This window comes from Bdellovibrio sp. CKG001 (genome assembly GCF_055397465.1).
In genome coordinates this window covers 3,606,682-3,664,352 of record NZ_AP029173.1, presented here as the reverse complement: position 1 = coordinate 3,664,352, position 57,671 = coordinate 3,606,682, and the positions used below count along the sequence as shown (strand labels likewise).

The 57,671-nt window shown below is 49.2% G+C and carries 53 protein-coding genes (2 of these 53 only partly in view); 30 read left to right on the top strand and 23 right to left on the bottom strand.

From position 1 onward, the window contains the following. Window positions 1-555, top strand: partial view of a tRNA uridine-5-carboxymethylaminomethyl(34) synthesis enzyme MnmG gene (gene mnmG, locus ACZ50P_RS17285; protein ID WP_464132600.1) — the 3' end only. It extends 1,374 nt beyond the left edge of the window; the window shows 555 of its 1,929 coding nt (coding positions 1,375-1,929); the start codon falls outside the window, past its left edge; the stop codon is at window positions 553-555. Continuing rightward, the gene (gene rsmG, locus ACZ50P_RS17280; RefSeq protein WP_464132598.1) at window positions 506-1,171 is read left to right on the top strand and encodes a 16S rRNA (guanine(527)-N(7))-methyltransferase RsmG; all 666 of its coding nucleotides are present in this window, start codon (window positions 506-508) and stop codon (window positions 1,169-1,171) included. The genes mnmG and rsmG overlap by 50 nt, the downstream gene beginning before the upstream one ends. Window positions 1,172-1,191: 20 nt before the next feature. Here rsmG and ACZ50P_RS17275 read toward each other — a convergent pair whose 3' ends face one another. Next, on the bottom strand, window positions 1,192-1,683 hold the full coding sequence (locus tag ACZ50P_RS17275) for a hypothetical protein (protein WP_464132595.1): 492 nt from the start codon (window positions 1,681-1,683) through the stop codon (window positions 1,192-1,194). A 127-nt stretch (window positions 1,684-1,810) separates the two neighbouring features. On the opposite strand from ACZ50P_RS17275, the gene ACZ50P_RS17270 reads away from it, so the two are divergent. The 10 genes from ACZ50P_RS17270 (at window position 1,811) to atpC (ending at window position 9,937) form a co-directional block, all read left to right on the top strand. Beyond that, a complete protein-coding gene (locus ACZ50P_RS17270) occupies window positions 1,811-2,623 on the top strand; it encodes a ParA family protein (protein ID WP_464119133.1) in 813 nt (270 codons plus the stop codon). 14 nt (window positions 2,624-2,637) lie between these two features. Continuing rightward, complete coding sequence (locus tag ACZ50P_RS17265; protein ID WP_464132593.1) at window positions 2,638-3,654, top strand: ParB/RepB/Spo0J family partition protein; 1,017 nt, start codon at window positions 2,638-2,640, stop codon at window positions 3,652-3,654. Beyond that, entirely contained in the window at window positions 3,645-4,010 is a 366-nt protein-coding gene (locus ACZ50P_RS17260) for a bactofilin family protein (RefSeq protein ID WP_262555149.1), read from the top strand. Before ACZ50P_RS17265 ends, ACZ50P_RS17260 begins: the two co-directional genes overlap by 10 nt. A 95-nt stretch (window positions 4,011-4,105) precedes the next feature. After that, entirely contained in the window at window positions 4,106-4,540 is a 435-nt protein-coding gene (locus ACZ50P_RS17255; protein ID WP_464132591.1) for an ATP synthase F0 subunit B, read from the top strand. A gap of 12 nt (window positions 4,541-4,552) precedes the next feature. Next, the gene (locus tag ACZ50P_RS17250; protein ID WP_464119127.1) at window positions 4,553-5,101 is read left to right on the top strand and encodes a F0F1 ATP synthase subunit B family protein; all 549 of its coding nucleotides are present in this window, start codon (window positions 4,553-4,555) and stop codon (window positions 5,099-5,101) included. Window positions 5,102-5,105: 4 nt separating this feature from the next. Beyond that, a complete protein-coding gene (gene atpH, locus ACZ50P_RS17245; RefSeq protein ID WP_464119126.1) occupies window positions 5,106-5,654 on the top strand; it encodes an ATP synthase F1 subunit delta in 549 nt (182 codons plus the stop codon). A gap of 2 nt (window positions 5,655-5,656) precedes the next feature. After that, window positions 5,657-7,180, top strand: coding sequence for a F0F1 ATP synthase subunit alpha (atpA, locus tag ACZ50P_RS17240; RefSeq protein WP_464119124.1), 1,524 nt, complete (start codon window positions 5,657-5,659; stop codon window positions 7,178-7,180). Window positions 7,181-7,192: 12 nt separating this feature from the next. Further along, entirely contained in the window at window positions 7,193-8,077 is an 885-nt protein-coding gene (atpG, locus tag ACZ50P_RS17235; RefSeq protein ID WP_464119123.1) for an ATP synthase F1 subunit gamma, read from the top strand. Between the two features lie 11 nt (window positions 8,078-8,088). Beyond that, window positions 8,089-9,495 carry a F0F1 ATP synthase subunit beta gene (gene atpD / locus ACZ50P_RS17230; RefSeq protein WP_464132589.1) on the top strand — a complete coding sequence of 469 codons (1,407 nt, stop codon included), beginning with the start codon at window positions 8,089-8,091 and terminating at the stop codon, window positions 9,493-9,495. A 25-nt stretch (window positions 9,496-9,520) separates the two neighbouring features. Next, window positions 9,521-9,937: an ATP synthase F1 subunit epsilon gene (atpC, locus tag ACZ50P_RS17225; RefSeq protein ID WP_464132587.1), complete on the top strand. Its 417-nt coding sequence runs from the start codon at window positions 9,521-9,523 to the stop codon at window positions 9,935-9,937. A 71-nt stretch (window positions 9,938-10,008) separates the two neighbouring features. Here the strand turns inward: atpC and ACZ50P_RS17220 are convergent, their stop codons facing one another. Next, on the bottom strand, window positions 10,009-11,544 hold the full coding sequence (locus tag ACZ50P_RS17220) for a glycoside hydrolase family 3 protein (protein WP_464132585.1): 1,536 nt from the start codon (window positions 11,542-11,544) through the stop codon (window positions 10,009-10,011). 180 nt (window positions 11,545-11,724) lie between these two features. Here ACZ50P_RS17220 and ACZ50P_RS17215 point away from each other — a divergent pair, with 180 nt between their 5' ends. Continuing rightward, the gene (locus ACZ50P_RS17215; protein WP_464132584.1) at window positions 11,725-12,663 is read left to right on the top strand and encodes a hypothetical protein; all 939 of its coding nucleotides are present in this window, start codon (window positions 11,725-11,727) and stop codon (window positions 12,661-12,663) included. Between the two features lies 1 nt (window position 12,664). Here the strand turns inward: ACZ50P_RS17215 and mfd are convergent, their stop codons facing one another. Continuing rightward, window positions 12,665-16,189, bottom strand: coding sequence for a transcription-repair coupling factor (gene mfd, locus ACZ50P_RS17210; protein WP_464132583.1), 3,525 nt, complete (start codon window positions 16,187-16,189; stop codon window positions 12,665-12,667). A gap of 120 nt (window positions 16,190-16,309) precedes the next feature. Between mfd and ACZ50P_RS17205 the strand changes: the two genes are divergently transcribed. The 10 genes from ACZ50P_RS17205 (at window position 16,310) to ACZ50P_RS17160 (ending at window position 27,472) form a co-directional block, all read left to right on the top strand. Next, complete coding sequence (locus tag ACZ50P_RS17205; protein WP_262555174.1) at window positions 16,310-16,681, top strand: NADH-quinone oxidoreductase subunit A; 372 nt, start codon at window positions 16,310-16,312, stop codon at window positions 16,679-16,681. A 3-nt stretch (window positions 16,682-16,684) separates the two neighbouring features. Beyond that, window positions 16,685-17,842, top strand: coding sequence for a complex I subunit 1/NuoH family protein (locus tag ACZ50P_RS17200; protein WP_464119113.1), 1,158 nt, complete (start codon window positions 16,685-16,687; stop codon window positions 17,840-17,842). 9 nt (window positions 17,843-17,851) lie between these two features. Continuing rightward, window positions 17,852-18,388: an NADH-quinone oxidoreductase subunit J gene (locus ACZ50P_RS17195; RefSeq protein WP_464119112.1), complete on the top strand. Its 537-nt coding sequence runs from the start codon at window positions 17,852-17,854 to the stop codon at window positions 18,386-18,388. Continuing rightward, on the top strand, window positions 18,378-18,701 hold the full coding sequence (nuoK, locus tag ACZ50P_RS17190; RefSeq protein WP_464119110.1) for an NADH-quinone oxidoreductase subunit NuoK: 324 nt from the start codon (window positions 18,378-18,380) through the stop codon (window positions 18,699-18,701). The genes ACZ50P_RS17195 and nuoK overlap by 11 nt, the downstream gene beginning before the upstream one ends. Before the next feature lie 28 nt (window positions 18,702-18,729). Next, window positions 18,730-20,643 (top strand): NADH-quinone oxidoreductase subunit L, encoded by a 1,914-nt coding sequence (gene nuoL / locus ACZ50P_RS17185; protein WP_464135233.1) that lies wholly within the window; start codon window positions 18,730-18,732, stop codon window positions 20,641-20,643. A gap of 3 nt (window positions 20,644-20,646) precedes the next feature. Next, entirely contained in the window at window positions 20,647-22,200 is a 1,554-nt protein-coding gene (locus ACZ50P_RS17180) for a complex I subunit 4 family protein (RefSeq protein WP_464132581.1), read from the top strand. Then, window positions 22,200-23,660, top strand: a complete 1,461-nt coding sequence (locus ACZ50P_RS17175; protein WP_464132580.1) for an NADH-quinone oxidoreductase subunit N — start codon at window positions 22,200-22,202, stop codon at window positions 23,658-23,660. The genes ACZ50P_RS17180 and ACZ50P_RS17175 overlap by 1 nt, the downstream gene beginning before the upstream one ends. Before the next feature lie 77 nt (window positions 23,661-23,737). Further along, complete coding sequence (locus ACZ50P_RS17170) at window positions 23,738-24,652, top strand: AAA family ATPase (protein WP_464132578.1); 915 nt, start codon at window positions 23,738-23,740, stop codon at window positions 24,650-24,652. Window positions 24,653-24,674: 22 nt separating this feature from the next. Next, on the top strand, window positions 24,675-25,532 hold the full coding sequence (locus ACZ50P_RS17165; RefSeq protein WP_464132576.1) for a DUF58 domain-containing protein: 858 nt from the start codon (window positions 24,675-24,677) through the stop codon (window positions 25,530-25,532). Next, the gene (locus ACZ50P_RS17160; protein ID WP_464132574.1) at window positions 25,529-27,472 is read left to right on the top strand and encodes a transglutaminase TgpA family protein; all 1,944 of its coding nucleotides are present in this window, start codon (window positions 25,529-25,531) and stop codon (window positions 27,470-27,472) included. Before ACZ50P_RS17165 ends, ACZ50P_RS17160 begins: the two co-directional genes overlap by 4 nt. Here ACZ50P_RS17160 and ACZ50P_RS17155 read toward each other — a convergent pair whose 3' ends face one another. Then, a complete protein-coding gene (locus ACZ50P_RS17155; RefSeq protein ID WP_464119099.1) occupies window positions 27,473-28,675 on the bottom strand; it encodes a patatin-like phospholipase family protein in 1,203 nt (400 codons plus the stop codon). It abuts the gene before it with no gap. 291 nt (window positions 28,676-28,966) lie between these two features. Here ACZ50P_RS17155 and ACZ50P_RS17150 point away from each other — a divergent pair, with 291 nt between their 5' ends. Next, entirely contained in the window at window positions 28,967-29,452 is a 486-nt protein-coding gene (locus tag ACZ50P_RS17150) for a hypothetical protein (protein ID WP_464119098.1), read from the top strand. Between the two features lie 42 nt (window positions 29,453-29,494). Here ACZ50P_RS17150 and ACZ50P_RS17145 read toward each other — a convergent pair whose 3' ends face one another. From ACZ50P_RS17145 to hemW, 10 genes are all read right to left on the bottom strand, one after another. Beyond that, entirely contained in the window at window positions 29,495-30,577 is a 1,083-nt protein-coding gene (locus ACZ50P_RS17145; protein WP_464132573.1) for a PulJ/GspJ family protein, read from the bottom strand. After that, window positions 30,574-31,074, bottom strand: a complete 501-nt coding sequence (locus ACZ50P_RS17140; RefSeq protein WP_464132571.1) for a type II secretion system protein — start codon at window positions 31,072-31,074, stop codon at window positions 30,574-30,576. Before ACZ50P_RS17140 ends, ACZ50P_RS17145 begins: the two co-directional genes overlap by 4 nt. Then, window positions 31,075-33,615 carry a hypothetical protein gene (locus ACZ50P_RS17135; RefSeq protein WP_464132570.1) on the bottom strand — a complete coding sequence of 847 codons (2,541 nt, stop codon included), beginning with the start codon at window positions 33,613-33,615 and terminating at the stop codon, window positions 31,075-31,077. 171 nt (window positions 33,616-33,786) lie between these two features. Continuing rightward, window positions 33,787-36,198, bottom strand: a complete 2,412-nt coding sequence (gene lon / locus ACZ50P_RS17130) for an endopeptidase La (protein ID WP_464132569.1) — start codon at window positions 36,196-36,198, stop codon at window positions 33,787-33,789. 153 nt (window positions 36,199-36,351) lie between these two features. Then, window positions 36,352-36,723, bottom strand: coding sequence for a TraR/DksA family transcriptional regulator (locus ACZ50P_RS17125; RefSeq protein WP_464132567.1), 372 nt, complete (start codon window positions 36,721-36,723; stop codon window positions 36,352-36,354). A gap of 92 nt (window positions 36,724-36,815) precedes the next feature. Further along, complete coding sequence (locus ACZ50P_RS17120) at window positions 36,816-37,187, bottom strand: TraR/DksA family transcriptional regulator (protein WP_464119061.1); 372 nt, start codon at window positions 37,185-37,187, stop codon at window positions 36,816-36,818. A gap of 108 nt (window positions 37,188-37,295) precedes the next feature. Further along, window positions 37,296-38,963, bottom strand: coding sequence for an ABC transporter substrate-binding protein (locus ACZ50P_RS17115; protein WP_464132566.1), 1,668 nt, complete (start codon window positions 38,961-38,963; stop codon window positions 37,296-37,298). Next, complete coding sequence (locus ACZ50P_RS17110; RefSeq protein WP_464119059.1) at window positions 38,960-39,946, bottom strand: DnaJ C-terminal domain-containing protein; 987 nt, start codon at window positions 39,944-39,946, stop codon at window positions 38,960-38,962. The genes ACZ50P_RS17115 and ACZ50P_RS17110 overlap by 4 nt, the downstream gene beginning before the upstream one ends. Before the next feature lie 11 nt (window positions 39,947-39,957). Continuing rightward, window positions 39,958-40,476 (bottom strand): nucleotide exchange factor GrpE, encoded by a 519-nt coding sequence (gene grpE, locus ACZ50P_RS17105; RefSeq protein WP_464132564.1) that lies wholly within the window; start codon window positions 40,474-40,476, stop codon window positions 39,958-39,960. A 76-nt stretch (window positions 40,477-40,552) separates the two neighbouring features. Then, window positions 40,553-41,734 (bottom strand): radical SAM family heme chaperone HemW, encoded by a 1,182-nt coding sequence (hemW, locus tag ACZ50P_RS17100; RefSeq protein WP_464132562.1) that lies wholly within the window; start codon window positions 41,732-41,734, stop codon window positions 40,553-40,555. 16 nt (window positions 41,735-41,750) lie between these two features. On the opposite strand from hemW, the gene ACZ50P_RS17095 reads away from it, so the two are divergent. Next, window positions 41,751-44,360 (top strand): M16 family metallopeptidase, encoded by a 2,610-nt coding sequence (locus tag ACZ50P_RS17095; protein WP_464132560.1) that lies wholly within the window; start codon window positions 41,751-41,753, stop codon window positions 44,358-44,360. A 3-nt stretch (window positions 44,361-44,363) separates the two neighbouring features. Here the strand turns inward: ACZ50P_RS17095 and ACZ50P_RS17090 are convergent, their stop codons facing one another. Beyond that, window positions 44,364-45,422 carry a hypothetical protein gene (locus tag ACZ50P_RS17090; protein WP_464132559.1) on the bottom strand — a complete coding sequence of 353 codons (1,059 nt, stop codon included), beginning with the start codon at window positions 45,420-45,422 and terminating at the stop codon, window positions 44,364-44,366. 141 nt (window positions 45,423-45,563) lie between these two features. Between ACZ50P_RS17090 and ACZ50P_RS17085 the strand changes: the two genes are divergently transcribed. From ACZ50P_RS17085 to tatC, 3 genes are read left to right on the top strand one after another with little or no spacing between them, the layout of a single operon-like run. Next, the gene (locus tag ACZ50P_RS17085) at window positions 45,564-46,202 is read left to right on the top strand and encodes a hypothetical protein (RefSeq protein WP_464132557.1); all 639 of its coding nucleotides are present in this window, start codon (window positions 45,564-45,566) and stop codon (window positions 46,200-46,202) included. A 33-nt stretch (window positions 46,203-46,235) separates the two neighbouring features. Next, on the top strand, window positions 46,236-46,556 hold the full coding sequence (locus ACZ50P_RS17080; RefSeq protein ID WP_464132555.1) for a Sec-independent protein translocase subunit TatA/TatB: 321 nt from the start codon (window positions 46,236-46,238) through the stop codon (window positions 46,554-46,556). Further along, window positions 46,553-47,314 (top strand): twin-arginine translocase subunit TatC, encoded by a 762-nt coding sequence (gene tatC / locus ACZ50P_RS17075; RefSeq protein WP_464132553.1) that lies wholly within the window; start codon window positions 46,553-46,555, stop codon window positions 47,312-47,314. The genes ACZ50P_RS17080 and tatC overlap by 4 nt, the downstream gene beginning before the upstream one ends. A gap of 61 nt (window positions 47,315-47,375) precedes the next feature. Here tatC and ACZ50P_RS17070 read toward each other — a convergent pair whose 3' ends face one another. The 7 genes from ACZ50P_RS17070 to deoC all read right to left on the bottom strand — a co-directional run bounded on the left by ACZ50P_RS17070 (window position 47,376) and on the right by deoC (window position 55,324). Next, window positions 47,376-47,903, bottom strand: coding sequence for an acyl-CoA carboxylase biotin carboxyl carrier protein subunit (locus ACZ50P_RS17070; protein ID WP_464132552.1), 528 nt, complete (start codon window positions 47,901-47,903; stop codon window positions 47,376-47,378). Window positions 47,904-47,905: 2 nt separating this feature from the next. Continuing rightward, window positions 47,906-49,402 carry an acetyl-CoA carboxylase biotin carboxylase subunit gene (gene accC, locus ACZ50P_RS17065; protein ID WP_464135231.1) on the bottom strand — a complete coding sequence of 499 codons (1,497 nt, stop codon included), beginning with the start codon at window positions 49,400-49,402 and terminating at the stop codon, window positions 47,906-47,908. Window positions 49,403-49,416: 14 nt separating this feature from the next. Continuing rightward, on the bottom strand, window positions 49,417-50,985 hold the full coding sequence (locus ACZ50P_RS17060; protein ID WP_464132550.1) for an acyl-CoA carboxylase subunit beta: 1,569 nt from the start codon (window positions 50,983-50,985) through the stop codon (window positions 49,417-49,419). A gap of 138 nt (window positions 50,986-51,123) precedes the next feature. Continuing rightward, window positions 51,124-52,353, bottom strand: coding sequence for a S8 family peptidase (locus tag ACZ50P_RS17055; RefSeq protein ID WP_464119046.1), 1,230 nt, complete (start codon window positions 52,351-52,353; stop codon window positions 51,124-51,126). A gap of 144 nt (window positions 52,354-52,497) precedes the next feature. Beyond that, window positions 52,498-53,313, bottom strand: a complete 816-nt coding sequence (locus ACZ50P_RS17050; protein WP_464132549.1) for a purine-nucleoside phosphorylase — start codon at window positions 53,311-53,313, stop codon at window positions 52,498-52,500. A 29-nt stretch (window positions 53,314-53,342) separates the two neighbouring features. Continuing rightward, entirely contained in the window at window positions 53,343-54,662 is a 1,320-nt protein-coding gene (locus ACZ50P_RS17045; RefSeq protein WP_464132547.1) for a thymidine phosphorylase, read from the bottom strand. Further along, on the bottom strand, window positions 54,662-55,324 hold the full coding sequence (gene deoC, locus ACZ50P_RS17040; protein ID WP_464132546.1) for a deoxyribose-phosphate aldolase: 663 nt from the start codon (window positions 55,322-55,324) through the stop codon (window positions 54,662-54,664). The genes ACZ50P_RS17045 and deoC overlap by 1 nt, the downstream gene beginning before the upstream one ends. A 59-nt stretch (window positions 55,325-55,383) precedes the next feature. Between deoC and ACZ50P_RS17035 the strand changes: the two genes are divergently transcribed. Further along, on the top strand, window positions 55,384-55,758 hold the full coding sequence (locus tag ACZ50P_RS17035) for a hypothetical protein (RefSeq protein ID WP_464132545.1): 375 nt from the start codon (window positions 55,384-55,386) through the stop codon (window positions 55,756-55,758). A gap of 6 nt (window positions 55,759-55,764) precedes the next feature. On the opposite strand, the gene ACZ50P_RS17030 is transcribed toward ACZ50P_RS17035, so the two are convergent. After that, window positions 55,765-56,865 (bottom strand): type IV pilus twitching motility protein PilT, encoded by a 1,101-nt coding sequence (locus ACZ50P_RS17030; RefSeq protein WP_464132543.1) that lies wholly within the window; start codon window positions 56,863-56,865, stop codon window positions 55,765-55,767. A gap of 136 nt (window positions 56,866-57,001) precedes the next feature. Between ACZ50P_RS17030 and ACZ50P_RS17025 the strand changes: the two genes are divergently transcribed. Further along, a protein-coding gene (locus ACZ50P_RS17025; protein ID WP_464119039.1) for an Rne/Rng family ribonuclease crosses the window boundary here: on the top strand, window positions 57,002-57,671 show its start. The gene runs 848 nt beyond the window's last position; 670 of the gene's 1,518 nt are visible here — the first part of the coding sequence; the start codon lies at window positions 57,002-57,004; its stop codon lies off the right edge, out of view.

Genomic DNA, 57,671 nt, shown 5'->3' with positions numbered 1-57,671 from the left:
GCGGAGTCTTACGAGCTTTTGAGCAAGTTGCGAGAACGCCGTCAGATTTTGCATGATCGACTTCGCAATACGGTTGTTTATCCGACCAAAGATGTGCAGCAGATTCTTGCGACCATACCGACTCCAGCTATGACAAAGTCTCTGACTTTCGAGGAGTTGCTGCGACGCCCTGAGCTTACCAGTTCACATCTGGAACTGCTGAATTTTGAGCTGGATCCGGATCCAAATGTGGTTGAACCGGTCGAGATTGAAGTGAAGTACTCGGGTTATGTAAAGAGACAGATGGACCTGATCGTTCAGTCCAAAAGAATGGAAGAAATGGTTCTTCCAGACGGTCTTTCTTACAGTGAGATTCGTGGTCTTTCTAATGAAGAGAAAGATAAGCTGCAACGCGTTAAGCCACGGACCTTAGGTCAAGCTCAAAGGATAAGTGGTGTTAATCCTTCGGCCATTCAGGCTATAATGATTCATCTTAAAGGTCATAAGAAGATCAAGGAGATGGATCTTGAAGGACAACAAGGAACAGGAAGCGCCGATAATACACTGGCGCATTGATGAGTGGTTTCCCGATTTAAGTCCAGATTTAAGAACTAGACTAAAGACGTATCATGAAGAGCTGATTAAGTTCAATCGAACGGTGAATCTGATTTCACCCAAGACGCTCTTCGTGGCCGATGCGCTTCACTTTGCGGACGCCATTCTAGCCTCTCAAGTAATTTATAAGGCTAACCCTAAGATCGATAAGATTTTTGATTTGGGAAGCGGTAATGGCTTTCCGGGGTTGGTTTTTGCCCTTTTGTATCCGCAGGTCCAGGTCGTTTTGATTGAGTCGGATATTAAAAAGGTTGAGTTCTTAAAACACATGGCTGCCATGCTGAAAGCGTCTAATTGTACGGTCGAACACAGAACAGTGGAATCGATGCCGGATAACTCTATGCAGTTCGTGATGGCTCGTGGTTTTAACTCTATTTCAAAGGCCATCATGCTTGTGCGCAAAAGCGTCCCAAAGGGTGGTGCTTTTTATCATCTTAAGAGCGAAGAGTGGGGGATTGAGGTGGGAGAAATCCCGACTCAGCTTTGCTCTATTTGGTCGCCTTCGCTAGTGGGGGAATATAAGCTTCCGGTGGGGGCTGTGAAGTTTTCCGTGGTAAAAACGGAGAAAATCGCCTGAATGTTCCACGTGGAACATGTCTAATGACCCCCGGCCGCTGGTTCGGGGGTTTTTTCTTGCCCTAAACCGGCTTCTTTCATTCTTTCTTTTGCATCCCAGGTTCTTTTTGCGTTTCTAAGGCGTTTTTCCGTCTGATAGGAGTCCCACTCCTGGGGATCAGGCCATGGATCACCTTTTTTAAATGCCTTGGAATAAGATTTCTTAGCCTCGCGCTTGCGGGCATCGACTTTTAACTCAAGATACTGTTTTTCCTGCTCCAGCCGGACAATTCTTTCTTTCGACTCGCGCACACGCTTTTGAGCGTACTTTATTTGACCTGTTTGAGGGACCACGTCAGACAATTCCTTTTCGAACCCTTCTAAGTTCTTCTTTTCTGCTTCCAGAAGCTGACTTGTTTCTGCAGCGTTAGCTTGAAGATCATTGAAGATCGGATCCTTCAACTCGGGGTTGGGATCGGGTTTGTTGCAGGCAACGAGGCTTAAACTAAGGATGATCAGACAAATTATTCGCATAAAAACACGTGTTCCACGTGGAACATCGGAAAAAACGCATAAAAACATAAGGTGTGGCGCGAAAAACTGGTCTTTATTCTTGAATGTTCACGCGATTCGAGCGACTTTTTCTACTCAAGGAGGAAAAATGGCAAAAACAATCTGTATAGCGAATCAAAAGGGTGGTGTTGGTAAGACAACGACGTCTGTAAACCTCTCCTCTGCCTTGGCTTCTCTTGGTAAAAGAGTTCTTTTGATCGACATGGATCCACAAGGTAACGCCTCCAGCGGTTTGGGTATCAAAAGATACGAAAGCCAGGATGCGAATAGCTACCATGTGCTTATCGGTGAAAAAACTCTTTCAGAGGCTACTCAAAAAACTTCCAATCCAAATTTGCAAGTATCCACGGCTAATCCTGATCTGGTGGGCGCGGAAATTGAATTGGTTGATATGCCGCAGCGTGAATACCGTCTAAAACAGGCGATTGCCACTGTGGCTGATCAATATGACTTCGTGATCATCGATTGCCCACCATCTTTGGGGCTTTTGACTTTGAACTCCCTGAATGCGGCGGACAGTTTCTTGGTGCCTCTGCAGTGTGAGTACTATGCGCTTGAAGGGCTTAGTCAGCTTTTGAATACTGCAGGACTAATCAAAAAGAATTTGAATCCTCAATTGCATATCGAAGGCATCGTTCTGACGATGTTTGATATTCGAAATAATCTAAGTCACCAAGTTGTGACCGAGATTAAAAACCACTTTGGCGAGAAAGTATTCAACGCCATCATTCCAAGAAATGTACGCCTATCCGAGGCACCAAGCCATGGTCAGTCCATCTTCGAATACGACAGCAAATCCATTGGCGCAACTAGATACCTAGAGCTTGCCCGCGAAGTGATCGCCCGTTCCGAGGTGAAAACGACGTCCGAGGCGGCTCCACACGCAGAACAGATGGCATAAGAGGGGAATTATAAATGTCTGATATTGCTGTTGAATCCTCAAACAATAAGAAAAAGGGACTGGGCCGAGGCCTAGGTTCCTTGTTGGGTGGCCCAGCTCCGGCGGCCGAAGCTCCAGTGGCGAAGGCCCCAGCTGCACCTATTAATAATGTGAACTCCACGCCAGCTCCTGCACCAGCAGCTGCGCCTCAGGTAGTAGCAACACCCGTTGCCCCTCCCGTAGATCCTGAGAGCAAAATCTGGAAGGTTGCTATCGACAAACTTTCGCCAGGCCAATATCAGCCGCGTAAGCAGTTTGATAAAGAACCCCTGCAAGAGCTGGCTCAATCTATTAAAGAAAACGGTATTCTTCAGCCAATCGTGGCGCGCAGAACCGCTTCCGGAAAATTGGAAATTGTCGCAGGGGAGCGTCGTTGGAGAGCATCCCAACTGGCGGGCTTGCATGAAGTTCCAGTTATCCTGAAGAATTACGATGACAAACAAGCGCTGGAACTGGCGATTGTTGAGAATATTCAACGTGAAGATCTGAATCCAATTGAGGAAGCAGAAGGTTACTCCCGTCTGATTTCTGAATTTAAGTTGTCGCAACAGCAAGTGGCTGAAAAAGTAGGCCGTGACCGTGCGACGGTTGCCAATGCGGTTCGTCTTCTTTCCTTGCCAGAGCCGGTGAAAGAAATGATCTCCGGAAACGAACTTTCCGTCGGCCACGCCAAAGTTCTTCTTTCTTTACAAGATCCAAAGAAGCAGATCGAATTTGCGAAGAAAGTGCTGAACGAAAAAATCGCGGTTCGTAAGCTTGAAAAAATGGTGCAGGCGGTCGTAAAGGGCCAAGAGGAAGTTGAAGAGGCGCCAACTTTTGATTCTAATGTAACCCAGCGTTTGATTTCTGGTTTGAGCGATGAGCTTCAGAAAATGCTGGGAACAAAAGTGAACATTGATTATGCCAATTCAAAAGGTAAAATCAGCATTCATTTCTATTCCGATGACGAACTAACCAACTTGGTAGATAGGCTTAAAGAAGGATGGCAGTAGGACTTTCCCCCGCACTTCAAGAAGATCTTCTTTCTGGTCATGTGACAGCGATCCTTGACCAGGGGACCCATTTCGAAGGAAAGCTCAGCTTCGAGGGGACTGTTCAGATCGGCGGAGACTTTAAGGGGGAAATCTTTACTAAGGACACCATCGTGATCAATGAGGGGGCCTCTGTGACCGCCCAAATTGAGGCCGACACCATCGTTATTTCCGGCCGGGTAGAGGGAAATCTCTTTGCCCGCCGCAGGGTTATCATGCACCCTCCCGCTATATTCAAAGGCACCGTAACATCTCCAAGTCTACGCATTGATGAAGGGGTTGTTTTTGAAGGGGCTTCATACATGCCTAAGTCTTAGGCAGTCCAACATTATCAGTTAGAAATACGCCTTGACCTGTTCTGTCCCCCAATGCTAATCCCGAAGGTCAAAAAATCAGTAGGGATTTCAACCAAATGGACATTTTTGGACAACTAGGTATCAATACCACGGCAGTCATTCAGTTTGTGCTCTTTGCAATCGCCTTGATCTTCTTGAGCAAGGTTGTATTCGCTCCTTATGCTCATGCATTGGAGGAAAGAGAAAGAAGAACCAAAGGCGGGGAAGACCTTGCCCTTGAGTACCAAAACAAATCCATCGAATTGCAGACAGAATACGAAACAAAAGTGCGTGATCTGAATGCTCAGATGAAATCCATCATCGATGCTGCGAAAACTCAGGCAACAAAAGACTATGAGTCTTTGGTTGCCAAGGCGCGCACAGAGTCTGAAGCTCTTGTTCAGAACAATAGAACAAAAATCACCACAGCGGTTTCATCTGCGGCAGCGGATTTGAAATCTCAAACAAATGCTGTGGCAATGGCAATCACTAGCAAGCTTCTTGGTAAATAAGAGAGACACACTATGAAATTGATCTTGAATCTTATGGTATTGTTGGCTCCTGCGGCTGTATTGGCAGCGGGTGGACATGGTGGTGAGGGTATTCCTAAGGCAGTCATGTACCAGGCGATCAACGTTGTGATCCTTGTTGCAGGTCTTATTTACTTCACAAAAGATGGTATTGTTTCTTTCTTCGCAGGCAGAAAAACAGCTTATCTTGAGGCTGCTCAGAAATCTGCTTTTGCGCGTGAGCAAGCTGAAAAAGAATTCGTGGATATCAAATCCAAATTGGCAAATTTAGATCAGACTCGTGAAGAGAACCTGCGCAAAGCACAGACTCATGCAGAAGAGCTGAAGAAGCAAATTTTGGACGAGGCTGCTGATGTATCCAAGCGCATTCAAAACGATGCGGAACTGACTGTGAAGTTGGAAGTTCAGCGTGCGCAGAAGGAACTTCGTTCTCAGCTATTGAAAGATTCTGTCGAGGCGGCTCGCATCGTTTTGACGAAGGATCTTGGGTCAGCAGATCAACAAAAATTGCAAAAAGATTTCATCAACAACGTTGGAGTGTAAGCCGATGAGAGTCAGCGAGATTTCCAAAAGATACGCGAAAGCCCTTTTGGCTGTAGCAAAACAAAAAGGCATCCACTCCCAGGTATTTGGTGAACTGCAAACACTGGTACAGTCTTTTGCGGCCGATGCATCTGTAAAAAATTATTTCGAAAATCCTATGGTCAGCTCTGATCAAAAGGTTGCCGCAGTAAAAGCGGCTTTGTCAGGCAAAGGTGTGTCTGAAGAAGTCGTAAATACACTGGTTCTTTTGGCAGAAAAAAACCGCATGGACATCCTTGGTCAAATGGCGATCGCCTTCCGCGATCTTCTGGATATTGAAGAAGGTGTGACCCGCGGTGTGGTTCGCTCTGCTCAGCCTTTGACCGCTGATGCGCAAAAAGAGATCGAACAGAAAATTAACAAAGTTTTGAATAAGAAAATCGTTCTGACGTACGAACAGGATTCCAAACTGCTTGGGGGCGTTGTTGCCTCTGTAGGCGGCTGGACTTTCGATGACAGCATCGACACACATCTTAAAAAATTGAATGAAGAATTAAACAGGAGAGCCAACTAAAAATGGAAACACAAATCCGTGCCGACGAAATCAGTCGCGTTCTCAAAGAGCAAATCAATCAATACAACAAAAAGATTGAAGTAAGTGAAACAGGTAGCGTTCTTTCCGTAGGGGACGGGGTTGCTCGTATCTATGGTCTTGAAAATGTAATGACTGGTGAACTTATCGAGTTCCCAGGTGAAGTTTTCGGGATGGCTTTGAACCTTGAAGAAGGTCACGTTGGTGCCGTTCTTTTCGGTGAAGACCGTCTTATCAAAGAAGGCGACGTTGTTAAGAGAACTAAGAAAATCGTTTCCGTTCCAGTTGGTGAAGCGCTTCTCGGCCGTGTTGTTGACGGTTTGGGTAACGCCATCGACGGCCGTGGTCCTATCAACACTCCTCACAGCCGCATCGTTGAAACAAAAGCTCCTGGTATCGTTTACCGTCACCCGGTTGAAGAGCCTCTTCAAACAGGTATCAAGGCGATCGACGCCCTTGTACCAATTGGACGTGGTCAGCGTGAGTTGATCATCGGTGACCGTCAAACTGGTAAAACAACTATCGCAGTTGACACTATCATCAACCAAAAAGGTCTTGGTGTTCAGTGCTTCTACGTAGCTATCGGTCAAAAGCAGTCCACAGTTGCCTTGGTTGTTGAAAAACTTCGTGCAGCGGGCGCTCTTGAGTACACTACTATCATCGCGGCCAACGCGTCTGACCCAGCTCCGCTTCAATACTTGGCGGCTTACACTGGTACAGCTATGGCGGAATACTTCCGTGATACTGGCAGACACGCTTTGATCGTTTACGATGACTTGACGAAACAAGCACAAGCTTATCGTCAATTGTCCCTGCTTCTTCGTCGTCCTCCAGGCCGTGAAGCTTACCCAGGCGACGTATTCTATCTTCACAGCCGTTTGCTAGAGCGTGCATCCAAATTGTCTGCTGATAAAGGTGGCGGTTCTTTGACTGCTTTGCCAATTATCGAGACTCAAGCGGGTGACATCTCTGCTTACATCCCGACAAACGTTATCTCCATCACTGATGGACAGATCTTCCTTGAATCCGACTTGTTCTATAAAGGTATCCGTCCAGCGATCTCTGTAGGTAAATCCGTATCCCGCGTGGGCGGTGCCGCACAGATCAAGGCGATGAAACAGGTTGCCGGTTCCATGAAACTTGAGCTTGCTCAGTTCCGTGCGATGGAAGCTTTCGCAGCGTTCGCCTCTGACCTGGATAAAGCGACTCAGCAACAGTTGGCTCGTGGTCGTCGTTTGGTCGAAGTTTTGAAGCAGCCTCAGTATCAACCGGTGAAGGTTGAAGAGCAGATCGTTATGATCTTCGCAGCTTCCAATGCCTTCGTTGATAGCTACCCAGAAACTGATGTTAAGAGATACGAAGCTGAGATGATCGAGTTCTTGAAAAACAAGCATGGCGACATCTTGAAAACTATCTCTGAGAAGAAAGCTATCGGCGACGACACTAAAAAAGCGTTGTTGGCGGCTCTTGAAGAGTTCAAAGCGATCTTCCAACCTTCTAACAAGTAATTTGGTGCTTAAATGGCAAGCTTGAAGGATATCCGGGCTCGAATTGAGTCCACTAAAAACACCCAGCAGATCACGAAAGCGATGAAGCTCGTGTCTGCTGCGAAGTTGAGAAAGGCGCAGAATAACATCGTTAATATGCGTCCTTATGCTCTGACTTTGCGTAAGGTGATTGCGGATATCGCTGTGACAAACAAAGTGTCGCATCCGTTGATGGAGAAGAAAGAACAAGTAAAGAATGTTTTGCTTGTTGTTATCAGCTCTGATCGCGGCCTGTGCGGCGCTTTCAACAGCAATATCAACAAATTCACTGAGAACTACTACAAAGAGAACAAGGATAAGGTCGAGAAGATCGACTTCCTGTTCATTGGCCGTCGCGCTCATGACTACTTCGTAAGAAGAGACATCAAGCCTGTTGATTACATCACCAAGCTTGATAAGGACATCTCCTATGAGCTGGCTTCCAAGGTTTCAAATCGTATTTTGAACGACTACCTTGAAGGTAATTACGACGAAGTTCGTATCGTTCACAACGAATTCAAATCTGCGATTTCCCAGGTTGTTGTCTGTGAAACAATCCTGCCGATCGATATCGGCATGACGACTTTCAACACGCAGCCAGAGAAAGCGAATGATTTTGCTGTGGATATGATTTTCGAACCGGCTCCAGAGAAGATCATCAAAGAGCTTCTTGAAAAGCACTTCGAACTTCAGGTTTACAGATGTATGTCCGAGTCCGTAGCGGGTGAACATGGTGCTCGTATGAGCGCGATGGAGAACGCGACGAACAACGCGAAAGAGATGATCAACAAACTCACTCTGACGTACAACAAATTGAGACAAGAAAAAATTACTACAGAATTGACTGAAATCGTATCGGGCGCAGAAGCGCTTAAATAGGGAGCTGAATAATGGCATTCGGTAAAGTAAAACAGGTGATGGGTCCCGTAGTGGACGTGGAATTTGAAGGCGGCGAACTTCCTGCCATCAACTCCGCTCTTCGTGTAACTAATAAATTTATCTCTGACGCTGAGTTCAACCTTGTTCTAGAAGTTGCCCAGCACTTGGGTGACGGTGTTGTAAGAACAATCGCGATGGACCAAACTGAAGGTTTGGTTCGTGGTGAAAAAGTAAAGGCTTTGGGCACTCAGATCACAGCTCCAGTGGGCCGTGAATCTTTGGGTCGTATCATCAACGTGGTTGGTGAGCCTATCGACGAACAAGGTCCAGTAAACGCAAAAGAACACTGGGGTATCCACAGAAATGCTCCTAAGTTTGAAGACCAAGCGACTGCAGCTGCGATGTTGATGACTGGTATCAAGGTCGTTGACTTGCTGGCTCCATACGCAAAGGGTGGTAAGATCGGTTTGTTCGGTGGTGCGGGCGTTGGTAAAACGGTTCTGATCCAGGAGCTTATCCGTAACATCGCGACTGAGCACGGTGGTTTCTCCGTATTTGCCGGCGTGGGTGAGCGTACTCGTGAAGGAAATGACTTGTGGCAAGAGATGAAGCAGTCTGGCGTTTTGGCTAAGACTTCTTTGGTGTTCGGTCAGATGAATGAACCTCCTGGAGCACGTGCGCGTGTTGCTTTGACTGGTTTGACAGTTGCGGAATACTTCCGTGACGTTGAAAACCAAGACGTTCTTTTCTTCGTGGATAACATCTTCCGCTTCACTCAGGCGGGTGCTGAAGTTTCCGCGTTGTTGGGTCGTATCCCTTCTGCCGTTGGTTACCAACCAACTTTGGCGACTGAGATGGGTGCTCTTCAAGAGCGTATTACTTCCACTAAAAAAGGTTCCATCACTTCCGTTCAAGCGGTTTACGTACCAGCGGATGACTACACGGATCCAGCTCCAGCAACCACGTTCACTCACTTGGATGCTACGACAAACTTGGATCGTGATATCGCGGCTATGGCGATCTTCCCTGCGGTTCACCCATTGACGTCCACTTCACGTCTTTTGGATCCAACTGTTATCGGTGAAGAACACTACAAGTGCGCTCGTGACGTTCAGGCGTTGTTGCAGCGTTACCGTGAACTTCAAGACATCATCGCCATCTTGGGTATGGACGAGTTGTCTGAAGCGGATAAACTGGTTGTTTCCCGCTCTCGTAAGATCCAGCGTTTCTTGTCTCAGCCGTTCTTCGTTGCTGAGCAGTTCACTGGCTTGCAAGGTAAATACGTTGATATCAAAGACACTGTTAAGGGCTTCCGTGAAATCCTTGATGGTAAACATGATGCTCTTCCAGAGCAGGCGTTCTACCTTGTTGGTACTATTGAAGACGCTATCGAGAAAGCTAAGAAGCTGCAGGCCTAGTGCCTGCCCTTCCTAAGGGGTGAATATGAAACTAACAATCGTGACTCCGGAAAAGCGCATCCTTGTTGGCCAAGAGGTTGACGAGGTGACTGTTCCAGCATTCAAGGGGGAACTAAACATTCTTCCTGGTCACGCTCCTTTGATCACGACTCTGGAAACAGGCGTGATGAAATGGAAACTCAAAGGAAAAGAAAAGCAGGACATGGCTGTTATCAGCTGGGGTTACTGCCAGGTTTCTCCTGAGGGCGTGAATATTCTTGCGAACATTGCTGATCTTCCAGAAGAGATCGATCTTCAGGCAACGAAAGAGTTCCTGGCTCTATCCGAGAAGAAGATCATGAACGAATTGATCACAGACGAAGACTGGGCAGAGTTCCAGCGCGACTGGGCTCATGCCAGAGCAAAAATCGAAGCGGCAGAACAACTGCCAGCCAAGAAGTAAGAATCAAAAACGGAGGCCCAAAGCCTCCGTTTCTTTTTTAGGTGTAGCCACCATTTCTATACAGAAGAAAACTAATCGTTCAGGGCAAAGGTGCCCTGAGAACTTTGCAGGATCTCCTCGCGATACTTGGCGATCTTCCTTCCTGCGTCCTTGTGATTAAAATAAAGCTGAATGACCTGGCGATATCCACGACTGCGCGGGAACAGGCGGGGGGCTCCCAGATTCACGATAATCAGTTTGCTCTTGTGCTCAGGACTCAGACCACGAATCTGGCGGGCGGTGCGGGGACCGGTCACACCAACAAACAAAGCCGTGCAGCGATGCTTCTTCATCCATGAAGCGATATCGCCAGATCCGGTTCGACTCTGCAAGTGCACAGAGGGCATCTTCGTTCCTTCGGTGAACGTGTTTAAGAAGTCCTTGGAAGGTGAAGCCGCACAGACCTTTTCAGTGCTGGCGGGTTTCCGCGGGGCTTTTATCTGGGGAAGGTTGCGCGGAATCAGGCTGGTTTTTAGATTCTGAGAAAGAACCTCGTCCTCAAGGCTGGCATAATCACGCGATGTCAGGCTGTTGCCACTTAAAAGAGAAGGCACCTTTGGGTCCTTGCGATAGACGTTGGCAAAGGCCTTTACACGAAGAATCCGTCGCAGTTTGTTGTCCACGTCCTGGGCGGAAAGATCACCGTCTTGCAGGGCTTTGAGGACGTAATCAAATGCCTTTCCTTGATCGGCAAAAGACCATGTCAGCATCACAATGTCAGAGCCTGACTTTAATGCTTTCAACGCCGCGGCCTCGGGGCGCAGAACCTGCTTTGATCCCTGCATCTGCAAGTCATCGGTCATGACAAGACCCATAAACTTTAAATCATGGCGCAGAAGATCTGAAGCAATCCTGCTGGAAAAGCTGGCGGGTTCGCGGCTGGAATCCAACTCCGGATAAATCAGATGTGACATCATCACGGCGATGTTCTGTCCAAGTTTGCTGTACCCGATAAATGGAACCAGATCGCGCTTTCTGAAAGTTTCCAATGGCGTCTTGTTTTCAACGACAGTCACGTGAGGATCCTGATTCAGACTGCCGGTGCCGGGGAAGTGTTTTGCCGTGGGAATCACGCGCGCCTTCAGAAGACCCTTGGAGTAGGCAACGCCAATATCTCGAACCATCTCAGGGTCGGAGCCAAATGAGCGCACACCAATGAAGCTGGTCGAATAGGGATCTACTACGTCCAGAACCGGGGCTAGATTCATGTTAAAGCCCACTTCACGCAGGAACAAACCGGTCTGATGCCCCATTTCCTCTGCCAGCAAAGGTGATTGCGTCTGTCCAAGTGCGAGCGCGTTCGGAGGTGCAGGAGTGATGGGAAGTCGGGAGACAGCACCACCTTCCTGGTCGATGGCGATAAACGGAGGCAATTGGGAATATCTGTAGCTGGCCTTGTACAGACTTAAATTCAACTCACGGATCTGTGAGGCCGAAGTGATATTGCGTTTAAACAGTAAGAAGGAGCCGGGCTTGTATTTTCCGATAAACGCTTCAAGCTCGGGTGTGATTTCGGTGTAGGGAAAGCCCACGATAAAAAGCTGCCCCACTTTTTCTTCGGGGGTCATCTGGGCTATTTTCTTATCGATAATTTTTGCGATCCGATCTGGACCAGCTAGCACAAGGTGGGGAAAAACAAGAATCAGCAGACTAATGCTCAAATTCCTAAAGATTTCCCTGATATACTTGCTCATATATTCAGACTATCACTGTGCCTGAACGAAGGTAGGCAAGATTTGAGAGACAGCATGAAATTGCACCAAAGTCTTAAATCAAAGGTATGTATTCTGCTAACAGTCTTTGTTGGCTTTTCGGCCATGGCTCAGGATCTTGAGGAAGAATTCCAGGCCGTGGAATCTCAAGATGTTATTGGCGAAGAAGCGCCCGTCGCGGACGATGCGCTGGATTTCGCTGCGGAAGAAGCAGCGGCGGTTGAAAGTGAAGAAGCCACTGTCGAAGCTGATCCCGTTGAAGAGGAAGCTCCGGCTGTCGTCGAGGCTCCTCAAGAAGAAACCATCCCTGTCGAGAATATGGTCGAGGTGCCGCCTCAGGATCTTCCGTTGGTGGAGTTGCAAATTCGACAGGACAACCTGGCGCCTTACAAAGAGCGTCGGGAAACTCATGGGGTCTATTTTGGCATGGACTATGAGGCTATTAACTTTAAAAATTTGATCTCGACCCTGGATGGCATGTCTTACAAGGATGTCTTCGGTGAGGACACAGTCAATTTGGTTCAAGCCGGAGTCGACTATAAATTCAATTTCGCTTTGGGCTCTCTGTCTGCTGGTATTTTCTATGGGATGGGCCGGGTTGATGCGGAAAACTCCCGCAGTCTTGAGATCAGTAAATACGGGGCGGCCTTCCGATTCACAGCAGACATGATTATGAATGAGCCCTATGTGGTACCCTACGTCGGGGTCAATGTCTGGCAGATGGGGATATCCGAAAAAAGTGCGACAGATTCTTTCTCTGCGACAACTCAGCTGGGCTACAACTATTCGCTGGGGCTGTTGATCCAGCTTGATTGGATTGATTACGAGACGGCGAAAGAGACGACCTTTAACTGGGGCTTGGAGAATACCTTCCTGGATGTGTACGCCACACAGTATGCGAAAACAGAAGCGCCGGATGATCCCAATACTGAAACGGACTTAACTTATGGCGCGGGTCTGCGCTTTGAGTTCTGAATCAAATTAAGCGCAAGAGCGCATCGAGCTCATCATGAACAGCAGACCACGTGATCGTGGAAAGCTTGATGTTCAGGCGGTTGTCCGGAGTCAGTGAATACTTTTTGCTTTCTCGCACGGCCAGCTGAATGACCTTCTCCGGACTGAGTTTTGTTTTCTCAGTAAAGATCAAGGACACGGATTTTAAGCCGGCGCTAATGTCACGAACACCCAGCTCTTTACACTGACGACGAATCAGCATCAGACCCATCAAGTTCACAGTTTGATCAGGAATCGGTCCAAACTGATCGCGCAATTCTTCTTCAATACGATCCAGATCTTCGTTGGAAGAAATATCCGCCAAAGCCTTATAGTACCCCAGACGAATACGAATGTCCTTGATGTAAGAATCCGGAATCAGTGCTGGAATCTTCAGGTTGATCTCTGGATCCAGATCCATGTCCTCAACGGTTTCGCCTTTGGCTTCCGCCAGGGCCTCGTTCAAAAGATCCATGTAAAGTTCATAACCCACAGAGTTGACGTGGCCGGATTGTTCTTCGCCCAGAATGTTTCCAGAACCACGCAGTTCCAAATCGTATTGTGCGATCTTGATACCGCTTCCCAGGGCGGTGTTTTCCTGAATGATCTTCAGGCGCTCTTGCTGTTCTTTGTCCAGCTTGCGATCCCGTGGCATCATCAAATAACAATAGGCGCGGGTCTTGCTGCGACCAACACGTCCGCGCAACTGATAAAGCTGCGAAAGACCAAACAAGTGGGCCGTGTCGATGAACATCGTGTTAGCGCGAGGCACGTCCATTCCCGATTCCACAATCGCCGTACAGACCAGAACATCGATCTCATGATGGAAGAAAGCCAGCATGGCTTTTTCCAGCTCGTGTTCCTCCATCTGTCCGTGAGCCACGCGAATGCGGGCTTCCGGCACGATCTGGCGAAGTTCGTCCACCAGGCCATAGATGGACTCGATGCGATTGTGAATAAAGTAAACCTGGCCGCCACGGGAGATTTCTGCAGTGATGGCTTTGCGAATGGTTTCAGGATCAAACTTTGTCACGAAGGTTCGTGTTGGCAGACGATCCACGGGGGCCGTATTGATCAAGCTGAGATCCCGAATGCCCACAAGAGCCATGTTCAATGTTCTTGGGATCGGTGTGGCTGACAAAGTCAGAGTGTCGACGCTGGTTTTAATCTTCTTGATCTTTTCCTTGTGAGTGACACCGAACTTTTGTTCTTCGTCAATAATTAAAAGTCCCAGATCTTTGTATCCGACGCCAGAACCTAACAACTTGTGTGTGCCCACGATCAGGTCGACCTTGCCATCCTTCAGATCCTGCAGGGTCTTTTTAGCTTCAGCGGGTGGAACGAATCGATTCAGCACACGAATGTCGACAGGCCAACCCTCGAAGCGCTTTTTGAACGTTTCAAAGTGCTGGAATGTCAAAACCGTTGTGGGCGCCAGCACCGCCACCTGTTTGCGAGCTTGAATGGCAAAGAAGGCCGCACGCATGGCGACCTCGGTTTTACCAAAGCCCACATCGCCGCAGACCAGGCGGTCCATCGGTTTGGTGGACTTTAAATCGCGACGAATGTCGTTAATCGCACGAAGCTGGTCATCGGTTTCTTCGTATGGGAAGCCGTTATCAAACATCGCCACTTCGTTTTCATTGATCACAAAAGGGGGCCTGTGCATTTCTGCACGTTTTGCATAGAGCTGTAAAAGTTCCGAGGCAATGTCGCGAACGTGGGCTTTTACTTTGGCTTTGGTTTTTTCCCAGGCCGTGCCGCCCAGTTTATCCAGAACACTGGTGGCTCCAGCACCGGAGAACTTCTGCAACTGCCCCACACGATAAACAGGCAGATACAGCTTGTCTTTATCTTTGTAGCCGACCTGAATATACTCAGATTCGACGCCGCCGATATTCATAATCTTGAGACCTTCATATTGGCCAATGCCGTGTTTGACATGCACCACTAGGTCGCCCGGCTTCAGATCACCAAAAGACAGTCGCTTGGCTTGTTTCTGGAAGTCCTCTGCGCCTGAGCTTTCGCGGGAAGAGCGTTGTTTTTTGCCGTAGAAGTCTTCATCACGCAGGAAAATGATGCGTTCTTCTTCAAGACGCAGGCTTTCTGCCAGATAGCGAGGCACAATATGAATCCAGGACGGATTGTGATCCTGTTCCTGAAGCCAGGAGTCCCAGCGGTATTCATCATTGTTGGTGCGAACAGCCTTAAGCTCCAGTTTTTCAAAGATCAAAGAAAGGCGATCGATGTGCGACTGGTTTTTTGTGCTGACAAAGATGCGGTAGCCGTCATCCCGCCAACGGTGAAGTTTGTTGGTGGCTGCTTGCAGCCACTGTTCAGAGCCGACGGCATTAGCAAGTCCCAGATTGGTAAAGTCCTGGGTCAGGGCCGTGCGATACTCCACGCGAGTGTCGTCAGAATTTTCCTCTTCAAAATACTCCAAGGACGAGAAATAAATCTGCCGCGAGTTTAGCGGGTAATTCAGATTTTCAAAAACCGTGTACAGATCCTCCAGGGCCGGGCGGATCACATGTCCTTCGCTGGTGCCATAGTCTGCTTTGATTTCCGCCCAGCTTTCATCGGCACATCGGGAAATCTCTACGGGATCCAGGAACCACAGGTTTAAGGCCCCTGGGAAATGGTCCACGGGTGTTGCCAGCTCTCCGTAAAAGTACGGAAGCAAGAATTCAATTCCCGGAAAGGCATTCTTTAAAACCAAAGAGCGCAGAGTTTCTTCAGCCTCTGCCTTATCCACCTTGCGGCCGTCGATAGAGGTGCGCACTCGTTGCAGCAGTCGTTCATGGGTTTCATCGCGGAAAAGCACCTCGCGGGCCGGAGTCAGAACAAAGGCAGAGATTTCATCAGCACTACGCTGATCGGAAATCGCGAAGTGACGAAGGCTTTCCACCTGATCGCCGAACAGATCCATGCGGATGGGCTGAGGCTCGGTGGGTGGATAGATATCCACGATGCCTCCGCGAACGGCGAATTGACCTTTGTCTTCAACCATCGGGGCTGCGACATACCCCAATGAACCAAAATATTCGTTAAGATTTTCGGGAAGCTCATCGCCAGCCCGAATTGTGCGGGAAAGATCCTTCAGGATTTTCACCGGCAGTGTCTTCTGCATCAGTGCGTCAGAAGAGGATATGAATATTTCTCCGGCTTTGGCGGTTTGAGCTTTCGCCAAAAAGCGAATGCGATCAGAGACCACCTGTGTGTTTGGATAAAGACCCGAATACGGAGAAACGTCGAAAGCAGGCAGAATATGACTTTGACGACTTGGGTCAAAGAACTCCAGAAGCTGCTGCAAAGTCACAGCATCGCGATGACTGCCGACCACAACAAGATGCGGCAAGCCGTTGATTTTTTTAGAGTATGTTTGTGACAAGAAGTACGCAAGCGCAAGCGGTGACGCTGCCCCGGTCACTTGAATCTTACCGCGAGTTGTTTCGAAGGCCCTTTCCAGGATGGATTCAAGCCTTGTGTGAGTGATTTCCGCTTTCATTTGGTGGGCTCATCTTGCCACGCTTATCGCCTTGTTTCCATTCATATTTCTTGGTTTTCACTGACGACACATATATAACTAATTGAAATCCAAATAATAACGACAACTTTGGAGGGACTAGTGCCACTCGGTGGAGTCATATTCATCGTCATATTCATTGCTCTGTTTGGAGCATTTTTAGTTTGGCTTGCAGCCAACATTACCGGAACGAAACCGGTTTATAACCCCGTGAAGTACGAGCCCTACGAGTGCGGTATTCCTGGGATCGAAAAGAAAGAAACAAAGATCTCTGTTAAGTATTATTTAACAGCGATTCTTTTCATTCTTTTCGATATCGAGATTATCTTCATGTACCCTTGGGCGATTTCCTTCCGTGAATTCATCTCGACAGGTGGGGGCGCCTTCGTCTTCATCTCGATGATGGTGTTCATCGCGATCTTCATCTTCGGGCTCTTCTGGGAAGTTAAATCAAAAGCTTTGGAGTGGGACTAATCAATGGGAATGGGTAAAGATATTTTCGAAATCACCGTGAATGGCCTGAAGTTGGTCGTCATCTTCCTGATGATGGTTCAGTTGGTGCCGATTCTGGTTTGGCTTGAGCGCCGTGGTTCTGCTTTCATTCAAGACCGTCTGGGTCCGAACCGCGTGGGACCATTGGGTTTGATGCAGCTTCTGGCTGATGCCGTGAAGTTCCTGACCAAAGAAAACTTCGTTCCTCAGAATGCAAAAACCTTCCTGTACTATGCAGCGCCGGTGTTTGCTTTGATTCCGGGTGCGGTGGCTTTCTCGGCAATTCCAATGTCCTCTCCAATTCAGGTTGGGACCTTTGAAATGTTTGGCTCTACTTGGGGTCCTTACACTTTCTTGGTTCAGGGCTACGAAATTGGCGTGGGTATCGTCTTCATCCTGGGTGTCAGCTCCTTGGCTGCTTACACATTGTTGATGGCTGGTTGGGGTTCTGGAAATAAGTACACCCTCATGGGTGCTCTTCGTGCTTCCGCTCAAACGATCTCTTACGAGCTGGCATTGGGCCTTTCCATCGTCGGCGTGATCATGCTTTACGGCACGTTCAATCTGACGGAGATGACATTGGCTCAGCAAGGTCCTTTGACCTTCACGTTCCTGGGTCACACGATCGCGGCGAACTGGCTTCCGAACTGGGGTATCTTCTATCAACCGCTAGGGGCGATTTTGTTCTTCTCAGCGGCGTTCGCAGAATCCAACCGTCTGCCATTCGACTTGGCCGAAGGTGAATCCGAGTTGGTCGGTGGTTTCCATACAGAGTACGGCGGTTTCAAGTTCAACATGTTCTTCATCGGTGAATACGGCCACATGATGATCGCTTCCGGTCTGATGGTTTTGTTCTTCTTTGGTGGTTACACAATCCCATTTGTTTCTGTTGCAGAACTGAATGAGTGGGCCGCAGGTGTTACATCAACAGCAGGCAAGGCAAGTGCTTTGGTGGCGCTGATTCACTTCCTGGTGTTCAACGTGAAATTTGCATTCTTCATGTGGGTCTTCATCTGGGTTCGCTGGACTTTGCCTCGTTTCCGTTACGATCAGTTGATGGATCTGGGCTGGAAGACGATGCTTCCTTGGGCTTTGGCAAACACCATTCTCACAGCCTTTGTGATCTTCATCGCATCTTTGTAAGGAGTTAAAATGACAGCAGATGCATTTCTTTTCTGGTTCTTAGCGTTTGTCACTCTGGCCTCTGGCCTTAGTGTCATTTTGATGTCCAATCCGATCTATTCCGCTTTGTGCCTGGCGATGACAATGGTGGGTATCTCTGCCTTGTTTGTGACCTTGAATGCCTTCTTTATTGCGGGTGTTCAGCTGATCGTTTACGCCGGTGCGGTCATGGTTCTGTTCACGATGGTGATCATGCTCTTTGACTTGAAAAAAGACGTACAGGCCTTCACCAAAGGCAAATTCACAGGGGCGGTTAAGATCGCATCCGTGGGCTTGTTGGCGGGTCTGGTTGTGGGTGCTATTGCCATGTCCGTCAGCTTGATGGGTGAAAAGACCACCGACAATCCAGTGATGGTCGGCACAGGCATGGAAACAACCAAGGCATTGGGTAACATCCTGTTCACCAAATACATCTTCGGTTTCGAGGCTTTGGGTGTGCTTCTTTTGGTAATCGCAGTTGGTGCAGTGGCATTGGCACGCAGTAAAGGTGGAACACATGAACACTGAGTTCATTACTAATATCGGCCTGACACACTATTTGGTTCTGGCAGCTATGTTGTTCGTTATCGGTATGGCAGGGGTTCTTCTGCGCCGTAACGTGATCGTACTTTTGATGTCTATTGAATTGATGCTGAACTCTGTGAATCTGACGTTCATTGCCTTCAGTAAGTACCTGGGCATTCTGGATGGTCATATCATGGTCTTCTTCGTTATGACGATTGCTGCTGCCGAGGCGGCGGTAGGTCTAGCGCTGGCAGTATCCATCTTTAAACGATTCAACGAAGTGAACATTCGCTTCTTTGAGCACTTGAAAGGATAGGGGATAAGCTGTGAATCATTCTCTATTAATGGCAATCCTGATTCTGGCTCCTTTCGTTGGTTTCCTGATCAACGGTGCCAGATATAAAAAACACTCCGGAAATGTAGCTGGTTCCATCGCGACAGTAGCGGTGGCGATCTCCTTTATTTCTGCGATTCTTTTGGTGGTAGACCTGGTCTCCATGCCGGCTGAAGCCCGCCGTATTGCGGTGAGCTTCTTTGAGTGGATGGCGATTGATAAATTCAAGGTCAACGCAGGCTTTGTGGTCGATCAAATCAGCGCCATCATGATCCTTGTGATCACGGGTGTTGGTACTCTGATCCACTTGTTCTCTATCGGTTACATGCACCACGATAAGGGTGTGGCGAAGTACTTCGCCTACCTGAATCTTTTCATCTTCAACATGTTGTTGCTTGTCCTGGGCGACAGCTTGCTGGTGATGTTCGTTGGTTGGGAAGGTGTCGGTCTTTGCTCTTATCTGTTGATCGGTTTCTGGTTCACGGACAAGGAAAAGGCAGCTGCCGGTATGAAGGCCTTCATCACCAATCGTATCGGGGATGCGGCGTTCTTGCTGGGTATGTTCGTTCTGTTCATTACTTTCGGAACATTGAACTTCTCTGAACTGAATGCCCTGGCTCCGACAGTGGTTGAGTCCTCTTGGTTGGGGGCCGTGACTTTGGGGACTTTGTTCCTGTTCATCGGTGCTACCGGTAAATCCGCACAGATTCCATTGTACGTTTGGCTTCCAGACGCGATGGCCGGCCCAACACCGGTTTCTGCGTTGATCCACGCGGCGACGATGGTGACTGCCGGCGTATACATGATTGTTCGTCTGAATCCGCTCTTCATCATGGCTCCGAACACGATGATGGTTATTGCGATCATCGGTGCGGCGACGGCTGTGTTTGCGGCGACAATCGGTATCACACAAAATGATATCAAGAAGGTTTTGGCTTATTCCACCGTGTCCCAGCTGGGTTATATGTTCCTGGCAGTGGGTGTGGGGGCCTTCGGAGCAGCGATGTTCCACTTGATGACTCACGCCTTCTTTAAAGCTTTGATGTTCCTGGGTTCTGGTTCTGTGATTCACGGAATGCATGAAGAACAAGACATCAGAAAAATGGGCGGCCTGAAAAAGTACATGCCAATCACGCACATCACATTTGTGATGGGTTGGCTGGCAATCATCGGAACTCCACTGTTCTCTGGTTTCTTCTCTAAAGATGAGATCCTGGCTTATGCATTCCATTCTCCAATGGGGTCTCCGATCCTTTGGGCGGCGGGTGTTGTGGGTGCTACTTTGACGGCATTCTATATGACTCGTTTGATGGCTTTGACCTTCTGGGGTAAGAGCCGTGTTTCCCCTGACGTTCACCCGCATGAGTCTTCCGCGATCATGACAATTCCTTTGATCATCCTGGCGATCCTTTCTGTATTTGCCGGTTGGATCGGGGTTCCGCATGTTATCGGTGAGCACTTGGGTCACATGCCAAACTTCTGGGAGCACTGGTTGCACCCAATGATTTCTCCGATCCCTGGTTGGACTGCATTTGATGCAACGACTGAATGGATCTTGATGGGCTGCTCAGTGGGCCTTGCGACAGTTTCTGCCATCGTGGCTTATCAGTTCTACGTGAAGTCTCCAGAGACTCCGAAGAAGATCGCTGAAAGCATCAAGCCTGTGTACAACCTTGTGAATAACAAATACTTTGTGGACGAGGCGTACTTCGGCGGAATCATTAATCCTTTGGTAAACCTCAGTAAGAACACTTGGTATTATATCGATGTAAACTTCATCGATAAAATGACCTTCTGGGCAGGCGATCTTGTGCGTGGCATGGGGTCCTTTGCGCGCTCTGTTCAAACTGGAAATATGCAGCAGTACGCGATGTACATTGGCATTGGCGTGGTTGTAGCCCTTTCATTTGTGATCATGAGGTAATGTATGATCCTAAGTAGCATTGTTTTCCTACCTCTTTTATTCGCACTTCTGATCGCGATCTGGCCAAAGGCGAATACCGTTCGCCACTTGGCTTTGGGCTTTTCTTTGATTGAGTTCCTGGTCAGCCTTTCCATCTTCAAGCACTTCGACGCTTCGGCGACAGGCCTGCAGTTGGTGGAAAAATTCATGTGGATTGAACGCTTCGGTATTCAGTACTTCATGGGGATTGACGGGATTTCTTTGTGGCTGGTTCTTCTGACTACGTTCCTGACTCCGATCATCATTCTGGCTAGCTGGACTTCCATCACAGAACGCGTAAAAGGCTTCCATGTTTGTTTGTTCATCCTGCAAACAGCCATGCTGGGCACATTCCTGGCGATGGATGCGGTCTTCTTCTATGTGTTCTGGGAGCTTTCTCTGGTTCCGATGTACTTCATGATCGGTATCTGGGGGGGCGCTCGTCGTATCTATGCAACAGTAAAGTTCTTCATCTATACGATGGCGGGCTCTGTTCTGATGCTGGTGGCAATCATCTATATGATGTACCTGACTCAGGAAGCGACCGGCCAGATGAGCGCAAGCCTTCTGGACTTCTACAAGCTTCAAATCCCGTTTGTAGGCGGGACTTTCTTCAGCCTGCAGACGCTTTTGTTCTTCGCCTTTGCACTGGCCTTTGCGATCAAGGTTCCGGCGTTCCCGGTTCACACTTGGTTGCCTGATGCCCACGTTGAAGCTCCGACCCCAGGGTCTGTGATCCTGGCGGGTGTGATGCTGAAAATGGGTACTTATGGGTTCATGCGCTGGGTGATTCCTTTGTTCCCCGAGGCTTCTGAATACTGGGCTTGGTTGTTCATGTTGATCGGTACTGTGGGCATCATTTACGGTGCTTTGGTGGCGATGGTTCAGCCGGATGTGAAAAAGCTGGTCGCGTACTCTTCTGTATCCCACATGGGTTACATCTTATTGGGTCTGTTCGCGTTTAACGCCTACGGCATGGGTGGCGGTCTTTATCAGATGCTGAATCACGGTATATCCACCGGGGCGCTGTTCATCCTGATTGGTATGATCTACGAAAGAACGCATTCTCGTGAAATCTCCAAGTACGGTGGTTTGGCCGGCGTATTGCCGATCTTCACGATCTTCTTCTTTATCATCACGCTTTCTTCCATCGCAGTTCCAATGACGAATGGCTTCGTGGGTGAATTCTTCATCCTTCTTGGAACTTATCAGGCGCATCCGGTGTTTGCTTACTTCGCGGTATCCGGTGTGGTTCTTGGGGCGGTTTACATGTTGTGGATGTTTAAACGCGTCTTCTTCGGTGAACAAGGGGAGCTTGTTAAGGATGAACACCATCCTCTGCACGACCTGAATGCCCGTGAAATCGCAGTTTTGGTTCCAATGGTGATCATGGTGTTCTGGATGGGTCTGTTCCCGAATCATTTCCTGAACTATTCCAAAGCCAGCATCGACTACCTTGTGAACAATAGAAGTAACTATAATCTGACGATTGTTCAGCCCGGCGCCGTTGAAGTGAGTCACGCGCAAGGAGAAAACTAATGAATATCAATATCGGTCTTAGCGACATTCTTCTGATCTCTCCGATGATCGCTTTGTTCTTGGCAAGTTTGTTGCCAATCACGACGAAGGTTCTTCGTGGAAACCGCGAACAACATTCATTGATCACGCTTTCTCAGGCGTTGATCGGGATTGTGGTGGCCGTGGTCCTTCTGGTCGTTTTTGGCGGCGCTGATAAAACGGCCTTCAACAACGGTCTGATCTTTGATGGTGTGACTCAGTGGATGGGTATTATCTCTTTGGCAGGCGCGGGTGCTGCCATGGTGATGATGTATGAAAATCCGGCGACAAAAGGAAAGCAGTTCTCTGAACTGATCTTCCTGGCGATGAGTTCCGCTATTGGGATGCTGATCCTGGTTTCTGCCGTGGATCTTTTGATGGTCTTCATCGGTCTGGAAATGATGTCTTTGGCATTGTACCTGATGATCGCGATGAGCCACGAAGAAAAGCTTTCCAAGGAAGCGGCACTGAAATACTTCATCCTGGGTTCATTTGCTTCAGCTTTGTTCCTGTACGGTGTGGCCTTCATCTTCGGCTCCACGGGTGGTACAAACATCCTGAGCTTCATGGAAAATGCAGCTGAGCTTGTTCAAACAAGCCGTCTGTTCCTGTTTGGTGTGACTTTCGTGATCCTGGGCTTCTGCTTCAAGGTTTCGATCGCTCCATTCCACGCTTGGACTCCGGACGTCTACCAAGGTGCTCCGACTCCGCACACGGCTTTCATGGCGACTGCGGTGAAGACGGTGTCCTTCGCGGCTTTCTTGAGGATCATTGCGACGAAGTCTTTGACGGGTTCAGATCAGTTGTTTGACATCCTTCAATGGCTGGCAGTTATCACGATGATCGTGGGGAATACGGCGGCGATTCTTCAGAACAACTTCAAACGTATGATTGCTTACTCCTCTGTGGCACACTCTGGTTATCTTTTGGTAGGTGTTATCACGGCGGGCGTCAGTGACAGTGGTGCGTTTGGGGCCTCTGGCGTGATCTTCTATCTGCTAGCTTACGGTCTGATGACGTTGGGAGCTTTCGCTATTGCGAGCATGATTGAAAAGTCTGAAAACCACATCGTAAACGTGGATGACCTTGCTGGTTTTGCGAAACAAAGACCGATGTTGGCTCTGTGCCTGACGGTGTTCCTGCTGTCTTTGGCAGGTATTCCACCAACACTGGGCTTCTTTGGTAAATTCTATCTGTTCAACGCAGCTATTGGTGAAGGTTTGTTGTGGTTGGCGGTATGGGGTGTATTGAACTCTGTCATCGGTGTTTACTACTACCTGCGCCCGATTGTTGTGATGTACATGAAAGAGGGTGAAGCCGAGATCGCGGGTCATTCTTTGAATGCCACAACCGTGACTGCAGTGGTTATGGCTGTTGCCATTATCTTGATGGGCTTTGTATCTGGTCCCATCTTCTCTGCCGTAGAAAAAAGCCTTTTGTAGGACTTTTGACCTGAAAGAAACTTCATTCTAAGCCCCGGTGATGCCGGGGCTTTTTTTTGCCTTTATTCTATCCACCTATGAATAAAAAGTTTCATGAACTTATCTCTGAAGCGTCCAAAGTTGTTCTGGATAAAAACGTGGAAATTCGTCTGGCGATGACCTGTCTGTTGGCAGGTGGACATCTGCTGATTGAGGACCTGCCAGGCGTTGGTAAAACCACTTTGGTGCAAGTTCTTGGAAAGCTGACGGGGTTAAAAACCCGTCGCATTCAATTCACAATTGATCTGCTTCCGGCTGATGTGATCGGTGGACAGGTGTTTCATCCTCAAGAGCAAAAATTTGTCTTTCACCCGGGTCCATTGTTTTCACAAATGGTGATGGCCGATGAACTGAATCGCGCCAGCCCTCGCACACAAAGTGCGCTTTTACAGGCTATGGAGGAAGGTGAAGTCTCCGTGGATGGAACTAACTGGCCTTTGCCAAAACCATTCTATGTTATTGCCACCCAGAATCCTCATCAACAGACGGGAACATTCCCACTTCCAGAAAGTCAGTTGGATCGTTTCCTAATGAGCTTGGAATTGCATCATGCCTCAAAAGAAACTGAAGTGCGTCTGTTGCAAGGAGAAGATCCTCGGGGAATGTTAAGCAAGATCCAATCTCTTTTTATTGAAGGGGAGATTCAACAGGCCCTGCACCTGGTGCAGGCCGTGAAAGTGGCTCCAGCGGTGGCGACTTACATCGCGGATATTCTGGAAAGGTCACGTCGAGCTGGTTTTGAAGGGGCTCCGTTGTCCACGCGGGCGGGTCTGGCCCTGGTTCGCGCGGCAAAAGCGTGGGCCTTTTTAGAGGGCCGAGACTATGTTCGTCCCGATGATGTGCAACAGGTTCTAGTACCCGTGCTAGGACACAGACTGGGAGACAACCATGGCATCAAACGAGGTCGTGAGTGGGCAGTCAATCTTCAAAAGGCCACTGCTGTTCCTGTCTAAAAGGAAAAACAGAACATACATCATGCCTTCGCGTTTTGGTGTCGCCTTTGGGGCGATGGCGCTGACCTTGTTTTTTCTGGCCGTGGGTTATGCGAACAATCTGATTTATATCTTTGTGTTCTTCCTTATCTCTGTTGCCGTAACAGGAATGCTATTAACGAACAAGAACATGGATGTTGTGCGTGTCGAAGGAATGGAAAGCCCCGAGCTTTTCGCCGGTGAAGAAGGACTTGTGCGCCTTGATCTTGAAAACAGCTCCGACATAACAGCCTGGGAAGTCGAAGCTGTCTTTGCCCGAAGCCAAGAAATCACAACGAAAGTATCGTTGGCGCCGAAGTCTCATGAAAGTCTTTCGCTGAGGTTTAAACCGACCCACCGGGGTTATGTCATTTTGCCCAGAGTCACTCTGCAAAGTGCGTATCCGTTTGGACTTCTGCGGGCGTGGAAGTATGCGTTTTTTGAAGAAAAGATCTTGGTCTTTCCACAAAGAAAAGGGGATGTGGAATTTCCTGTGGATTCCGTGTCCGGTGAAGGGGTGCGGCTGGCAGGATTGTTTCGGGATCACAGAGCCTTTCAAAGTGCCGATCCTTTAAGTCGTATCGACTGGCGTGCCAGTGCCCGACGTCAGGAGTTGCTGGTAAAAAACTATGAAGAACCGGATAAACCAGCGCTGCACTTTTCCTGGGATCAAACGGCGCATCTGGAAGATGGTGAAAGCCGAATTTCACAGCTATGTCTGTGGATCGATCAGGCAGCAAAACGGGACTATGCTTACTCGTTGAAACTAGGGTCACAAGAGCTGGGAAAAAACTCGGGGGCCTCCCATCGCTATGAATGTCTGAAAGCCCTGGCTCTTCTTCAGGTAGGGAGTTTGACATGAGCGAAAAAAGATTCTTCTCCCAGAAAGCCCTGGCTTTTTCTTTTGTGACCGCCATGGTGATGGTCGGCATGGAAGTGTCGCCGTGGATTGCCCTTTTTTCAGCCGGCCTTCTGATCTGGAAGTGGGGCGTGGAGAACCTGGGCTGGAAGCCACTGTCCAAGAAAGTAACGGGCTTTTTAAGTATCGCTTTGCTTGTGCAGATTCTTTTGCAGTTCCGTACTTTTATTGGACAAGAGCCTTCTTATACTTTCTTGTTGGGACTTTCAGGTTTGCGCGTGATGGACTATCGCAATGAACGCGATCACCGCTTCCTGGTTCTTTTGGGTTTTGTTCTTGTATCTGTAAAAGCTCTTTTCAGTTTGGACATCTACTGGATTGTTCCCTCGGCGCTGGCCTTTGCGGGGTTGTGGTACTCCCTTCTTCCGCAGGAACTTCCACACAAAGGAAAAGTTCTTCTGAAGGTTTTTGCCCTATCGGTTCCGGGGGCGGTGATTCTGTTCTTTGCTTTTCCCCGCGTGGTACTTCCATGGGCGATGTCGCGCGGAAGCAACACAGGACAAATTGGGTTTAGTGAGGAACTAAACCCCGGAAATGTAGCCGAACTTGCCGGTGTCTCCACAATGGTCTTTAGAGCCAAGCTTTCAGACACGGGAATAAAGAGCGGCGAGAATCTTTATTGGAGAGGTTCGGTTTTGCCACTTTCTCGCGGCTTAAGTTGGCGACCGGGAGCTTTGGGACTGCGTTCGCCCGAGAATAAAAAAGTGGATGCCCAGGAAAGCTACTATGAAATTGCACTGGAGCCCCATTCTAACACATATCTTTTTGTTTTGGATGGAACCCGCGAGGTGCAGTTGGAGCAGGGTCGCACAACTTCTTTGAACGGCGGCGTTTATCGCAGCACACGACCGATTATGACCACCACCGTTTATCGCGGCATCTTGAACGAGGGGAGCAAAGACACTTGGGTTCCCGCTGAAGACGAGTATTTGCAAACTCCGCCTCTGCGTGGACAGGTGTTGGAGTGGGTGGAGCAGACCAAGAAAAGGTCCCGGGAAATTGAAGGCCGTCTTCAGGCTTTGCAGGACCTTTTTGCTAAGAATGATTTTACCTACAGTCTGAGTCCGGGCGTGTATGGTGGGCCGAATGATTTGGAAGCGTTCTTGTTTTATCGAAAACGTGGTTTCTGTGAACACTTTGCCGGAGCTTATGCCACTTTGGCGAGGTCTTTGGGGATCGCCTCTCGGGTGGTCGTGGGTTATCAAGGTGGACGTTACAATCCTGTGGGTGATTTTTGGCGGGTGACTCAAAGAGATGCTCACGCCTGGGTTGAAATATTCCATCAGGGAAGTTGGCAGCGGGTGGACCCGACGAGCTGGGTGGCTCCGTTGCGTTTGGTGATCGGAGCGGAAGACTTCTTCAGTTTGTCTGAAGAGGATCAGAAAGTCTTTGCACGCAATGTGCAGTGGAGGCCGTCCAAAGATGCGGGTATCACCCTTTGGGATCGCGCGGAATTTTTAATAGACGATCTGAATTATCGGTGGACTTACTTCTTGGTGGATTTCGACAGAAGTTCTCAACAGAGCTTTTGGCAGTCCCTGGCGGATATGAAGGCACAGCTGATCCTGGGGTTGTTGTTCGTCGGAGTTCTTGGAGTTTTGCTTTTCCGTAGTCTTTTCAGGACAAAAGACTTGGTGAGCGAGGAGCGAGTTTTACTTCTGGAGGTGCAGAATTGGGCTGAAAAAAGAAGTCTGTCCCAGGAAACCGGCGAAACCCCACTACGGTATCTGCAGAGACTGGCGGCAGAAAGCCCATCTCAACGGGAAGTTCTTCAGGATATTGGCCAGTTCATTGATCACAAGGCCTATGCCGGCACCCAACCAAAGACGTCAGTTCGGGAGCTGCTGACCCAGTGGAAAAGAGCCATCGAAAAAAGCGGGTAGCTATTTGAAATCGTACTGGCGAAGGGCGTTGATTCCGGATTTAAAACCGATGCGTACAATGCGCGCTAAGATATCCGGATTCAAGCTGAAGTGATCCACAAAGAACATCTCATAGTTCTGCGGGCGTGGAGCCACGTAGATGTAATCTACTTCAGGGCGATAGTTCACACGATTGCGAATGATTTCAAGGATTTTGTCCCTGTGTTCGGGTGGCAAGTTCTGTTGTTTGAAGTAACCATCCACAGCATTGTAGATTCCGCGGATGTCGTTTTTGTACTGAATGTGGCGGGCAATCTTTTGTTGGACCACTTGATACAAGGCCTGATTGGCGATCAGGGGGATGCCGTAGTCGTGCAAAGAGCCCATCTCTTTGGTGTAGTGATAAGGCTGAATGGAGTAAGAGGAAATGACTAAATCAGCTCCATAGTCTGCAGCCACATGGGTGGACAGAGTGTCACGGATCTCACCGTCATAATAGTGGATCTCTTTTCCGTCGGGGCGCTTGATTCCGTAAGGGGCAAACACCGGAGGCAAAGCCGTGGAGCAGGCCACCGCGTCACTGATTGTGGCGTAGTTAATATACTTGGTGGTCTCGGTTTTAAAAGACTCCGGGAAGTTCCCGAAGATGGCCTTGCGGGTGTGGTTCAGTTGAGTTCCGATGATAAAGAGCTCAACTCCCAGACGGGCAAAGTCATTATCGACCAGGACTTCTTTGCGAAGATAGTTTTCGATGCCTTTGGTCGAAAACAGGCCGTTCAGTTTCAAGCCGTTTTTCAAAAGGGATTCAAAGCCTCCAGTCACCAGGGCTTTTTCCATCAACGAACGTGGGATGAACTTCAAAAGACTTCCCGAATTCAGGTTGAACAAGCTGCGATAGGAAATCGGCTTGAGATAGCGAAGATCTGATTTTTCAAAAGTGGGTTCGGATCCGGAACCGACCTGGAAGGCATTGATCAAAGACTCCACTGGATAGCCAGCCGCCAAGACCGAAGCTACGAAAGCCCCCGCACTGGAACCGACATAAAGACGGATCGTCATCGGGTCGTTATCCCCGAAGTTCTGACGCACCATCTCTTTGGTTCCGCCGGCAAATTTGAATCCCTTTTCTTGAAGGGCCAAGCAAACCCCAATGTGGAAGGCGGCGGCTTTAATGCCTCCTCCGCTTAAAACTAGGGCCACTTTCTTTTTATCTCTAATACGCATACAACTTTTTAAATTATCGGACCTTCGGGCAAAACTCGCAAAGAATTCTTTTAAACGATGAAAAATCCATGACTTAGGGATGCGTATTCAGACTTTGGTCTAGTGAATAGGCAATGGCTAACCAGATCAAAGTCCTGAATTTAGTTGAATTTGAACAAGTGTTCACACAAAATTTGACAGGCTTAAGTCCTGTGATAACGTTGACTACGCAAGCTGAGTAAGGGGACCACCTCTCCCAAAGGCGAGCTACTGAAGCTTCGGCGCCACCGAAGTAGAAAGTATGAGGAAATAATGAACGTCGAGACCTATGGTTCTTGGTTACCGCTAACGGACTACTCCACTAAGTACAAAATTAGTGTGAGTACCCTCCGCCGAAGGATCAAGGCTGACGACATTAAGTTCCGCTTTGAAGACGGCAAGTACTTCATCATGGACGAACCGATGGGTACCCATCAACGAGTACATCGCCCCTCCCAAGAAAGCGACCTTGCTTTGGTGGGTGCTCATCAAGGAATGATGAAAGGTTATGAAATGGCCACTTCAAAGGACGAAGTAAAGACCGCTGACCTGACCGATAAGATGGTGAAAGTGAATAAAGACGAACCCATCTTAACGGCCGCCAACAAACTGCTCAACGAGCTTAAGAAGGCCTACACCCAGATCCTTCAGGAAAAAGAGGAACAGATCCTTCACCTGAGAGAAGAAGTGACGGACTTAAAAACGCTGGTTCGAGTGTTGGAATCCGAAAACGACCGTCTAAAAGGGTTTAAACAATAAAAAAGGGCTGAGTAATCAGCCCTTTTTCTTTTTCAACGGATCTCACTGTTGACAGCTGAGGGGTCGTTTGATGCTCAGGTTCTGCGAATAAACCGTTCTTTGCCTCATGATTTGGGTCTTCAGTTCTCCCACGGTCTGGGATTGACTCCTTTTCAATAAACTTTCTGATGCATTCAGATTCAACGTGAACATCACTGTATTGATGCAAGCCATATTGGAAAGACTTAGCATCTCGGGCAGGAAGCTGGCTGGCTCCACCCGGATCCCGGCTCGGGTCGCCATGTAACCGACCCGGAAGGACTCAATCGTAAAGTCGACATGGGGGTTTTGCAGTAAAACGGTTTCTTCTCGGGTATTTTCATCAAATCGGATCAGACTGCGATCCGACTTACGCAGGCAAAGAGAGTACGTGCGGGATGAGTACACCTCAGAACCGGTAATAAAGACGGCCGTTTTGGAAGTGATGGCACTGCCGCTGATATTCGCCGGATTCTTTAGGATGGCTGAAGCGTACTTGAAAATAACCGGCGCGCCAAAAGAGTCGACTTTGGGAAGGTCATCATAGGGATCCAGATTGGTAGATAGACTCATTCTTTTGGATACCACCGTGTATCGGCGAAGGTAGCGCCTATCGGCATCCACAAGAACCACTTCGACAGGCATCTTGGTCGCTGTGAACATCGAAGCCTCTGTTTCATCCGCCGTCAGGCGCAGTTCATGGGAAGCTCCGGTCTTGTTGGAGTCAGCCATTTCAGACCAGGCGCGAAGAACACGTTCGGATCTCTGCTTACGATCTAAGGTGGTATAACGAATCACCGAGGCGCCATTATCATTCAGGCAAACTGACGGCTCCATTCCGGGAGAGAGGGACGTCAAGCCGAAATACTCCACCGAACTGCTGTTGCTCAGATTTTCAACCGGGTCCATGCGAATCACGTTGCGAATATCGCCTTCGATTGTTCTGAGGGCCATGGACATTTCCAGCTGACCGGCGGACCAGGTCTCCATATTCTTCTGTTCAGTGAAAAAGTTATGGATCAAATAGGTGACAATACCGATCACCATCGTTGAGATGCTGACAGCCAATAGAAGCTCCATGACGGAGAAGCCGGAACTCTTTTTCATCTTTTAAACAAGGTGACTTGGTTTTGAATCAACTGTCCCCCTGTCCCATTTGGATAGCCACGCACATAAATATTAACTTTTTTCAGGCTGTTGGAGTACTTGGGCAGCTTTAAGCTAGCTGAACTGAAGTCGGCTTGTATGTTCGAAGCCGGCTCCACTTCCCAGACAACCTGAATGGTGTTATTTCCCGGCAAGGCCGCACCACAAGCCGGGGGAGAGCCACTGAGAGTGGTTTCATTCAAGAAATTAATCTGAAAATCATAGTTGCGCACAATACAGTTGCCCGGCAGGGGAATATCATCGACAGAAGCGCCCTTCAGTTCGATCGCATTATTTGTCAGGACCTCTTTAAAGACAATCGAACGATCGACACCTGATTTGTGCGTTCTGTTGGACAGAGTCAGCTGCATAAGGACAGACAGACTTATTAAGGAAATAGCCACGGCCCCCAAGACTTCGATAAGTGTCATACCCAAGTTGTTCAATTGAAGTTTCATCTAGTTCCGTGTCTCCAGAATAGGTTGATCGACGCCAATAATAGAACCGATGTTGCGGTAATCCACAGGGGGATCCGTGTGAATAAATATATAGCGTCCGTTGTTGATGCTTGGCTGTGTTTCTGAAATGCCATTGATTGGATAGCCAGCTTGGCGCGACTTGAAAGAGCTTGGGATACAGGGAGAGCCAGCTGGGATATCTGCATAGTAAAAGGGATTGTCCCACATCAAGTTCTTATGCTCCAGAGTGATCGGAGCCCCCTGATTGCTGCGCAGTTCGACGGGGACGTGTACGGGCGCATTGAGGTCCCTCTTTCCAGTGGGAACAAAAGAATCAAAAACCGTGTACATGCGAATGCCAGAATAGATAATGTCAGACTCTTCACGAGCAGCCATGCCTGCAGCTCTTTGGACATGAAATACAGATGGATAATAACCGTAGGGAAACTGCGATGTCGTTCCATTATAATAATTGGAGCTTAATGGTGGAAGCGGCGAGTTGGGTATAGAGTGGTATGCAGGAATCTTTGCGGTGGAATAAAGCCCCGTCGCTGGAGTGACCTTTTCCAGATTGTATCCAGCCATACTGACCATACACAAATTGGATGGAAACTGATCCGCGGTAGAGTCCGGACCACTCCAGAGCCCACGCAGAACAAATGGGTTGCTGGTGTCAATGCTGGCATTGGTGACAAGGCTGATACTGCTAACTTTGTAACTGCGATAGCCATAGCGGAAGCCATCGTTCTCCTGTCGAACATAGTCGGTGTAATTATGCAGAACCGGTCGAATCTTTCCACCCACCACAGGCCAGTAAGTGCTCATGTATGTTGGAGTGGCCGGCACGTATTGCGGGCTCAGCAAGTGTACGCGCTCTGGAGAGAGTATCACCATCGGAATGGGCTCGCGTCCTCCACCTGTGGCATCACTGTTAAATACAATCTCACGAAGGCGTCCGGGATCGGTGCTGAGTGGTGAGGATGTGTCCTGCTGGAATCCACGAAGAGCCAGCGTATCCTCACTAATCACCCAAAGGGCTAAATTCTTTCGAGCAGGATTTGAAGGCACAATTCCTGTCATGAGTCCTTGTGCGGAGTTCTGACGAAATTCAGTAGGAACTTTCGTGTACACAACCCGACGTAGCAGTCGTTCTTTCAGGCTTGCGTCGGTCAGTTGGGCCACATTAAAATTGTTCAGGGTTAGTGTATTAAGGTCAATGCTTGAGACCTGGTCACAGGTGCTGTCACCGTTTGCGTAACGCTTCAGATACTGGGCATCCCAAATCGGACAATCGGTATACGAGTTTGTGGGTGCTGAAATCACATGGCCGCACTGGCGGGCATCTTCTTCCAGAGCCTCCATATTGTCCCAATTCAACTTTGGTGAAGGAATTTCCTCCGCGTCAGAGGTGAATAGTGTGCCATCCAGTCCCGCGTCTCTTCTCCATGCTTTGAAGCCCCGGGGGAAATGTTCAGAGTTGGAGCAAACCTTTTTTGTCGAGGCAGCATCAGATTTTGATATGCATGTAGCATCCATACGAATGCCGAAGTTGTTGGCGCCAGCATATCCATAGGTGAATATAGAGTACCGATCAGGGTCATTTATATAGGAACCGTTGTCAGAGGCTTTCCAGGATTCCAATGGAATAGATCCGCCAAAAAGTGCAATGGGATATATTTCGCTACGAACGGAGGCCTTGGTTAGTGGGCCGCTGGTGCCGCTTACCACCTGCTGCTTCAGCGTTGTGGCTTTATTGAAGTCGCGGGTGATAATTGTTGACCCGCCTCCGAATTGGCTGTGGTGAGAGTTAGGTGCGCCTATGTCGCTTCCATAAGGAGCTAGAAGGTTTTCGATGTTGCTGGGATGAGGGTTGGGTTTGGGAATGGAGTACTGAATGTACTGCAGACCGCCACCAAACTGAATGCGGTCGCCCTGAATAATCGTGCCATACTCCCCAGGCCATACACTGGGAGAGCCATTCCAGTTCATCATATTGTTGACCGGCCGGGCGATGTTCCCGCCCATCTGCAAGGGGCCTTTGGTATAAATGCGGCGATCCCTGGCAATGAGTGCGGTCGGAAACTGGGGATTATACAAACGACGTAAAGTCAGAGGGGCATCAGACCCCGAGAACAGCAGATAGTCCGACACATCCAGAACCTTGATGCGTTTGATGTAAATAGCTTTCAGATCACGGTAATGACCTTCAGAAACCAGTTCGTAGTTTTTGGTGGTGAAGTTGTATTTCGCGGTCACATTCCAGGTCATGCCGCCATCTAGTTTTCCTTCGACACTGAAAGATTCAGACTTCAGACAGTTGTTATCAGGAGGTGGTTCCCACAGCCGTCGAGCCAAGGCCGATTCCATCACCGCAAAAGCCGAAGTGGTGACTTCGTTGAGCAAGACCTGATCGTGATCCTTGGTTTTGTATTCGTAGTTTCTTTTTTGGATATCGGCAGAGTTCAGTACAAAGACCACGCCTATTGCGCATAAGACAGTGACAAACAGAAGGGTGCTCTGACCATTATTGTGAAACCTCATGGAACAATCTTAGATCGTTCCCTATATACAAACAAGTTAACAGTCGGATTCGGACCTCGGACTAAGGTAGAGGATGTGTTTGTCTCGGATTGAAACAAAAAAAGAGAGCCGGTATTACCAGCTCTCTTTGGGAACGCATAACTCTAGGGAGGGGCGATGCGCACTCGCGGACTAAGCCGCAAGTGATTTGGATTTCTTAGGATCTTTCTTCGCAGCAGTTTTCTTGTCTGTAGTTGCTTTTGCGTTCTTATCGAAGGCAACCGCGAACACTTCGTCCAAGTTTTCTGCCAGAATAAAGTTGATCTTGTCTTTGAAGATCTTAGGGATGTCAGCAAGATCCTTTTGGCAAGCCATTGGGATGATGATGTTTGTAATACCCAAGTTCAAAGCGGCAAGACACTTCTCACGGATACCACCGACAGGCAGTACGCGTCCTTGCAAGGTCACCTCACCAGTCATCGCGATATCGTGACGAACCGGAGTGCCTGTCATCAAGCTGACAAGCGCTGTTGTCAGAGTGATACCTGCAGAAGGACCGTCTTTCGGGATCGCACCTGCTGGCAAGTGGATGTGAATGTCGTACTTTTCAAAGAAGTCCTCTGGAATACCCAGTTCTTCCTGGTGAGCACGAGCATAAGACATCGCGGCGTGAGCGGATTCTTTCATGACATCGCCAAGCTGACCTGTCAGAGAAAGATGTCCTTTACCTTTCATTTTCAAAGCTTCCACCGTCAGAACTTCACCGCCAGCCTGAGTCCAGGCAAGGCCTTGAACCACACCGATCTGGGAGTCTGCAATCTTGTCGTCACGCTGGAATCTTGGCGGGCCCAGAAGCTCTGGAACTGTTGTGGCATTTACTTCCACAAAGTTTGCTTCGCCCATCACAACCATCTTCGCCACTTTACGGCAGACGGATCCCACTTCGCGCTCCAGGTTACGAAGACCTGCTTCGCGAGTGTACCCAGCGATCAGATACTTGATGCCTTCGTCGGTAAACTGGATGTTTTCCTCAGTGATACCGTTGGCTTCAATTTGTCTTTTGATCAAATGTTTTTTCGTGATCAAAAGTTTATCGTTTTCTGTGTATCCTGGAATATTCAGGATTTCCATACGGTCACGCAATGCTGGTGGAATATTTTCCAACACGTTGGCTGTTGCGATGAACAACACATTTGAAAGGTCGAAATCGACGTTCAAGTAGTTGTCACGGAAAGTGGCGTTTTGTTCCGGATCCAGAACCTCAAGCATTGCTGCAGAAGGATCGCCACGGAAGTCAGAGCCCAACTTGTCAATTTCATCCAGTACGATCACTGGATTGTTTGTTTTTGCCTGACGCAAAGCCTGGATGATTTTACCCGGCATTGCACCCACATAAGTGCGACGGTGACCGCGGATTTCCGCCTCATCTTTCACGCCACCCAGGGCGATACGGAAGTATTCACGTCCCATCGCGCGAGCGATGGATTTACCCAGGGATGTTTTACCCACGCCCGGAGGACCACCGAAGCATAGGATTGGACCCTTAAGATTTGGCTTCAGCTTGCGCACGGCCAGGAATTCCATGATACGGTCTTTGGCTTTTTCCAGTTCGTAGTGATCTTCGTCCAGAATTTCTTTGGAGCGTTTAAGATCGATATGGTCTTCGGATTTTTTGCTCCAAGGAAGATCCGCCATCCAGTCAAGATAAGTGCGAACCATGGTGGCTTCGGAAGCATCCGGATGCATACGCTCCAGACGACCCAACTGTTTCAAAGCTTCTGCCTCGACATTGGCAGGCATACCGGCATTGATCAGCTTTTCGCGCAACTCGTCCATTTCTTCAGATTTGGAGTCGCCTTCCCCAAGCTCATTCTTTATAGCCTTCATTTGCTCGCGCAAGAAGTACTCGCGTTGAGACTTGGACATATCATCCTTGGCATTGCCCGGACGATTTTTCTGTTGAGTCTGCATCACTTCAAGTTCAGCAGCCAGAATTTCATTTACCAGTTTCAGTCTTTCTGTGGCGTCAGAAGTTTCAAGAACTTTCTGAGCATCCTGAACTTTCACACCCAGATTAGAAGCGATCAAGTCAGCGATACGACCTGGATCAGAAACATCATCCAACACCAACAGGATGTCCGGAGAAAGAGGGCGACCCAACGCGATGATGCGTTCGATGTGCTCTTTGGCTGTTCTGATCAAGGCTTCGTTTTCAACGACGGTTTTTTGAACCGGAGTTTCTTCGATCTTTTCAACCGCCACTTCGAAAGAAGGAGCTGTCTTAGTGAAGTTTTTCACGCGGCCTTTAGCCACACCTTGAATAAGGATTTTTACGCGACCATCAGAAAGTTTTCTCATTCTCATGATCATCGCCACTGTACCTACAGTGTAGATATTGTCCGGAGAAGGATTTTCTTCAGTGATGTCTTTTTGTGATGCCAGGAAGATCAGGCGGTTTTTCGCCAAGGCTTCTTCAACTGAGCGGATAGAGGCGTCACGGCCTACATACAAAGGAATGATCATGTAGGGGAATACTACGATGTCTCTCACAGGTAGCATGGGAAGGGTCTGTGGGATTTCTAGGACTTTATCGTCAAAACTCATACCGCTCCTCCGCGTAAAATGCGGGAATTTATGTTTCTGGTATGAGTCTTCTCGGTGTGAGACAGTTTTTTCTAAACTGCAATTCCGGATAAATTTAAAAAATTGGACTGACATCCATGTCAGTGGACCTCATCCAATGAGATAAATTTGTACTTATTGGAAAATACTCGAATGGCTCTCTTGTTCTTCCATGCAATCAATACAAAGGGCTGTGAACGGTCTGGCTTGCAGGCGTCGAGCGCTGATCATTTCAGTGCAGGATTCACACTGGCCATAGGTCCCGTCGGCAATCTTACCCAGAGCTCTTTCGATCGCATACAAAGCGGTGCGATCGCGTTCGTGCAAGTGAATAGAGATATTGTTGGAGATATCTTGAGAAGCGGCTTCCGCTTCATCCGCAACCGCAGCCATGCTGGATTGCTCCTCTTTAAACTCATGAGTTTTGTTGAGGATCGTGCTCTTTTGGAAGAGCAAAGATTCTTTCAAATTTTGTAGTTCAACTTCTGTCAGTTCGGTTGCGTTCATCTCACCCCCCGATATGATGATCCTTGGCCGAAAATTGATCGCATATTACGGGGGAATGAATGTCTGTCACTAAAAAAGCACTGCGTGATTATTTAACGCGCAAACTTACGACTTACCGCTTCTCGCATCTCTGCGCCCTCAATGCTTAGGCGAGTCCATGGAATTGCCAACAACCTTTCAGTTTCGATAGGTTCTTCTGTTTCTTCACAAATGCCGAATGTGCCTTGTTCGATGCGGGCCAGGGCCATCTCGATCTCGACAAGTTGATTTCTCATTCGCGCTTGGGAGATTAAAAAAGAATGTTCTTCGATGTGAGCGACAGACTGATCAGCTTCATCACCACCTTTTTCCTGGTGAACCAACTCGCGTTGGGCTGTTCTAAAGCGATTCAAAACATCTTGTTTTGCGGTGAGGAGTTTTCTTCTGCACTCCATCATTACGTTTTCAGAGATACGACTTGTCATAACGGCCCCCTTCTTTAGATTTTGCGACACTCATTGTCGCTGGTGTTCCTAAGACAGAGCACCATCCGAAGGGGGTTAAAAAATCGCCATTAATTTAACTTATGGGACTTATTTGCGGATTCTAAGCGGAATAACTTCGCCTTTTTCGATAGTTAGCGTGGTTACCGGGCGTTCGATTTCGCGTTCAGCATTAATACTGAGGCTTCCTAGGCTTCCAGGGAAGCGGTTGAGCTCGGACATCTTTTTGACCAAGTCCTCGCGCGAACTGGCGCCTGCGGCGATCAGCTGGCGCAGGATCAAACCCGCATCATAGGCCTGAATCTCGATCAGGGAGGGCTCTTCGTTATACAAAGAGCGGTATTCCCCCACGAAACGTGAACGGTCTTGGGAAGACGGACTCATACTGTCTACAAAGATCAGGCTTTGTGCGAAGTTCCCGGCACGTTTGGCAATGTCTTTGGTGTTCCAAAGATTAGTGCCCAGCAATTTTACGCCGCGAACATCGTTATAGGAAAGCATCGCAGAAATCTGACCCATCGCGCGCGCGCTGTCGGGGATGAAGATGCCGTCGAAGTCCACAATCGGAGGCAAAACATTTTCCAGATTGGATTGTCGCACGGAGTGTTTTTTCCCGGACTGTTGCAGTTCTTTAAGGCGAAGATTGAATTCGTCCTGACGGGCTTCGCCAAAATAGGTGCCCACAAGACGTTGAATCACCAGGCGGAAGTCCGTTTCTTTTACAGAATAGGTCTGAACCGCAGTGATTTCCCCACCCCGAGCCAGCACTTCATCCCAGAAGATATTTGTGAATTCAATGCCGTAGGGATCGTTGGGATAAAGAATTGCAAACTTCTTCATGCCCAGATCTTCCATGGCAGTACGAACCAGGGCGCGCACCTGCATGCCGCTGGTCAGGGAGTTTCTGAACACAGTCGGACCAATTTCTGTCAGTCCGGAGCGCTGAGAAAGGGCGATCGTCGGAACACCGAGTTCATCGGATTTCGCTGCGACGGCCGGAGCTGTCTTTGAAAGCAGGCTTCCCACGATCGCGATGACATTGTCCTCTTTCACAAGGCGTTCAACTCCACGACGGGCAGAGTCGGGATTGCCTTCGCTGTCCATCACGGCCAGCTTAAAACCAGAGCCCGGAATATGTAGGCCCAGGCCCATCTCCAGCCCACGCAGCGCGCGCTGACCAACAGGAGCATTACGCCCGCTGAGCGGCAGGACAACACCCACTGTCTGGGACTGAACGTTTTTAGCCGAATCAAGCTGCAGGATGATTTCCTGCGCACGCAAGGCCAGGTCGCTTCCCGGGATGAATTCGGTCACGGAGTTGAAGTATTTGCGCGCATCGGAGGTGTCTTTTTTATCCAGGGAAATCTCTCCCAGACGGAACATGGCGTGTCCGCGCAGGAAACCAAAATCAGAATCGTCTGCAACATCCTCAAGCTGGTCTTCGTTCAGCTTGTTTTCCACCACATCAATGGCGCGCAGGCGGAAGGACTCCTGATCCTGTTTGTTTGGAGCTTGAACTGTCTGGGTTACCAGACTTTTGAGTTGATTCAAAATATCACCCGATGCCGTAGGAGTGGAGATATGTTCCGACACAATCTGCTCTGGCGGCTTCCCGGCTGTCATTCCGCCGAGGGTCTTTGGTTTTTTCGCTGACGCTGTTGTGGTTGCCGCTGGCTTTAATGGGGCGCGCTTGTTTGCCACTGTCGTACAAGAAGCCAAAAGACCGGCCGTAAGCAGAAGCGAGAAGGTGGACTTCATTTTCTATTCCTCATAAGTTGGGATACTTTTTCCTGGAAGGCCTTAACCAAAGGACTGGATTCGCCGCTCTTAGCAAGTTCTTCCATCAGCTCCTTTTGTCGGCTGGATAAAGTGCTGGGTGTGTCGACTAGAATCCGCACAAGCATGTCACCTGATCCAAATCCACCAAGTTTCGGGAAACCCTTTCCTTTCAGACGGAAAGTCTGACCGGAGTGGGTGCCCGGAGGAATGCGAATCATGGCTTTGCCCGTTAGTGTTGGGACTTCAATGTTGGTGCCCAGAATGGCGTCGGTATAAATGATGGGAAGATCCAGTGTGACGTCATTTTCGCTGCGTTTGAAAAGGGGATGTTCTTGAATATTGATAATGACGTACAAATCCCCTGCGGTGGCTCCCGCGGAAGCGTCACCCTCACCGGCAAGCTTCAGGCGTTGACCTTCTTTCACGCCGGCAGGCACGTTCACAGACAGTTTGGCGGGCTCTTCGCGGCCGCCACGTTGTCTCATAAAGCTAATGACTTTTTCACAGCCCAGCGCGGACTCTTCAAAAGAGATATTCAAAGTGTAGCGAAGGTCTGTGCCTTTGCTGGGACGGCGCGGACGAGCCCCGGGACCCCGAGCCGAACCAAAGATATCGCCGAAGACATCCCCGAAAATATCCTGGAAAGGATCCCCACCCTGAGAAGAGGATCCGGCTCCACCAAATCCACCAAAGCCACCAGCTCCACCAAAGGGACCTCCGGCTCCGCCGCCGAAGCCCTGGGCTCCGGCGTGGCCGAACTGGTCGTACATTTCACGCTTTTTGGTGTCACTGAGAACCTCATAGGCCTCGGTGATTTCTTTGAACTTTTCTTCGGCTTTCTTGTCGCCCGGATTTTTGTCCGGATGATACTGCATCGCCAGCTTACGGTAGGATTTTTTAATTTCCTCCGGAGTGGCAGATCGAGAAACATTCAAAATGGAGTAAAAGTCTTTCTTAGACAATCAACACTCACTTACTCTGGCTTCTTCGCCACGACGACTTGGCCAGGTCTGATCACTTTGTCATGAAGTTTGTAAGGTTTTTTAAATACGCGCAGGATATGACCAGGGGCTACCTGATCAGTTGCTTCGCTGCTGAGAGCATCGTGCACCGCCGGATCAAACGGAACCCCTTGAGCCGGAATTTCAGTGACGTTATGGCGCTGCAAAAGACTGCGCAGTTCCTGGGCGGTCATTTCCACACCTTGTTTGAAGGTCTGGAAGTTTTCTGCGCTGATATTGACGCTCAAGGCGCGTTCGAAGTTGTCCACAACTTCCAAGAGGTCGCGAACCAGGCGCTCGCCACCGTATTTCATCATTTCCGAGCGCTCTTTGATCGCATTGCGTTTGTAGTTTTCAAACTCAGCACGCATATAAAGGAAGTCGTTTTTGAACTTTTCAGCCTGCTCTTGAAGCTTTTGGATCTCAGAAGCACTGTCGGCATTTTCTGAAGGAGGAATATTCGTATTTTGAGAGTTATTTTCTTCTGACATGAGACGTCCTTTCGCAATACTTAAGATTGTGTATTCACGAGATATTGTCAATGTCAGGAGGGTCGGAGAAAAACTCCTAGTCCTGTGATAAATCTTCCTTGAGGAAGGTCAATTCCTGAAAAATTCGGTTGCTCAACACAAGGCCGTCGCGAGTCAGAGACCAATGCCCGTTGTCATGCTGAATCCAGGCCTTTTCTTCCAGTTTCGAAAGAATTTGAACCACTTTGTCACAGGTGCCCGCAGGGAACTTGGACTGAAGTTGCGCAATATTGAGTCCGCGCATCAGACGCATGGAGGTATGACAAAAGTCCGTAAGCGCTTGGTGCATCTCTAAAACTTCCACCTGGCTTTCAGGCAAATGGAGAGCCGGGGAAGTAAACTGCTGTCCGTCAAAGGCCAGAACTTGTTTCTGGTAATCATTGATGTTGTTGATATTCCAATACCGCGTGCCCCACGAGGACTCCTTGGAATAAGAATGGGCACTCAGCCCCAGGCCCCAATAAGGCTCATCCACCCAATACAGCAGGTTGTGACGGGACTCGAAGCCGGGCAGCGCAAAGTTGGAAATTTCGTACTGTCTGAATCCGGTCTTTGTCAGCTCGTCGGCAATGATATCAAACATTTCAATCTGTTCGTCATCAATCGGACGCCCTTTTGAAAGGGGATGCCCATCAGGAACCGTCAGACAATAAGGGCTGATGTGACGCGCTCCCTGTTCCACGGCAATCTGCACATCCCGGCGCAGGCCCTCGACAGTTTGGGACGGCAACGCAAACAGAATATCGAAGCTGAAGTTCAGATTGTGGGCCCGTAAAAGGTCGAGCGTTTCCAGGGTTTGCTTCGCGGAATGTTCGCGATGAACCATCTTCAACAGGCGATCATCAAAAGTTTGAGCACCCACACTGAAACGGTTCACGCCGTTATCAATATACGTCTTCAGTTTGTCTTCGTTGACGGTTGCCGGATTGATCTCAATGGTGATTTCGGTGTCAGGTCTAGTTGTAAATCCATATCTACCCAGCTCTTTGATAATCGCTACAATGAGATGAGCAGGGATGAGGCTAGGTGTGCCTCCACCAAAGTAGATGGTATCCAGACTTTGTGGGGTGTAATAGCCGTGCTTCTGACGAATCTCCTTGAAAAGGAGTTCCACATACTGCTCGGGCGGCAAAATCTTGCTTTGCTCATAGGTGGCAAAGTCACAGTAAGTGCAACGCTGAATGCAGTAGGGAATGTGGATATAGACGCCAAATGCCATGGGAGTTATGTAGAGTATGTCTAAGAAATTTCAACTAAAAAACGGTCTGAAGGTCCTTTTCCTGGAAAGCCATAAGTCTCCAGTGGTCTCAGTGCAAATGTGGGTGAAAACAGGCTCTGCCGATGAAAAAAAGGGCGAAGAGGGGATTTCTCACTTTATCGAGCATTTGGTCTTTAAGGGCACCCGCAAATACAAGGTGGGCGAGATCGCGGCCACGGTCGAGGGCTCCGGCGGGGAGCTCAATGCTTACACCTCATTTGACCAGACGGTCTTCTATGTGACTATTTCCAAGCAGTTCTCGGATGTGGCACTGGACGTGATCAGTGAGATGATGGGTTATCCCACCTTTGATCCCCAGGAGATCGACAACGAGCGCGAAGTTGTTATCGAGGAAATCAAACGTGGGCAGGACAGCCCTGGCCGCCGAGCCAGCCAGCTGCTGTTCACCAACGTCTTTCAAAAAAGCCCTTACGGCATCCCGGTGATTGGCTATGACAAAGTCGTAAAGAAAGTCTCTGCTAAAAAAATCCGCGAGTTCTATCAGTCCCGCTATGTGCCGTCGAATATGTTCCTGGTAGTCTCGGGTGACTTTGAATCCAAAGACATGAAAACCCGCGTGCAGAAAATGTTCGGGGGCTTTGAACCGTTCAAGCTGCGCAAAGTTGCCCGCAAAAAAGAACCAGCGCAAAAGAACATCCGCATCAAAGTGGAGCAGGCGAAATTTGAACAGACGACGGCTTATCTGACCTGGCGTATTCCGAATGTAAAACACAAAGACATCGCCGCCTTGGAAGTGATGTCGGCGATTTTAGGGCAAGGGGATTCGTGTCGTCTGATGCAGACCCTGCGTATTAAAGAGCCATTGACCAACTCTGTTGGCTCTTTTGCTTACTCTATGCAGGATGATGGTTTGTTCGCGGTTTCCCTGGGATTGGAAAAGGAAAATTTGAGCAAAGCCCTCACCGCGTTGATCCCGGAACTGGTGCGACTGGTGACCGAACCACCCACGGTGGCAGAGATGCAAAAAGCCATGACTAATTTTGCCAGCCACGAAGTCTATTCAATGGAAACGGTGGATAACATTGCCCGCAAAGCCGGAAGCAATGAGTTCTATTATGGCGATCATGACTATTATAGAAAGTACATGAAGCAGGTTTACGCCCTGAAGCCTGAAGACATCCTGAAGATCGCCAGAAAATATCTGAAAGCGGATTCTTTTGGTCTTTCCATGATGACTAATATGGCCAAAAAAGGGGCAGAGAAAATTTTGAAGACCTTTGCCAAAGATCTGAAGAAGGCTTTGAAGGAAGCCAAGGTCAGCAAACAAAAGCCAGCGAGGTTTGTGGCAAAAAAATTCAACATCAATGTGGGGGCCGACAGCAAGTCCCCAAAAACCGAACGCATTGTGCTGGATTCGGGAGCCACTTTGTTGATTCGCGAACAAAGTGACACGCCTTACGTGGCAATGAAGGCCGCCTTTTTGGGGGGCGCACGCGTGGAAGAAGAGGGGCAAAGTGGTCTGACCGAGCTCTTTGCGCGCAACTGGCTGTCAGGGTCTAAAAAGTTCACTGAAGACGATATCAATCTTCGTGTGGATGAACTGGCAGCGGGTATCGGGGCATTCGGAGGCAGAAACTCTGCGGGTCTTTCCATGGACTATCTGTCGCCGTTTGAAGATAAGATGTTGGAGATCTACGCGGACTCTCTGTTGGCGCCGCAGTTCCCTGATGCCATTCTGGAACGCGAAAAAGTGGTTTTGAAAAATCAAATCAAAGCCCGCAATGACAATCCGGCACAACTTTGTATCTTAAGCTTCATGCAGGAGATCTTTAAGGGACATCCTTACGCACGCGATCTGGTGGGAAGTGAGACCAGTGTAAATGCCATCACAGCCGACTCCTTGCGTGGATACTATAAGAAAATTGCCAACCCTAAAAACCTGACCTTTGCTGTGGTCGGAGATGTTGATACAGAAAAATGGGTGAAGACTTTGAACGAAATCACCAAAGAGCTTCCCAAAGGGGAGCGGGTGAAGAATCATTTTGCGGCTCCCGTGATCAAAGAATCCAAACATCTTTATCGCGAGCTCAAGAAAGAACAAAGTCACATTATCGTGGGATATCAGGGCCTGACACTTTCAAGTCCGGAACGCTACACACTGGAAATTATTCAGTCCATCCTCAGTGGTCAGGGAGGAAGATTGTTCCTGGAGCTTCGTGATAAAAACTCTTTGGCGTATTCTGTTTCGCCGATGCACATGGAAGGCATCGAATGTGGATATTTCGGTGGATATATCGGTTGTTCACCAGAGAAAGCAGACAAAGCCATCCAGATGCTGAAAGAGGAATTCAACAAACTGGCAACCACAATGGTTCCGGCAGAGGAACTGGTTCGTGCTCAGAGATACCTGATCGGACGCCACGATATCGAGTTGCAGCGTAAGGGCACGATCGGCAATGCCATCTTGTTCGATGATATTTATGGACTGGATTATCGCGAAAGCCTGGATGTCGCCGACAAGTACTTCTCAGTGACGGCGGAAGATGTGCGGAAACTGGCGCAGAGGATCTTTGCGCAGCCTTCAGTTGTCAGTCTGGTGGGACCTTCGGATGTGAAGGCCGGTTAGATTCTAAAGCTCCCGGCGGAAATCCTCGATGATCTGCTGGTTGACCCTCTCAATTTCCTTAATGCCAAGAGGTCCGATTTCATCGGGCTTCTTGGTCAGAATCTCTGACAGATTTCTTTCAAGAATCTCAAAAACCTTCGGAATCAAATTCTTGCGGTAGTTGTCGCTTTTAAGGCGGCTCTTGGTGAGCTTCCACAGCTCCCAGCGTGCCGGAAGGAAAGCGTAATAGACATCCGTCGCATACTTGGATTCGAGGTTTTGTTCTTTCTTCCAGGCCGCTCGATTCAGATGATGACGACCATCACCGAAGTCCCGCAGGAGGAGTTCTTCCGGAGAATGGTCCCGGGATCTCTGCTCTGCATTCTTTAATAAATCACTTATGCTTCTGGGATCACGGGTGGTGGCCAGGGTTACAGAGTCAGCAAAGAGTTCGTGCAAACCACTGCGCAGATTCCAGAAGGACGTCAGTTGCTGCAGTCGTTTCGTCACAAACATGGCCTCGGCCCTTTTTTCTTCAGCCAGAGTTTTCAGGCGTATCTGTTCGGTTCCGGTGGCCCAGCTGGCCTGCTCTCCAAGCGCATCAGCCTCGGCGTGCAGGATGTCTTCTTTGTTCAGCAGTTCAAGATTTTCCTGGCGCAAATGTTTGTAGCTTTCCAGGTCACGCATCAGATTTTTTTCAAAAACGGCGTGTGAGTACTCGTGAATCAGAATGTTCTGATTGATGGCAGGATGTTTGTTTCCCATCGCTGAAGGGCGCAGTCCCACGGAAATGGAAAAATCCCTGGCATCAAAAAGTGAAAAGGCAAAAACGTTGTCGATGAATACGCGAGCCTCCGTCGCAGGCTGCAGGGGAGCCAGCAAGGAATCCACTTGTAGAATTGTTTTGGCAAAATCTGCCGCCGCCGGTCCGTACAAGGCGGAAGGGCGAACTTCAATGCGCCCATTCAGGGCATAGTTCGAGGAGAAAATCGGACCGCACTGCTCGCCGCCGAAGGCATGGACGGACCCTGACGCAAAAGGGCTGAGCGCTGCAAAAAAGATAACCAGCCTTTTCAAATACATACGATCTGCTCCTCTGCAAAGTGGCTCATGGGAGATGTAGCAAGGGCAGTGCCCAGGGGGGGTGTCTCAGATTGAGACTTTTGACCAGCTTTCACAAAAACAACTAACCGGAAGCCAACTGAAATTTGTTAGACTATAAGTATGCGGGAAAAGCGTTCGACGACACCGACAGTTGAGCTTTTTGTAAGCCCCGAGGGCTACTTTCAGGAACTCGTTCAAAAGGGACTATCCCAGCGAAAGGTTCAGACGTATCCCTTGGTTGAAACCTATCTTGTAAATTTGTTGCAGCATTATTTGGATGCCCGCAATCTTTTCGATCCGGCCTATGCGACCGAAGGTGGTCAAAAGAATCCCACAACCCTGGCAGAGATGTATCTGACGGCTCAGAATGCCGACAGCGTGGTGCGTGCGGAAATGTTAAGAAAGCTGGGGGACCGGACTCTTTACATCAGCGGGTTCTTCGGCGACTCATTGTCGCGAAAAATTGTGGATGTGGACTACTATGCGGAAATCGGTGGAGCTGCTTACGCCTCCCTGGCTCATTGCACCCGCGAGGACACACTAGCCCGGGTGTATAATGTCTTTGCCGAACGCTTCCTGGAATTCGTGGATGTCCTGACCTACATCAGTCATCATTCCTTAGTTAAAAGCGATGAGAGCATCCTGAGGCTCTATGAGCGCTATATGCGCACGGGCTCGGAACTGGCTCGTGAAAAGCTGGTTGAAATGGGTGTTTTGACTCTTCCTCAGGATCAAGTAAAGCTTGGCAAGCAGAGCTGATTCCACTATTCTGGCGCCATGTTTGGCCTAGGTATGTCTGAAATTATCTTTCTTGCGGTTCTGGCCCTGATTGTGATCGGGCCGAAGGAACTTCCGGAGCTTGCAAGAACTTTGGGTCGTTTCCTGAACGAACTCAAACGCAGCACCAATGTTTTGGGTGATGAACTGAAACAACAGGTGCGCATGGATAAAATTGATCTTAACCAAACTATTCGCAATCCCAATCTGAACAACCATCAAGGACAACAAGACACAGCCCCCTTGGCTCCTGAGACCACGGCCTCCGCCGAAAATCCCGAGCAATTGGAGTTTCCGCAGGCTGATGGCAAGTCCGAAGAGCAAAAGAATAAATGAAACGCGAAGAACTCGATTCCAAAGCCCAGTCCTTGTATGAGCACCTTGCTGACCTAAGAAAGATGCTGATCAACTGTGTTTGGATTCTGTTGATCGCCACTGGTATTTGCTACGGCTTCAGTGAAAAGATCTTTGATTTTGTCAGAGAACCCATTCGTCCTTATCTTCCGGGCGGGGGGTTGATCTACACAGGTCCCTTGGATAAGTTTATCGCCCATCTGAAGCTGTCCTTCGTTTGCGGTATTTTGCTGTCTTGTCCGTTCTGGCTTTACCAGGTGTGGAAGTTTGTGGCTCCGGGTCTTTATGCAAAAGAACGTAAATACACGATGGGCTTTATTATTTCCGGAACCGGCTTGTTTGTGCTGGGGGCAGCTTTCTCGTATTGGATTGCCTTGCCCATGGCCTTCCAGTTTCTGATGACATACGGGGGCGATGTCGACAAGCCCATGATCTCCATTGATCAGTACATGGGCTTTTTCACTCAGATGTGTTTGATGTTTGGTGTGGCTTTCGAGCTTCCGCTAGTGATCATTGTTCTGGGCATGATGGGAATCGTCAGCCAGGCCTTCCTGCGCAAGAACCGTCGTTATGCCATCATGACGATTGCGGTGATAGCCGCGATTATCACGCCGCCGGATTTACTGAGTATGGTGATGATGCTGGCACCCATGTGGATTCTCTTCGAAGCGGCAGTTCTGATTGTCGGTATCTTTGAAAAGAAGCGTGAAGCAGCCTACGCTATTAATGAACGAGAATAAGAAATAAAAAAACCCGCACCAGTGATGATGCGGGTTTTTTGTTCTTCAGTCTGAGGCCTGATTAAGGCTCTTCAAACTTGATCAGAACGGCGCCGGATTCCACCGAATCACCCTGTTTTACGCGCACTTCTTTGATTTTCACATCGCGAGTCGCACGCATTTCGTTTTCCATCTTCATCGCTTCCATGATCAGCAAAGGCTTGTTGGCCTTCACGATCTCACCTTCTTTGGCGAAGATTTCGATGATTTTACCTGGCATACCGGACTTCAGTTCCTGATCGCCTCCGAAGCCGCCACCTTTCTTCAGGGACTCATGCAAAAGCATTTCATCATTGAAGACTTTGATGGTGCGGAAAGAGTTACGCGTAAAGACCGTGTACTCTGTGTCCTGTCCGATGACGTCGATCAGATAGGATTTGCCGCCAAACAGGAAGCTAATGTACTGCTCAGCCTGCTTGTAATCGTTTTTGGAGATATCATAGTGAACCCAGTCTTTGCCCTCTTCCTGCAAGGAAACCTTCCAGGTCGTACGCTGCTCGGTCACATCCACTTTAAATTTCTTACCTTTAAGTTCTGCCTCAAAGTACATGGTTACGTCCTCAATTGAAGTTTGCGGCTGACACGTTTCCAATGGGAAGTCAGGTTCAGCTGGCGAACGTCTTTGGATTTACGATCGTTGTAAGCGGTGATGGCCGCAGCGATCAGGAATACAGGGTCTTCAACTTCCTTGAAAAGATTCGGTTCGATAACTTCGAAGTTCTTTTCAATAAACTGAGTCGTGTAAGAGCCGTCGCGGAACTTCGCATGGTCCAGAATTGTTTTATGAAGAACAATATTGGTCTTAATTCCGGTCAACACGAACTCACTGAGCGCTCGTTGCATTCTGTCGATGGCCTCTTCACGAGTCTCACCCCAGGTGATCACTTTTGCGATCATGGGATCGTAGAAGATAGGCACTTCATAACCAGGATACGCATAAGAATCCACACGCATGAACGGACCTTGCGGGTGACGACACGCGCGAATCACACCAGGGTGTGGTTTGTACGTGATTGGATCTTCTGCACAGATGCGGGCCTCAATCGCGTGGCCTTTTTGTTTGATGTCTTCTTGTTTGAAGCTCAAAGGTTTGCCAGCAGCCACATAGATCTGCTCTTTCACCAGGTCATAACCCGTCACGATCTCCGTGATCGGATGTTCCACCTGAAGACGCGTATTCATCTCCATGAAGTAGAATTCTTTGGTGGCGTTATCAAAGATAAACTCAATCGTTCCCGCGCCCACATAGTTGATCTGTTTTGCGGCGCGAACAGCGGCTTCACCCATGCGCAGGCGCACCTCGTGAGGCACAGAAGGGGACGGACATTCTTCGATGATTTTTTGGTGACGACGCTGAACAGAGCACTCACGTTCAAACAAGTGAACGTGGTTATTGTGTTTATCGCCGAACACCTGAATCTCGATATGCTTTGGATCGTTGATGAACTTTTCGATGTAAACAGTCGGATCCGCGAAATAGTTCTGACCTTCAGAGCGGCAGGCGCGGAAGGCGCTTTCCAGTTCGTCCATCTGACGAACCACACGCATCCCTTTACCACCACCGCCAGCCGAAGCTTTGATGATGATCGGAAGTCCGATTTTTTCTGCGATCTTCTGGGCTTCTTCAACGGTTTCAACGCCGCCATCAGAGCCCGGAACTGTCGGAACACCGGCTTTCTTCATCAACGCTTTAGCAGAAAGCTTGTCACCCATGGCCTCGATATTTGCAACCGTTGGACCGATGAAGGTGATACCAGCTTCTTCCAGAGCTTTGGCAAAAGTGGTGTTTTCAGACAAGAAGCCATAACCCGGGTGAACAGCGTCCACGCCGGCTTTTTTGCAGACTTCAATGATCTTGTTATAGTTCAAATAGCTTTCTCGCGATGGGGACGGGCCAATGTGGTAGGCCTCATCCGCCAAAAAGACGTGCAAGCTGTCGCGATCCGCATCAGAAAACACGGCCACAGACGCAATCCCCAGCTCACGACAAGCACGAGTGATACGAATGGCGATTTCCCCACGGTTGGCGATCAGGATTTTTTTAAACAATGCCATGTTCGCTCCTACAGGGGGATGTTTCCGTGCTTTTTAGCCGGAGTGATATCACGTTTATGTTTCAACATTTCCAAAGAGTCGATGATACGTTTACGAGTCATTGCTGGCTCGATCACTTCATCAGTGTAGCCCAATTCAGCGGATACATACGGATTGCTGAATTTCGCTTCGTACTCTGCCGTCAGGCGAGCGCGCTCGGCCACAGGATCTTTGGCTTTGTTGATCTCTTCACGGAAGATGATGCTCACCGCACCGTCAGCACCCATCACCGCGATTTCCGCAGAAGGGTATGCCAGATTCACGTCAGAGCGAAGAAGCTTGGAGCCCATAACGATATAAGCACCACCGTAAGCCTTACGGGTGATCACTGTGATCTTAGGCACTGTCGCTTCCGCATAAGCGTAAAGCAATTTTGCACCGTGAGTGATGATGCCGTTCCATTCCTGATCTTTCCCTGGCAAGAAGCCCGGAACGTCCACGAAGGAAACCACTGGGATGTTGAAGGCGTCACAGAAGCGGATGAAACGAGCCCCTTTGCGGGACGCTTCAATGTTCAAGCAGCCAGCAAGGATGTTGGGCTGATTGGCCACGATACCCACTGGACGACCGTTAAATCGCGCAAAGCCCACAATCAGGTTTTGTGCGAAGTGCTTGTGAACTTCCAGGAAGTAACCTTCGTCCACGCACTCGGTGATCACAGAGATCATGTCATAAGGCTTCTTTGGATTTTCCGGGATCATGGTGTTCAGTGCTTCCGTCAGGCGGTCCGGACGATCGTTGGTCGGAAGAACTGGAGCATCGTCAAGATTGTTGGACGGAAGGAAGTTCATCATTTCACGGATCAGAAGCAAGCAGTGCTTATCGTCTTCCGCCGCAAAGTGCGCCACACCGGACTTGGCAGAGTGAGTTGTTGCTCCACCCAGTTCTTCTTTTGTCACATCTTCGTGAGTCACCGTCTTGATTACATCAGGACCCGTCACGAACATGTAAGAAGTGTTTTTCACCATGAACACGAAGTCAGTGATGGACGGAGAATAAACCGCACCACCTGCGCATGGGCCCATGATAGCGGTGATCTGAGGGATCAGGCCAGAAGCCATGGTGTTGCGAGTGAAGATATCTGCGTAACCACCCAGGGATTCGATACCCTCTTGAATACGTGCACCACCAGAGTCATTGATAGAAATGAAAGGGGCCCCGTTCTTCATGGCCAGATCCATCACTTTGCAGATCTTGTTGGCTTGAGTGCGGGACATGGATCCACCGATCACGGTGAAATCCTGAGATGACAAATAAACCAGCTTGCCGTTGATACGACCGTAACCAGTGATGACACCATCACCAGGAACCACGTTTTTATCCATGCCGAAGTTTGTGCAACGGTGAGAAACGAAACGATCCATTTCAACGAAGCTGCCCGGATCCAATAAAACATCCACGCGTTCACGTGCTGTTAGGCGGCCACCTTGTTTGTGTTTGGCCAAGCGAGCTGCGCCACCACCAGCCATTGCGGCTTCGTTTCTTTTTTCAAGATCTGCCAAGCGAGCTTGAATGCCAGATGAAACTTCTGTGCTCATACAATTCCTTTTCTTAATGAGGAACCATCCTCAAAAAACAGGGAATCAATCTAGCATGAGAGCTTAAAGAATCATCTTAAAACTAGGACGCGGAGCGCACTGTTTACGCTCCGCACGATGCGATCTATCTTATTGAATTTATGGAACTAACTGACGAAGAGTGGTCAGGGCCTTTTCGACGTTGATACGCCCTCGAGTATTTACTTTAAACTCGTGTCCGGCCTCGACGTCCACCGAGCGCAAAATCGCCTCTTTAATTTGGCTTGCGGTGGCCTCAGGTTTGGCGCTCCAAAGCAGGGCCGCAGTCCCGCTGACAAACGGAGCGGCCATGCTTGTTCCTTCCATATATGCGATCGAATTTCCTGGAACCGTGCTTAAAATTCTTTCGCCCGGAGCCGCCACATGCACCAGATTGAAGCCACGATTCGACCACGAGGTCATGAAATCAGAAACGGAGGCTGCCGCCACAGTGATCTGATTGGACATGTTAAAGGATGCCGGGAATTCAGGATACACGTCGACGTCACGTCCATCGTTTCCTGCGGCCACCACCACGAGGATGCCCTGACGTTGCAATTCGTTAAAGGCATTGCGCAGAGATGCCACACAAGGAGCTCCCCCCCAGCTGGCGTTGATGATCTTTGCACCGCGCTTGGCGGAATATTGCAAAGCCAAAACGGCATCGCCTAAGGAGCCACCACCATCATTTGAGATAAACTGCGCAGGAATGATCTGGGCCTGAGGGGCTACGCCTTCGACGCTGCCATAGCGGGAATCCGCTGCAATAATGCCAGCCACGTGAGAACCATGCGAGCTGGGTGTTTGATTGCTGCCGGGCTGGGATACGAACGCAGCTCCATAGTAGTCATCAACAATCCCATTTCCATCGTCGTCTTTGCCGTTGTTGGGAATTTCACCCGAGTTCACGGCAATGCGCGGAAGAAGTTGGGGGTGACTGACATCCACGTAGGCGTCCACCACAGCGACTTTAACGTCTTGACCATAGATGCCCTGACTCCAGACCGAAGGGGCTCCAATGCGCTCTTGCCCCCAGCTGTCGGTGAAGCCCGAGGTGCGCACTTCATTAGAGGTTTGCAGTTGAATCACTCGATCGTAATCCACGTGTTTAATATTTTCTAATTGTGGCTTGATGAAGTTCTCTTTGAATTCATCGGCGTTCGCAGCCGTTTCAGTTGTGAAACTGCCGTCCTCCCATTGGACGATAAATTTGTTTTCGATGGCCTGGCCCCGACATGCACTTGAGTCAAGAGCACCATTTTCTGGAAAGACGGATTCAGCGGATTTTTTGCTACATGCTGCTAATACAAAGACGCAAGCGACCGCCGAGAGAATTTTCTGAACATCCATGTTCACTCCCTGTGCGGGCCGTAGAGGTCCCATCAATGGGACGCATATCAAAGGCCCGACCGGTTAGCTCTTCGGTCATTATATGTCTTATTTTGAGGCTAAAAATTCGAAACTAGACTGGACCTTTTTGTCAGGTCCAATCCATTAGATGTGAGCGATGAATTCGCGTAAAAACGAGGAGAATTGCAACTCGACTTGCTTCGCAGTTTCTGTCACTTCGTCGTGGGAAAGCTTCTGAGAAGAAATTCCCGCTGCCAAGTTCGTGATACAAGAAAGTGCCGCCACACGCAGACCCAAGTGATTGGCTGCGATGGTTTCAGGAACTGTGCTCATGCCCACGGCTGTGCCACCAATAAGTTTCAGGTAGCGAACTTCTGCTGGAGTTTCATAAGTGGGACCACTGACGCCGCAGTATACACCCTTGTGATAGCGCGTACCTTGCTTCATCAACACTTCTTCCATTGTTTGGATCAAGCGTTTGTCGTAAGCCTCAGTCATGTCGGGGAAACGAGGACCCAGCTCTTTGATGTTCGGACCCATCAAAGGATTCGTGCCCATCAAATTGATGTGATCTTCGATGATCATGAAATCACCAGCCTGCATGTTTTCACCAAAACCGCCGGCAGAGTTTGTCAGGATCAAAGTTTCCACACCCAGCATCGCCAGCGTTCTTGTCGGGAACACAACACTTTCCATGCTGTGACCTTCATAGAAGTGATTGCGACCCTGAAGAATTGCAATCGGCTGACCACCGACTTTACCGAAGATCAAATTTCCAGAATGACCTTCCACAGTCGGCGGGGAGAAGTGGGGGATGTCTTTGTAAGGAATGGTTGTTTCAACTTCCACTTCTTTTACGAAAGCGCCAAGACCGGAACCCAACACGACACCGATCTTCGGTTTTGCCGAAGTTTTTGTGCGGATAAAGGCCATGGATTCTTGAAGCTTATTGAGTACCAAACGACGTCCCCTTTTTAAGACTTAGAGCATTAGCTCAAAGTTTTCAGTATCAAACTAGGCTTTGCCACCTTTTGCAAGGAAATTGTCATCGCTGAACGAAGCATAGGCAGAGCAGATTGAAGCAGATCTTTGTCGTCGCCATGCAATGTAAAGACCGTGTCTCCGACCTTCACTTCATCACCAACTTTCACATGGAATTCGATGCCTGCAGTTGGTGCAATGATGTCCGTTGTCTGAGCTCGACCGGCTTTGATAAGAATGCCCGCAACCCCAATGCTTTCAGTGTGGAAGCCACCAACCCAACCGGCTTTTTCTGATGTGACCGCAATGGAATGTTTTGGTTTTGGCAATGCCTGCAAATTTCCACCGTGAATGGAGCAGAGTTCTTCAAACTTCGCCATCGCCTTGCCGGACACCAGCATATCTGTGGCAATTTTGTAAGACTCTTCTTCGTTTTTACCAACGCCCGCAAGTAACAACATGTGAGCAGAAAGTCGCAAGCTCAGCTCGCGCGTGTCTTCGTAAAGATCATACCCTGCAGGGCCGATGAACTTTTCATTTTTCATGATAGCCACGCACTCATCCACCTCAAGTGAATTCCCAGCGAAGCGACCCAGTGGTTGATCCATATTCGTCAGCAGTGCCGTGACTTTTTTGCCGTAGCCCTTGGCGATGGCCATCAGATTCAGGGCCAGCTCCTCTGCCAAAACAGGGGTCTTCATGAATGCCCCAGAGCCGTACTTCACATCCAACACCAGGCCGTCGATGCCTTCAGCCATTTTCTTGGACATGATGGAAGCGCAAATCAATGGCAGACTTTCCACTGTGGCTGTTACGTCGCGAAGAGCATAGATTTTTTTGTCGGCAGGGCAGATCTCTTTGGTCTGACCGATGAAGCAGATCTTGTGTTTCTTCACCAGTTCAATGAATTCAGGCAAGGATTTCTGTGTATTAAATCCGGGGATGGATTCAAGTTTGTCCAAAGTTCCACCCGTGTGACCCAGGCCACGGCCGGAAATCATTGGAACCGGAATTCCTGCAGCCGCAACAATAGGTCCCAGAATCAAGCTGGTTTTATCGCCCACTCCACCGGTGGAGTGTTTGTCCACTTTGAATTCTTTCACGGAAGAGAAGTCCACAACCTCGCCGGAGTGAAGCATGGCCTTGGTCAAAGACAGAGTTTCTTCCGTTGTCATGCCACGGAAGAAGATCGCCATCAAAAGAGCCGACATCTGATAATCGGGGATGTGGCCACGGGCATAGCCCAGAATAAATTCGTTGATTTCATCAAACCTCAGTTCTTGGCCATTGCGTTTGGCTTTGATGATTTCAGCAGGAAGAAAAGACATTAGTAACCACCTTGTACAGAGCCGCCTTGAATAATTGTGATTCCGGAGCTTGTGCCAAGGCGGGTGGCTCCAGCTTCGATCATTGCATGTGCTTGTTGGGCATCTTTGATGCCGCCGGAAGCTTTCACTTCCATTTGATTGCCGACGACGGACTTCATCAGTTTCACGTCATCGACAGTTGCGCCACCACCTCCAAATCCGGTGGAGGTTTTTACAAAGTGAGCGCCAGCTTCCAGTGCGGCTTTGCAGGCCAGGACTTTTTCGTCGTTGTTCAGCAGGGAAGTTTCGATGATCACTTTCACGGTGCGACCTTGCGCGGCCTGCACGACGGCTTTGATGTCGTCGCGAACATAGTTCAAACGACGGTCTTTCAGTGCGCCGATCTGAATAACCATGTCGACTTCCTGTGCGCCATTGCGAATGGCGGTCGAAGTTTCGTAGGCTTTGCTTTCTGTGTCCATGGCACCCAATGGGAAGCCCACCACACAGCAGACTTTCACAGAGGAGCCCTTAAGAAGTTCTGCGCAGGTTTTGACGTAAGAGGTGTTTACGCAGACGCTGAAGAAAGAATGGTCTTTGGCTTCAGCACAAAGCTTTTCGATTTGCGAGAGCTGAGCCTCGGGCTTCAAAAGAGTGTGGTCAATATAACGACTTAGTTGCACGGGGCACCTCAAAAATGTTTAAATAGCAAAAGTATCTCAGTTCATTGCAGGAGGCAATCATGACACCACAGAAGTGGACCTCGTTTTTTCTGGCAGCATTGTTGATCTTCACTTCCTCGGCGTCTTTTGCGCAAGCCGACAGAGCCTTTAAACGAAATACGGCGGCCGTCCTGTTTGCCAGTCTGGGGGGCGCTATTTTGGGATTAAGCACGTTGTCTTTTTACGGTCATCCAGAAGAACACACCGACAACATCGGCCTGGGGGCCTTAGTGGGTTTTGTTGCGGGGGTGGGCTATGTTGTTTATGACTCCTCGCGCCCAGCGACACCTAATTATGAATATTCACAGAACTTAGGATGGGACCAAAAAAGCCGAAGGGCCTCAACGACTGTCGCCAAGGCCCCTCCAATTGTTCAGTTTGGATTTGAGTTCTAATTAAGATCAGCCCACTTTGGTGCGCGGGCCACCGACGGCGCCGCCCACAGCTGTCTGCACGCTGGTGTCGCCACCACCGGCTTGACCCAGGAAGGTTTTCGCATCCGCAGCAGAAACCTTTCCTTTTCGGACCAAATCTTCGATGTACTTTTCAAACAACACCATCCCTTGGCTGGAGCCGGTCTGCATTGCAGAAGGGATTTGGTGGACTTTACCTTCACGAATCAAGTTGGAGATCGCTTTGGTGTTTCTCATGATCTCGTAAGCGGCCACACGGCCTTGGCCGTCGGCGCGTGAGAACAGAGTCTGAGCCACCACTCCACGCAGGGATTCTGCAAGCATCGTGCGGATCTGCTGTTGTTGTCCCGCAGGGAAAACGTCAATGATACGGTCAATGGTTTTCGCGGCACTGTTGGTGTGCAGAGTTCCGAACACGATGTGTCCTGTTTCTGCGGCCGTCAGTGCCAAAGAGATTGTTTCCAAGTCACGCAACTCACCCACCAGCAGGATGTCCGGATCTTCACGCAGAGCCGCTTTCAGGGCGTTGGCAAAGCTCTTGGTGTGGCTTCCCACTTCGCGCTGGTTGACCAGGGATTTTAAGTTTGGATGAACGAACTCGATAGGGTCTTCCACCGTGATGATGTGTGCTTCGCGGGTCATGTTAATCTGGTGGATCATCGCTGCCAAAGTGGTGGACTTACCGGAGCCGGTCGGACCCGTTACCAGTATCAGACCACGATCGCAGTCGATGATGTCCATCACAGATGGGGGCACACCCAGCTCTTGCGCTGTTTTGATTTTTTCAGGGATGATACGCATGACGGCGCCAAGGCCTTTGCGTTGCATAAAGATGTTGCAACGGAAGCGGCCTGTGCCGGGAAGAGTGTAGGCGAAATCCAGCTCCCACTTTTCAACGAAAGCTTTCTTTTGCTTTTCTGAAAGGATCTCAAAAAGCAGACCCTGCACGTCCTGATTTGTGAGTTCGCGATAGTTCAATGGAACCATGTTTCCATGAAGGCGCAAATAAGGGGCTGCCCCGCTTGTGATATGCAAGTCGGAAGCACCTTGTTCGACCATGAGTTTAAACAGCTCATCAATTGTTGCCATCGTTCTCTCCCTAAGGGCTCTAATTCAGTGATCTTTTCGGTCAGATATGTTTCAATATTAAATATTATTTGCTAACGGTCTTGTTTCTGGACTATTGAACTAAGACCAGGCCCTGTTCTCGGGTAAAGGAGCCACTGTGTCCGCTGAAATTCTGATCAATGTTCGCCCCCAAGAAACCAGAGTCGCCTATGTCGATGCGGGAATTCTGTCTGATTTGAAGATCGAAAGAAAAACATCCCCTACATTGGTCGGGTCTATCCATCGCGGCACCGTGATCCGTGTTCTTCCGGGCATGCAGGCCGCCTTTGTGGATATTGGTCTGGAAAAAGCGGCATTCCTGTATGTGGGCGACATCCGCGAAGACGTGGACGACAACTTCCTTTCTGCGGTGGACCGGGAAGAGCCCCTGGATGAGGGGGACGACGACAAGCCGCTGACTCACACTAATAAAACGCCCATTCAAGAGCTGGTGAAGGAAGGCCAGAGCATTTTGGTTCAGGTCTCTAAAGATCCGCTGGGCACCAAAGGCGCGCGTTTAACGACACATCTATCGCTGCCAGGCCGTTTCGTGGTCTTTTTGCCCACCGTGCGCCACTTGGGGATTTCCCGACGTATTGAGGATGAAGGGGAGCGCGAGCGCCTAAGAAAACTGGTGCAGAAGATCAATCCATCCGGTGGCGTGATTGTGCGTACTGCGGGTGATGGCGCCTCCGAGGAAATGTTGAAGGCCGACATCGAGTATCTCGATCGTATGAGCAAAGAAATCTTCAAGATGTACGAAAAGAAAAAGCAACCCGGGGCCTTGC

What these genes read in the sequence shown, in the direction of transcription:
- ACZ50P_RS17275 (WP_464132595.1), bottom strand. Translation starts at nt 1,683, where the DNA reads ATGCGAATAATTTGTCTGATCATCCTTAGTTTAAGCCTCGTTGCCTGC.
- ACZ50P_RS17270 (WP_464119133.1), top strand. Translation starts at nt 1,811, where the DNA reads ATGGCAAAAACAATCTGTATAGCGAATCAAAAGGGTGGTGTTGGTAAG.
- ACZ50P_RS17265 (WP_464132593.1), top strand. Translation starts at nt 2,638, where the DNA reads ATGTCTGATATTGCTGTTGAATCCTCAAACAATAAGAAAAAGGGACTG.
- ACZ50P_RS17260 (WP_262555149.1), top strand. Translation starts at nt 3,645, where the DNA reads ATGGCAGTAGGACTTTCCCCCGCACTTCAAGAAGATCTTCTTTCTGGT.
- ACZ50P_RS17255 (WP_464132591.1), top strand. Translation starts at nt 4,106, where the DNA reads ATGGACATTTTTGGACAACTAGGTATCAATACCACGGCAGTCATTCAG.
- ACZ50P_RS17250 (WP_464119127.1), top strand. Translation starts at nt 4,553, where the DNA reads ATGAAATTGATCTTGAATCTTATGGTATTGTTGGCTCCTGCGGCTGTA.
- atpH (WP_464119126.1), top strand. Translation starts at nt 5,106, where the DNA reads ATGAGAGTCAGCGAGATTTCCAAAAGATACGCGAAAGCCCTTTTGGCT.
- atpA (WP_464119124.1), top strand. Translation starts at nt 5,657, where the DNA reads ATGGAAACACAAATCCGTGCCGACGAAATCAGTCGCGTTCTCAAAGAG.
- atpG (WP_464119123.1), top strand. Translation starts at nt 7,193, where the DNA reads ATGGCAAGCTTGAAGGATATCCGGGCTCGAATTGAGTCCACTAAAAAC.
- atpD (WP_464132589.1), top strand. Translation starts at nt 8,089, where the DNA reads ATGGCATTCGGTAAAGTAAAACAGGTGATGGGTCCCGTAGTGGACGTG.
- atpC (WP_464132587.1), top strand. Translation starts at nt 9,521, where the DNA reads ATGAAACTAACAATCGTGACTCCGGAAAAGCGCATCCTTGTTGGCCAA.
- ACZ50P_RS17220 (WP_464132585.1), bottom strand. Translation starts at nt 11,544, where the DNA reads ATGACCCCCGAAGAAAAAGTGGGGCAGCTTTTTATCGTGGGCTTTCCC.
- ACZ50P_RS17215 (WP_464132584.1), top strand. Translation starts at nt 11,725, where the DNA reads ATGAAATTGCACCAAAGTCTTAAATCAAAGGTATGTATTCTGCTAACA.
- mfd (WP_464132583.1), bottom strand. Translation starts at nt 16,189, where the DNA reads ATGAAAGCGGAAATCACTCACACAAGGCTTGAATCCATCCTGGAAAGG.
- ACZ50P_RS17200 (WP_464119113.1), top strand. Translation starts at nt 16,685, where the DNA reads ATGGGAATGGGTAAAGATATTTTCGAAATCACCGTGAATGGCCTGAAG.
- ACZ50P_RS17195 (WP_464119112.1), top strand. Translation starts at nt 17,852, where the DNA reads ATGACAGCAGATGCATTTCTTTTCTGGTTCTTAGCGTTTGTCACTCTG.
- nuoK (WP_464119110.1), top strand. Translation starts at nt 18,378, where the DNA reads ATGAACACTGAGTTCATTACTAATATCGGCCTGACACACTATTTGGTT.
- nuoL (WP_464135233.1), top strand. Translation starts at nt 18,730, where the DNA reads ATGGCAATCCTGATTCTGGCTCCTTTCGTTGGTTTCCTGATCAACGGT.
- ACZ50P_RS17180 (WP_464132581.1), top strand. Translation starts at nt 20,647, where the DNA reads ATGATCCTAAGTAGCATTGTTTTCCTACCTCTTTTATTCGCACTTCTG.
- ACZ50P_RS17175 (WP_464132580.1), top strand. Translation starts at nt 22,200, where the DNA reads ATGAATATCAATATCGGTCTTAGCGACATTCTTCTGATCTCTCCGATG.
- ACZ50P_RS17170 (WP_464132578.1), top strand. Translation starts at nt 23,738, where the DNA reads ATGAATAAAAAGTTTCATGAACTTATCTCTGAAGCGTCCAAAGTTGTT.
- ACZ50P_RS17165 (WP_464132576.1), top strand. Translation starts at nt 24,675, where the DNA reads ATGCCTTCGCGTTTTGGTGTCGCCTTTGGGGCGATGGCGCTGACCTTG.
- ACZ50P_RS17160 (WP_464132574.1), top strand. Translation starts at nt 25,529, where the DNA reads ATGAGCGAAAAAAGATTCTTCTCCCAGAAAGCCCTGGCTTTTTCTTTT.
- ACZ50P_RS17155 (WP_464119099.1), bottom strand. Translation starts at nt 28,675, where the DNA reads ATGCGTATTAGAGATAAAAAGAAAGTGGCCCTAGTTTTAAGCGGAGGA.
- ACZ50P_RS17150 (WP_464119098.1), top strand. Translation starts at nt 28,967, where the DNA reads ATGAACGTCGAGACCTATGGTTCTTGGTTACCGCTAACGGACTACTCC.
- ACZ50P_RS17145 (WP_464132573.1), bottom strand. Translation starts at nt 30,577, where the DNA reads ATGAAAAAGAGTTCCGGCTTCTCCGTCATGGAGCTTCTATTGGCTGTC.
- ACZ50P_RS17140 (WP_464132571.1), bottom strand. Translation starts at nt 31,074, where the DNA reads ATGAAACTTCAATTGAACAACTTGGGTATGACACTTATCGAAGTCTTG.
- ACZ50P_RS17135 (WP_464132570.1), bottom strand. Translation starts at nt 33,615, where the DNA reads ATGAGGTTTCACAATAATGGTCAGAGCACCCTTCTGTTTGTCACTGTC.
- lon (WP_464132569.1), bottom strand. Translation starts at nt 36,198, where the DNA reads ATGAGTTTTGACGATAAAGTCCTAGAAATCCCACAGACCCTTCCCATG.
- ACZ50P_RS17125 (WP_464132567.1), bottom strand. Translation starts at nt 36,723, where the DNA reads ATGAACGCAACCGAACTGACAGAAGTTGAACTACAAAATTTGAAAGAA.
- ACZ50P_RS17120 (WP_464119061.1), bottom strand. Translation starts at nt 37,187, where the DNA reads ATGACAAGTCGTATCTCTGAAAACGTAATGATGGAGTGCAGAAGAAAA.
- ACZ50P_RS17115 (WP_464132566.1), bottom strand. Translation starts at nt 38,963, where the DNA reads ATGAAGTCCACCTTCTCGCTTCTGCTTACGGCCGGTCTTTTGGCTTCT.
- grpE (WP_464132564.1), bottom strand. Translation starts at nt 40,476, where the DNA reads ATGTCAGAAGAAAATAACTCTCAAAATACGAATATTCCTCCTTCAGAA.
- hemW (WP_464132562.1), bottom strand. Translation starts at nt 41,734, where the DNA reads ATGGCATTTGGCGTCTATATCCACATTCCCTACTGCATTCAGCGTTGC.
- ACZ50P_RS17095 (WP_464132560.1), top strand. Translation starts at nt 41,751, where the DNA reads ATGTCTAAGAAATTTCAACTAAAAAACGGTCTGAAGGTCCTTTTCCTG.
- ACZ50P_RS17090 (WP_464132559.1), bottom strand. Translation starts at nt 45,422, where the DNA reads ATGTATTTGAAAAGGCTGGTTATCTTTTTTGCAGCGCTCAGCCCTTTT.
- ACZ50P_RS17085 (WP_464132557.1), top strand. Translation starts at nt 45,564, where the DNA reads ATGCGGGAAAAGCGTTCGACGACACCGACAGTTGAGCTTTTTGTAAGC.
- ACZ50P_RS17080 (WP_464132555.1), top strand. Translation starts at nt 46,236, where the DNA reads ATGTCTGAAATTATCTTTCTTGCGGTTCTGGCCCTGATTGTGATCGGG.
- tatC (WP_464132553.1), top strand. Translation starts at nt 46,553, where the DNA reads ATGAAACGCGAAGAACTCGATTCCAAAGCCCAGTCCTTGTATGAGCAC.
- ACZ50P_RS17070 (WP_464132552.1), bottom strand. Translation starts at nt 47,903, where the DNA reads ATGTACTTTGAGGCAGAACTTAAAGGTAAGAAATTTAAAGTGGATGTG.
- ACZ50P_RS17060 (WP_464132550.1), bottom strand. Translation starts at nt 50,985, where the DNA reads ATGAGCACAGAAGTTTCATCTGGCATTCAAGCTCGCTTGGCAGATCTT.
- ACZ50P_RS17055 (WP_464119046.1), bottom strand. Translation starts at nt 52,353, where the DNA reads ATGGATGTTCAGAAAATTCTCTCGGCGGTCGCTTGCGTCTTTGTATTA.
- ACZ50P_RS17045 (WP_464132547.1), bottom strand. Translation starts at nt 54,662, where the DNA reads ATGTCTTTTCTTCCTGCTGAAATCATCAAAGCCAAACGCAATGGCCAA.
- ACZ50P_RS17035 (WP_464132545.1), top strand. Translation starts at nt 55,384, where the DNA reads ATGACACCACAGAAGTGGACCTCGTTTTTTCTGGCAGCATTGTTGATC.
- ACZ50P_RS17030 (WP_464132543.1), bottom strand. Translation starts at nt 56,865, where the DNA reads ATGGCAACAATTGATGAGCTGTTTAAACTCATGGTCGAACAAGGTGCT.